The organism is Micromonospora sp. CA-240977 (genome assembly GCF_050942285.1).
Classification (GTDB): Bacteria; Actinomycetota; Actinomycetes; order Mycobacteriales; family Micromonosporaceae; genus Micromonospora.
In genome coordinates this window covers 5119914-5176786 of record NZ_CP192055.1, presented here as the reverse complement: position 1 = coordinate 5176786, position 56873 = coordinate 5119914, and the positions used below count along the sequence as shown (strand labels likewise).

52 protein-coding genes and 5 pseudogenes (1 of these 57 only partly in view) are annotated in these 56873 nt (G+C 69.2%); 24 read left to right on the top strand and 33 right to left on the bottom strand.

What is annotated here, in order from left to right; all coding sequences use genetic code 11:
- Window positions 1-748: 748 nt before the first annotated feature.
- Window positions 749-1735 carry an AraC family transcriptional regulator gene (locus ACQPWW_RS23420; RefSeq protein ID WP_433125554.1) on the bottom strand — a complete coding sequence of 329 codons (987 nt, stop codon included), beginning with the start codon at window positions 1733-1735 and terminating at the stop codon, window positions 749-751.
- 455 nt (window positions 1736-2190) lie between these two features.
- Here ACQPWW_RS23420 and ACQPWW_RS23415 point away from each other — a divergent pair.
- The 7 genes and pseudogenes from ACQPWW_RS23415 to ACQPWW_RS23385 form a co-directional block, all read left to right on the top strand.
- Window positions 2191-2421: pseudogene (locus tag ACQPWW_RS23415) on the top strand (cupin domain-containing protein); the annotation flags it as partial.
- 53 nt (window positions 2422-2474) lie between these two features.
- Window positions 2475-2636, top strand: a complete 162-nt coding sequence (locus ACQPWW_RS23410; protein ID WP_433125553.1) for a hypothetical protein — start codon at window positions 2475-2477, stop codon at window positions 2634-2636.
- Window positions 2637-3074: 438 nt separating this feature from the next.
- Window positions 3075-3932 (top strand): alpha/beta fold hydrolase, encoded by an 858-nt coding sequence (locus ACQPWW_RS23405; RefSeq protein ID WP_433125551.1) that lies wholly within the window; start codon window positions 3075-3077, stop codon window positions 3930-3932.
- Window positions 3933-4505: 573 nt separating this feature from the next.
- On the top strand, window positions 4506-5309 hold the full coding sequence (locus ACQPWW_RS23400; protein WP_433125550.1) for an SGNH/GDSL hydrolase family protein: 804 nt from the start codon (window positions 4506-4508) through the stop codon (window positions 5307-5309).
- Between the two features lie 174 nt (window positions 5310-5483).
- Window positions 5484-6272 (top strand): ISAs1 family transposase, encoded by a 789-nt coding sequence (locus tag ACQPWW_RS23395; protein ID WP_433125549.1) that lies wholly within the window; start codon window positions 5484-5486, stop codon window positions 6270-6272.
- 27 nt (window positions 6273-6299) lie between these two features.
- Window positions 6300-6668: a transposase gene (locus ACQPWW_RS23390; protein WP_433125548.1), complete on the top strand. Its 369-nt coding sequence runs from the start codon at window positions 6300-6302 to the stop codon at window positions 6666-6668.
- Window positions 6669-7038: 370 nt separating this feature from the next.
- The gene (locus ACQPWW_RS23385) at window positions 7039-7506 is read left to right on the top strand and encodes a cupin domain-containing protein (RefSeq protein WP_433125546.1); all 468 of its coding nucleotides are present in this window, start codon (window positions 7039-7041) and stop codon (window positions 7504-7506) included.
- 454 nt (window positions 7507-7960) lie between these two features.
- Here ACQPWW_RS23385 and ACQPWW_RS23380 read toward each other — a convergent pair whose 3' ends face one another.
- On the bottom strand, window positions 7961-8794 hold the full coding sequence (locus tag ACQPWW_RS23380) for a helix-turn-helix domain-containing protein (protein WP_433125545.1): 834 nt from the start codon (window positions 8792-8794) through the stop codon (window positions 7961-7963).
- Window positions 8795-8874: 80 nt separating this feature from the next.
- Window positions 8875-9750 (bottom strand): alpha/beta fold hydrolase, encoded by an 876-nt coding sequence (locus tag ACQPWW_RS23375; RefSeq protein WP_433125543.1) that lies wholly within the window; start codon window positions 9748-9750, stop codon window positions 8875-8877.
- Between the two features lie 531 nt (window positions 9751-10281).
- Here ACQPWW_RS23375 and ACQPWW_RS23370 point away from each other — a divergent pair.
- Window positions 10282-10829 (top strand): annotated as a pseudogene (locus ACQPWW_RS23370) (IS5 family transposase); the annotation flags it as partial.
- 31 nt (window positions 10830-10860) lie between these two features.
- On the opposite strand, the gene ACQPWW_RS23365 reads toward ACQPWW_RS23370, so the two are convergent.
- From ACQPWW_RS23365 to ACQPWW_RS23340, 6 genes are all read right to left on the bottom strand, one after another.
- Window positions 10861-12333: an NF041680 family putative transposase gene (locus ACQPWW_RS23365; protein ID WP_433125541.1), complete on the bottom strand. Its 1473-nt coding sequence runs from the start codon at window positions 12331-12333 to the stop codon at window positions 10861-10863.
- Window positions 12334-12446: 113 nt separating this feature from the next.
- Entirely contained in the window at window positions 12447-12848 is a 402-nt protein-coding gene (locus ACQPWW_RS23360; RefSeq protein WP_433125540.1) for a hypothetical protein, read from the bottom strand.
- A gap of 133 nt (window positions 12849-12981) precedes the next feature.
- A complete protein-coding gene (locus ACQPWW_RS23355) occupies window positions 12982-13356 on the bottom strand; it encodes a DoxX family protein (protein WP_433125538.1) in 375 nt (124 codons plus the stop codon).
- A 45-nt stretch (window positions 13357-13401) separates the two neighbouring features.
- On the bottom strand, window positions 13402-13839 hold the full coding sequence (locus ACQPWW_RS23350; protein WP_433125537.1) for a nitroreductase/quinone reductase family protein: 438 nt from the start codon (window positions 13837-13839) through the stop codon (window positions 13402-13404).
- A 117-nt stretch (window positions 13840-13956) separates the two neighbouring features.
- A complete protein-coding gene (locus ACQPWW_RS23345; RefSeq protein ID WP_433125535.1) occupies window positions 13957-14898 on the bottom strand; it encodes an NADP-dependent oxidoreductase in 942 nt (313 codons plus the stop codon).
- 17 nt (window positions 14899-14915) lie between these two features.
- On the bottom strand, window positions 14916-15548 hold the full coding sequence (locus tag ACQPWW_RS23340) for an LUD domain-containing protein (RefSeq protein WP_433125534.1): 633 nt from the start codon (window positions 15546-15548) through the stop codon (window positions 14916-14918).
- Between the two features lie 125 nt (window positions 15549-15673).
- Between ACQPWW_RS23340 and ACQPWW_RS23335 the strand changes: the two genes are divergently transcribed.
- The 5 genes from ACQPWW_RS23335 to ACQPWW_RS23315 all read left to right on the top strand — a co-directional run bounded on the left by ACQPWW_RS23335 (window position 15674) and on the right by ACQPWW_RS23315 (window position 18010).
- Window positions 15674-16288 carry a TetR/AcrR family transcriptional regulator gene (locus ACQPWW_RS23335; RefSeq protein WP_433125532.1) on the top strand — a complete coding sequence of 205 codons (615 nt, stop codon included), beginning with the start codon at window positions 15674-15676 and terminating at the stop codon, window positions 16286-16288.
- A 178-nt stretch (window positions 16289-16466) separates the two neighbouring features.
- On the top strand, window positions 16467-16730 hold the full coding sequence (locus ACQPWW_RS23330) for a helix-turn-helix domain-containing protein (RefSeq protein ID WP_433125531.1): 264 nt from the start codon (window positions 16467-16469) through the stop codon (window positions 16728-16730).
- Window positions 16731-16811: 81 nt separating this feature from the next.
- On the top strand, window positions 16812-17054 hold the full coding sequence (locus tag ACQPWW_RS23325; RefSeq protein ID WP_433134504.1) for a hypothetical protein: 243 nt from the start codon (window positions 16812-16814) through the stop codon (window positions 17052-17054).
- Window positions 16975-17313 carry an alcohol dehydrogenase catalytic domain-containing protein gene (locus ACQPWW_RS23320; protein ID WP_433125529.1) on the top strand — a complete coding sequence of 113 codons (339 nt, stop codon included), beginning with the start codon at window positions 16975-16977 and terminating at the stop codon, window positions 17311-17313. Before ACQPWW_RS23325 ends, ACQPWW_RS23320 begins: the two co-directional genes overlap by 80 nt.
- A gap of 85 nt (window positions 17314-17398) precedes the next feature.
- A complete protein-coding gene (locus tag ACQPWW_RS23315) occupies window positions 17399-18010 on the top strand; it encodes a zinc-binding dehydrogenase (protein WP_433125528.1) in 612 nt (203 codons plus the stop codon).
- A 59-nt stretch (window positions 18011-18069) separates the two neighbouring features.
- Here ACQPWW_RS23315 and ACQPWW_RS23310 read toward each other — a convergent pair whose 3' ends face one another.
- Window positions 18070-18195 (bottom strand): hypothetical protein, encoded by a 126-nt coding sequence (locus tag ACQPWW_RS23310; protein WP_433125527.1) that lies wholly within the window; start codon window positions 18193-18195, stop codon window positions 18070-18072.
- Window positions 18196-18273: 78 nt separating this feature from the next.
- On the opposite strand from ACQPWW_RS23310, the gene ACQPWW_RS23305 reads away from it, so the two are divergent.
- Window positions 18274-18756 carry a 2Fe-2S iron-sulfur cluster-binding protein gene (locus tag ACQPWW_RS23305; RefSeq protein WP_433125526.1) on the top strand — a complete coding sequence of 161 codons (483 nt, stop codon included), beginning with the start codon at window positions 18274-18276 and terminating at the stop codon, window positions 18754-18756.
- A pseudogene (locus tag ACQPWW_RS23300) lies at window positions 18675-18989 on the top strand (FAD binding domain-containing protein); the annotation flags it as partial. The gene ACQPWW_RS23305 and the pseudogene ACQPWW_RS23300, both read left to right, overlap by 82 nt.
- 69 nt (window positions 18990-19058) lie before the next feature.
- Here ACQPWW_RS23300 and ACQPWW_RS23295 read toward each other — a convergent pair.
- From ACQPWW_RS23295 to ACQPWW_RS23280, 4 genes and pseudogenes are all read right to left on the bottom strand, one after another.
- Window positions 19059-19199, bottom strand: a pseudogene (locus ACQPWW_RS23295) (nucleotidyltransferase family protein); the annotation flags it as partial.
- A gap of 144 nt (window positions 19200-19343) precedes the next feature.
- The gene (locus ACQPWW_RS23290; RefSeq protein WP_433125524.1) at window positions 19344-21581 is read right to left on the bottom strand and encodes a xanthine dehydrogenase family protein molybdopterin-binding subunit; all 2238 of its coding nucleotides are present in this window, start codon (window positions 21579-21581) and stop codon (window positions 19344-19346) included.
- A complete protein-coding gene (locus ACQPWW_RS23285) occupies window positions 21578-22573 on the bottom strand; it encodes an FAD binding domain-containing protein (protein WP_433125522.1) in 996 nt (331 codons plus the stop codon). The genes ACQPWW_RS23290 and ACQPWW_RS23285 overlap by 4 nt, the downstream gene beginning before the upstream one ends.
- Window positions 22560-23000, bottom strand: coding sequence for a (2Fe-2S)-binding protein (locus ACQPWW_RS23280; protein WP_433134502.1), 441 nt, complete (start codon window positions 22998-23000; stop codon window positions 22560-22562). Before ACQPWW_RS23280 ends, ACQPWW_RS23285 begins: the two co-directional genes overlap by 14 nt.
- A gap of 193 nt (window positions 23001-23193) precedes the next feature.
- On the opposite strand from ACQPWW_RS23280, the gene ACQPWW_RS23275 reads away from it, so the two are divergent.
- The 3 genes from ACQPWW_RS23275 to ACQPWW_RS23265 all read left to right on the top strand — a co-directional run bounded on the left by ACQPWW_RS23275 (window position 23194) and on the right by ACQPWW_RS23265 (window position 26812).
- Window positions 23194-23748, top strand: a complete 555-nt coding sequence (locus ACQPWW_RS23275; RefSeq protein ID WP_433125521.1) for an XdhC family protein — start codon at window positions 23194-23196, stop codon at window positions 23746-23748.
- A gap of 324 nt (window positions 23749-24072) precedes the next feature.
- Window positions 24073-24447: an XdhC family protein gene (locus ACQPWW_RS23270; protein ID WP_433125519.1), complete on the top strand. Its 375-nt coding sequence runs from the start codon at window positions 24073-24075 to the stop codon at window positions 24445-24447.
- A 175-nt stretch (window positions 24448-24622) separates the two neighbouring features.
- Window positions 24623-26812, top strand: coding sequence for an amylo-alpha-1,6-glucosidase (locus tag ACQPWW_RS23265; protein ID WP_433125518.1), 2190 nt, complete (start codon window positions 24623-24625; stop codon window positions 26810-26812).
- A 155-nt stretch (window positions 26813-26967) separates the two neighbouring features.
- Here the strand turns inward: ACQPWW_RS23265 and ACQPWW_RS23260 are convergent, their stop codons facing one another.
- Together ACQPWW_RS23260 and ACQPWW_RS23255 are read right to left on the bottom strand one after the other, a co-directional pair.
- Window positions 26968-28341 carry an IS1380 family transposase gene (locus ACQPWW_RS23260; RefSeq protein WP_433134500.1) on the bottom strand — a complete coding sequence of 458 codons (1374 nt, stop codon included), beginning with the start codon at window positions 28339-28341 and terminating at the stop codon, window positions 26968-26970.
- Between the two features lie 656 nt (window positions 28342-28997).
- Window positions 28998-29765, bottom strand: coding sequence for a recombinase family protein (locus ACQPWW_RS23255; protein ID WP_433125516.1), 768 nt, complete (start codon window positions 29763-29765; stop codon window positions 28998-29000).
- 10 nt (window positions 29766-29775) lie between these two features.
- On the opposite strand from ACQPWW_RS23255, the gene ACQPWW_RS23250 reads away from it, so the two are divergent.
- The 4 genes from ACQPWW_RS23250 to ACQPWW_RS23235 all read left to right on the top strand — a co-directional run bounded on the left by ACQPWW_RS23250 (window position 29776) and on the right by ACQPWW_RS23235 (window position 31910).
- Window positions 29776-30177 (top strand): hypothetical protein, encoded by a 402-nt coding sequence (locus ACQPWW_RS23250; protein WP_433125515.1) that lies wholly within the window; start codon window positions 29776-29778, stop codon window positions 30175-30177.
- A 448-nt stretch (window positions 30178-30625) separates the two neighbouring features.
- The gene (locus ACQPWW_RS23245; protein ID WP_433125513.1) at window positions 30626-31171 is read left to right on the top strand and encodes an RHS repeat-associated core domain-containing protein; all 546 of its coding nucleotides are present in this window, start codon (window positions 30626-30628) and stop codon (window positions 31169-31171) included.
- Window positions 31168-31404: a hypothetical protein gene (locus tag ACQPWW_RS23240; RefSeq protein ID WP_433125512.1), complete on the top strand. Its 237-nt coding sequence runs from the start codon at window positions 31168-31170 to the stop codon at window positions 31402-31404. The genes ACQPWW_RS23245 and ACQPWW_RS23240 overlap by 4 nt, the downstream gene beginning before the upstream one ends.
- 206 nt (window positions 31405-31610) lie before the next feature.
- A complete protein-coding gene (locus ACQPWW_RS23235) occupies window positions 31611-31910 on the top strand; it encodes a hypothetical protein (RefSeq protein WP_433125510.1) in 300 nt (99 codons plus the stop codon).
- 239 nt (window positions 31911-32149) lie between these two features.
- Here the strand turns inward: ACQPWW_RS23235 and ACQPWW_RS23230 are convergent, their stop codons facing one another.
- The 17 genes and pseudogenes from ACQPWW_RS23230 to ACQPWW_RS23150 all read right to left on the bottom strand — a co-directional run bounded on the left by ACQPWW_RS23230 (window position 32150) and on the right by ACQPWW_RS23150 (window position 54579).
- Window positions 32150-32392 carry a hypothetical protein gene (locus ACQPWW_RS23230; RefSeq protein WP_433125509.1) on the bottom strand — a complete coding sequence of 81 codons (243 nt, stop codon included), beginning with the start codon at window positions 32390-32392 and terminating at the stop codon, window positions 32150-32152.
- Between the two features lie 66 nt (window positions 32393-32458).
- Complete coding sequence (locus ACQPWW_RS23225; protein WP_433125508.1) at window positions 32459-34027, bottom strand: DUF6297 family protein; 1569 nt, start codon at window positions 34025-34027, stop codon at window positions 32459-32461.
- Window positions 34024-34710, bottom strand: coding sequence for an ABC transporter ATP-binding protein (locus ACQPWW_RS23220; protein ID WP_433125507.1), 687 nt, complete (start codon window positions 34708-34710; stop codon window positions 34024-34026). The genes ACQPWW_RS23225 and ACQPWW_RS23220 overlap by 4 nt, the downstream gene beginning before the upstream one ends.
- Before the next feature lie 91 nt (window positions 34711-34801).
- A complete protein-coding gene (locus ACQPWW_RS23215) occupies window positions 34802-36832 on the bottom strand; it encodes a TOMM precursor leader peptide-binding protein (RefSeq protein ID WP_433125506.1) in 2031 nt (676 codons plus the stop codon).
- The gene (locus ACQPWW_RS23210; protein ID WP_433125505.1) at window positions 36825-38537 is read right to left on the bottom strand and encodes a YcaO-like family protein; all 1713 of its coding nucleotides are present in this window, start codon (window positions 38535-38537) and stop codon (window positions 36825-36827) included. The genes ACQPWW_RS23215 and ACQPWW_RS23210 overlap by 8 nt, the downstream gene beginning before the upstream one ends.
- Window positions 38537-39895 (bottom strand): SagB/ThcOx family dehydrogenase, encoded by a 1359-nt coding sequence (locus ACQPWW_RS23205; RefSeq protein WP_433125504.1) that lies wholly within the window; start codon window positions 39893-39895, stop codon window positions 38537-38539. The genes ACQPWW_RS23210 and ACQPWW_RS23205 overlap by 1 nt, the downstream gene beginning before the upstream one ends.
- The gene (locus tag ACQPWW_RS23200; protein ID WP_433125502.1) at window positions 39892-40983 is read right to left on the bottom strand and encodes a thiopeptide maturation pyridine synthase; all 1092 of its coding nucleotides are present in this window, start codon (window positions 40981-40983) and stop codon (window positions 39892-39894) included. Before ACQPWW_RS23200 ends, ACQPWW_RS23205 begins: the two co-directional genes overlap by 4 nt.
- Window positions 40980-41960, bottom strand: coding sequence for a lantibiotic dehydratase C-terminal domain-containing protein (locus ACQPWW_RS23195; protein WP_433125500.1), 981 nt, complete (start codon window positions 41958-41960; stop codon window positions 40980-40982). The genes ACQPWW_RS23200 and ACQPWW_RS23195 overlap by 4 nt, the downstream gene beginning before the upstream one ends.
- Window positions 41953-44610 carry a lantibiotic dehydratase gene (locus ACQPWW_RS23190; protein WP_433125498.1) on the bottom strand — a complete coding sequence of 886 codons (2658 nt, stop codon included), beginning with the start codon at window positions 44608-44610 and terminating at the stop codon, window positions 41953-41955. The genes ACQPWW_RS23195 and ACQPWW_RS23190 overlap by 8 nt, the downstream gene beginning before the upstream one ends.
- Before the next feature lie 75 nt (window positions 44611-44685).
- The gene (locus ACQPWW_RS23185) at window positions 44686-44874 is read right to left on the bottom strand and encodes a thiomuracin/GE37468 family thiazolyl RiPP peptide (protein ID WP_433125497.1); all 189 of its coding nucleotides are present in this window, start codon (window positions 44872-44874) and stop codon (window positions 44686-44688) included.
- Between the two features lie 310 nt (window positions 44875-45184).
- Window positions 45185-45880 carry a hypothetical protein gene (locus tag ACQPWW_RS23180; RefSeq protein WP_433125495.1) on the bottom strand — a complete coding sequence of 232 codons (696 nt, stop codon included), beginning with the start codon at window positions 45878-45880 and terminating at the stop codon, window positions 45185-45187.
- A gap of 333 nt (window positions 45881-46213) precedes the next feature.
- A complete protein-coding gene (locus ACQPWW_RS23175) occupies window positions 46214-46393 on the bottom strand; it encodes an IS3 family transposase (RefSeq protein ID WP_433134498.1) in 180 nt (59 codons plus the stop codon).
- Between the two features lie 203 nt (window positions 46394-46596).
- Window positions 46597-46887 (bottom strand): annotated as a pseudogene (locus tag ACQPWW_RS23170) (transposase); the annotation flags it as partial.
- Between the two features lie 24 nt (window positions 46888-46911).
- Window positions 46912-47085, bottom strand: coding sequence for a hypothetical protein (locus tag ACQPWW_RS23165; protein WP_433125494.1), 174 nt, complete (start codon window positions 47083-47085; stop codon window positions 46912-46914).
- A 432-nt stretch (window positions 47086-47517) separates the two neighbouring features.
- The gene (locus ACQPWW_RS23160) at window positions 47518-48846 is read right to left on the bottom strand and encodes an amino acid permease (RefSeq protein WP_433125493.1); all 1329 of its coding nucleotides are present in this window, start codon (window positions 48844-48846) and stop codon (window positions 47518-47520) included.
- Between the two features lie 122 nt (window positions 48847-48968).
- Window positions 48969-51341: an ATP-binding protein gene (locus ACQPWW_RS23155; RefSeq protein WP_433125492.1), complete on the bottom strand. Its 2373-nt coding sequence runs from the start codon at window positions 51339-51341 to the stop codon at window positions 48969-48971.
- Between the two features lie 79 nt (window positions 51342-51420).
- Window positions 51421-54579, bottom strand: coding sequence for a BTAD domain-containing putative transcriptional regulator (locus ACQPWW_RS23150; protein WP_433125490.1), 3159 nt, complete (start codon window positions 54577-54579; stop codon window positions 51421-51423).
- A gap of 420 nt (window positions 54580-54999) precedes the next feature.
- Here ACQPWW_RS23150 and ACQPWW_RS23145 point away from each other — a divergent pair, with 420 nt between their 5' ends.
- Complete coding sequence (locus ACQPWW_RS23145) at window positions 55000-56229, top strand: MFS transporter (protein WP_433125488.1); 1230 nt, start codon at window positions 55000-55002, stop codon at window positions 56227-56229.
- A gap of 90 nt (window positions 56230-56319) precedes the next feature.
- Window positions 56320-56873: the 5' portion of an alpha/beta fold hydrolase gene (locus ACQPWW_RS23140; RefSeq protein WP_433125486.1), read on the top strand. Its footprint extends 253 nt past the window's final position; the window shows 554 of its 807 coding nt (coding positions 1-554); its start codon is at window positions 56320-56322; the stop codon falls past the right edge of the window.

The window sequence follows — 56873 nt, the reverse complement described above, 5'->3', positions numbered from 1 at the left end:
GGCTTCAGACCTACGACACTCCGAAGCGCGGCGTCTGACGGCCCTTCCCCGAGCTCGGAGAGACATCGAACCCCTGTCCGGAGCGTCGGATCTAACCGGACTTTACCCCGCTTACGTCCTCCGGCGATAGGGGCGGGTTGTGAGCACCGCCACTTGCCGCCCTGGACTCTGGCTTCGGGCGTGGCAGTCATCGACGTGAGTTCCTGTCTCCATCTGGAGCGTCGTTGCCACTCCTGTGGTCTGACGAGCCGGTGTTTCGATCGAGAAGACACCTCCGGATCGACACATGCCGAGTGGTCCCATGGGCGGACCGGGGCTGGCTCTGATCTTGGCCGGGCAGGGCATCTTCCGCGCTGTGGCCGAGGTCCGGATGCCGCCGGTTTCCACCCATCCGGAAGGCCTCAAGAGCCGCGTAACGCCTGGCTCGACGTGCCCGGCTGGCGCTCGCTCATCTCCAGCGGGTCGTCGACGAGCGGCGCCTGGTCGTGCACGTTGACGCAGTCAAAAGACGCGGCTGCTCTCGTGTGACCGGCCACGACTGACCGCACGACGAGGACGCCGCGACCGTTACGTTCGGTGTGTTATGTCCATTCCGTGGCGGAGTCGTAGCCTTCAATCAGCGAACCTGGAAAGGCCGCCGCCGTCGCCGACCTGACGTGCACGACGTTCGCCTGGCGCTTCTGCTGCGGTGCGGGGCCTGGGGTGATGCGTTGCCTGGGGGTCTTTGTGACGCACACCGGCAACGCGTTCAGGAGGTCGACCGTTGGTCACGCGGCGGTGTTTCGTCCCCGGAAATGACCGGAAAAGTGGTTGACATTCTGCTCACGCGCTCGAGGCGGTAGCGGGCCGGTGAGTGGCCGGTCAGACGCTTGAACGTGCGGATGAATGAGCTCTCGGAGCCGAATCCGAACTGGGTGGCGAGCGAGGACACGGTGCGGTCGGTGGCCCGCAGCAGCTGCGCCGCCGACTGCACCCGCCATCGGAGCAGGTAGTCCAAGGGCGAGAGCCCGATAGTGGTCTTGAAGCGCAAGGCGAACGCGCTGCGCGACATTCCGGCCGACGCGGCCAGCTTGGCGACGGTCCATGGCTCGCCCGGTTGGGCGTGGATCAGCGCGAGCGCCGGGCGCAATCGCTCGTCGGAGAATGCCCGCAGCCAGCCCAGCGCCGTGTCCGGGCGGGCGAGCACGGCTCGCAGCGTCTGGACGAACAGCACGTGGGTGAGGTGGTCGCGCATCGCCCCGGTGCCCGGGATATCGAGCGAGGTTTCGTTCGCGAGCAGCTGCAGTACCGGGCGCAGGGCTGTGGCCTCGCCGGTGCGGGCCCGGATCGCGGCGACCGCGGGCAGATGGTCGAGCAGCAGCGCGGCGGCGGTGTCGTCGAACGAGAGCGCACCGCTGATCGCCGAGGTCTCCGCCGCGGCCCCCGGCGTGACGTGGTGGTAGACGGTGTCTGGCCAGGCGGCTTCGAACGCCGCCATCCCGTCTTCCGGCTGCAGGTCCGGGTCGGAGCCGACCGTGTAGGCATGGCCGCTGGTCAGCAGGTAGCAGTCGCCAGCCTGCAGCAGTAGCGGCTCGGCACCGTCGGTGGTCAGCCACAGGTGGCCGCACAGCACCGCGCCGACCCGGATGTGCCGGTATTCGGCGAAGCTCAGAGCCCACTCGCCGGCCGTCTCCAGTCGGCATGGTGGAGCGACCTGCACGTCGAGTAAGCCCAGCACGTCGGACAACGGATCCACGCGACCTCCCCAGTCTGGACGATCCGGCTATCAACCAGGACTCGTGGTCATGGTCCCCCGGTACGCGCCGCGCCTAGATTCTGCTCCAGCCAGTGTCACCACGAGTGAGCAGGGGACGATGAGTATCCACATGCCGGCGATCTGGCAGCGAACTCGCCGCTCACATCTGGGGTGCCGCGAACGTCATCCTCGTGGCCGGCATTCAGAAATCCCGGCCGCATCAACCTCATCCTAGTACGCCAACAAGGCGTATGCGTGCCTAGCCGTCGAACGGCCGTTATTAGCTCAATGCTGGTCTTCCCTGTCGCGCCCTCAGATTCCCCGGCAGTAACCATGCTGACGAATTGCTTCCAATAGGCAGAGGTGAACATGTCAACACCGCTCGAAGCGCCGAACGATGAGACGGCCGATACAGCAGTCCCGGTAATATATGACAATGGAGCCGTCCACGTGTCATCGGGTCCGGAACAACGAAATGGGCCTCGGGTGACATCTACACGATCAAGGCCACCGCGGAGCAGACCAACGGGTCCCTGGGCTTCATCGTCGCCACTGTCCCGCCCGGCAATGGTCCTATCGCACATCTGCACCTACACAACGACGAGGCATTCTTCCTGTTGGAAGGACAACTGGAATTCCTCGACGGCAGCACCACCTTCGTCGCGTCGGCCGGAGACTTCGTCTTCGTCCCTCGCGGAACCAGGCACAGGTTCAAGAACATCACCACCGAACCCGCAAAATGGCATTCCTCCTCACGCCGGCTGGCCCGGAGCAGCTGTTCCTGCTATTTGGCGACGACCCCTTGTCCGGTCACCAGCCCGAGCTGTGGACGCCGGAGCGGTTCACCCCCGCGCTGATCGCCCTTAACGAGCAACTCGGCAACATCGTCATACCCGAATAGCCGCTGACGCCGACCTCTCCGGCGATGTACCTTGCTCCGCCGCCTCGCGCAACGGAATCCCATAGCATCCCGGTGCGCTCGGAGACCCAGCGACGGGCTTTCCAATACATCATTGCCTGAGTAGTTCAGGACTATGAGATGGGCACCCGGTGGGAAGAAGTCACCCTGCAGGTGATGGACGCATTCCGCGGCAACGACGGCATGATCGGTGGCCCGTTCGAGGGAAAGCGGCTGATCCTTCTGCACCACATCGGTCAGACGACCGGTCGTGAGCGGGTCACACCTGGTCGCCGCCCTCGACGGGCAATCGCCCCAAGCATGAGCATCCGGCCCCGGAGATATCCGTACGACAGAGTCATCGCCGCCTTAGCCCCCCCGGGGAGCCTTGTCACAGGGCGGTGTCAACCAGGACACCTTAGGTTCAAAGGAGTGCGATTCATGGAGCACACTCGTACCGGCAGCATCCTTACCAACGACGGGGTGGGAATCCACTACGTCGAGGCCGGCCGGGGCGAAACCCTCGTGCTGGTGCCCGGGTTCTCGCAGACGGCCGCCGAATTCGGCGAGCAGATCACCGATCTGAGCCGCGACCACCGGGTCATCGCGCTAGATCTGCGTGGGCATGGCGAGTCGGACAAACCTGATCACGGGTATCGGGTCTCCCGGCTCGCCGCCGACCTACGCGATCTGCTGCTCGCACTGGACCTGGACGAGGTCACGCTGCTCGGACATTCCCTCGGCTGCACGGTGATCTGGTGTTATTGGGACCTGTTCGGTAGTGACCGTATCAGCCGGTTGGTACTAGTCGACCAGGCGGCGGTGACCGCCACCGACCTGGTCGATGCTCAGCAGGTGACTGAGCTCGGGGCCATCTTCAGCGCGGAATTCGCCTACGGCGTCGCCGAAAAACTGCGGGGCCCCCATGCGGCGACCGCCTGGCGCGAGGTGGTGTCGATGATGCACACGCCGCAGCTGAAAGCCGGAGACGTCGAATGGATCGTCGAGCAGAATCTTCGGCTGCCACGACAGCACGCAGCGACGCTACACCTCGATCACTATGGCAACGACTGGCGTGATGTCTTGCCCCGCATCACGGTGCCGACGCTGGTCATCGGCGGCGAGGAGAGCTTCTTCGACGCCAAGGTCGCCTTGTACGTGGCGAGCCGGGTACCCGGCTCGCAGGTCCGCGTCTTCTCGTCCGCCGAACGCGGCAGCCACCTCATGTTCTGGGAGAATCCCAGCTTGTTCAACGCCGTGGTTCGGGAGTTCATTGCCGCCGGCAAGGTCACGAGCTGATCGATGCCTCAAACATCGATCGGATTTCTGCCTGCTGGGTCCCCGCAACGCACCTGAGCAGCCATCGTGATGATCCCAAAGGTCGACCCTGCGGTGCGCGGCATCTGACAGGAAGCTCATTCCTTCGCAGTGCACGGGCCGTTGCGCGGAGAGATGAAAGCCATGAACACACCAGCCACGCTGTAGCCGAATTGCTCGACCTCTTTCCGGTCGCCTGGCACATGCAAAACGGACGCCCTGACGCGCATGCCAACCCCGGCAATGACAGGCATGCTGGCGGGCCTTACCGAAGGTTGGATGAAACACGGCAACTAACATCGCGGTCCATGGCGTCGATCTCCTCGCCGACCGAAGTCAAACAAAAGCCACACGTCTGCCAGAACCACAACGACCTCATAGCCTGCTTTCTCGCCCGGGCTGGGCATGACACTCGAAATCGGATAGCCGGCCAGATGTCAGCCTTTCAGCTGCTTGTAGCCGTCATGGTCTTGTCCAGTGTTTTCGCGAATCGTGCGCTAAATAGATTCCTCAGCGTTTCCAGTATCAGACGAATACAGATAAGGAAGTTCCTATATGAATCTGCGAGGCCTCACCACGGCGGCGCTCACGATAATGACAATCGTCGCCACGGTCACTGTCGCTGGTCCAGTCAGGGCCTCCGAAAAAGCGCCACAGTATGTGGCGCTAGGTGATTCTTATGCCTCAGGAGTCGGATCAGGCGGACCGTTCTCCGGCGCTTCCTGCCTGCGAAGTCCAACCGGCTACCCGCCGCAATTGGCCTCCGCGATCAAGGCCGCCAAATTCGGGTTCGTAGCCTGCAGCGGAGCGAAGATCAAGGAGGTCAATTCTACCCAATTGACGGTGCTGAACAGGTCGACGACGCTGGTAACCGTCACCGCCGGAGGTAACGATCTCGGCTTCAGCGCGGGCATTGCAGCCTGTGCGCAGGGGACGGACGCAGACTGTCAGGCGGTGGTGACAGCGGCTCAGCAGTTCAGCCGCTCTGTGCTGCCGAGCTTGCTGGACGACCTTTACCGGCACATTAAATCCCTCGCACCCAGGGCTGAGATCGTCGTGACAGGCTATCCGCGGTTCTTCGAGCTGACCGCCAACTGCACCGAAGAGCCTTTCAGCCTGTCCAAAAGAGCCGCGTTGAACTCCGCCGTGGATGTGCTGGACCAGGAGGTGCAGCGACGAGTCCTGGCTGCCCACGCGACGTTCGTCGACGTCCGGGCGGCGTTCGCCGGGCACGGGCTATGCAGCTCAACCACATGGATCAACGGGCTGAACTCGTCCGCACCGTTCCACCCGAATAGTGATGGATACCGCAATGGATATCTTCCCGCTCTGCTTCGGGCAACGGCCTGCGTGCGCTGATTTCTCGGAACGGCCCGACGGCTCTGTCCGCCAGGGCATTCGCAAGATCGAGATATGACCGGATGGTCGGTTGTGGGGTAGTCACGCCGGTTCCGGTGGTTACGTAGGAGAGCGCGGCCTTCTGGTGATCATTCAGGTGTCTAGGCTGGATGATCAAGGCGAAGGACCGCGCTCGTGGAAGCATCATCGTTGATCGGCGGGTTGTCCGCACGTCTGCACGGCGTGTCGGAGCAGGTGCAGCAGGACGCACCGGGGTTGTTGCAGGTGTTGGCGCAGGTTCCGGACCCGCGTGATGCGCGGGGTCGGATTCATCCGTTGCCGGGCCTGCTCGCGATCGCGGTGGCGGCGGTGGCCTCGGGGTCCAGTCGGGTCGTTGAGATCGCCGAGTGGGCGGCGGATCTGCCGGATGCGGTGTGGGACCTCCTTGGCGCGACTCGGGACCGGTTCACCGGCGCGCGGCGGGTGCCTGACGACAGCACCCTCGGGCGGGTGCTGGCTGGTGTCGATGCCGACGCCCTGGATGCTGCGGTCTGTCAGTGGCTGATCAGCCGGGCGGGTTCGGGTGCGTCGGGCCGGCGGGTGATCGCGGTCGATGGCAAAACGTTGCGTGGCAGTGGTCCCACCGGTTCGCAGGTGCATCTGCTGGCCGCGTTGGACCAGCGTGACCAGATCGTCCTGGCCCAGACCGACGTGGACGGGAAGACGAATGAGATCACCCGGTTCGTGCCGTTGCTCGACGGGCTGGACCTGACCGGCGCGGTCATCACCGCGGATGCCCTGCACACCCAGCGCGACCACGCCCGCTGGCTGGTCGAGGACAAACACGCCGGTTACGTCTTCGTCGTCAAGCGAAACCAGCCGCGTCTGTACCGTCAGGTCAAAGCCCTGCCCTGGGCGAAGATCCCAGTCCTGGACACCACCGGCGACCACGGGCACGGCCGCCACGACATCCGAGCGCTGTAAGCGGTCACCTGCCCCGGGCCCCTCGCCTTGGACTTCCCGCACGCCAACCAGGCCCTACGGATCCGGCGCCGCCGCTACCACCCGACCAGCGGCCGCTGGTCCACCGTCACCGTCTACGCGATCACCAGCCTCACCGCCACCCAGGCCAGCCCAGCCGACCTGGCCGACTGGCTACGAGGTCACTGGGCCATCGAAGTCCTGCACCACATCCGCGACACCACCTACCGCGAGGACGCCGGCCGGCTACGCACCGGCAACGCACCCCGCGCCCTGGCCACCCTGCGCAACACCGCGATCAGCCTGCTCCGCCTGGACGGCGTCACATCCATCGCGCCCACCCTGCGCCGAAACAGCCGGAACCCGTACCGATCCCTACAACTCCTCGGAATCGCCTAGATCAGGCATATCTCTACCTTGCGATCGCCCTGCAGGGGGCGGCGCCTCATCGACGAAACCACCCCAACCTGGCGAGACCCCCAAATCACATAACACCGCAATGTCCCTCTGAGCCCGGCCGGTCCGCGTGGTGGCGTGGACCGGCCGCTTCCGGGTTCGGTGGCTGCAGCCGTCAGCTCTGTGTCCTCGACACGATCACTGGCGTGCAGGACGACGCCGCGATGATGGAGTGACTTCGGAGCCGGATCCACACGACCTGCCCAGTCTGGACGATCCGGCTATCAACCAGGACTCGTGGTCATGGTCCCCCGGTACTCGCCGCGCCTAGATTCTGTTCTGGCCAGTGTCACCACGAGTGAGCAGGAGAACGATGAGCATCCACATGCCGGCGAAGCAGGGCACCACGGTCTGGTTCAACGGGGACATCCTCACGGTCAAGATGACCGGGGCGGACACCGGCGGCAGCGTCGGACTGATCAAGGCGTCGGTGCCGCCGGGCGGCGGACCGGCCGCGCATACCCACACCCACACCGACGAGACGTTCTATCTGATCGACGGGGAACTGGAGTTCCTCGACGGTGACCGGTTGTTCACGGCGACGGCCGGCGACGCCGTGTTCATCCCGCGCGCCACCCGGCACCGGTTCAAGAATGTCAGCCTGACCCATGCCAGCATGCTGTTCTTCTACACGCCGGGCGGAGCCGAAGGGCTGTTCGTCGAGGGCGGCGACCAGCCGCAGCCGGGCGTGCAGGTGCTGCCATGGGGGCCGGAACGAATCGACGACCGGCTTCTGTCGCTGCTCGACAAGTACGACACCCAGGTCCAGCCCGACCTCTAGCAGCGCGGACGGGCGTCGTCCGGGCGCCCTGCCGCTCGTCGGCTGCGCGGTAGGCGTCGCTATGTGGCTTCCGGACAAGGAGGAAAGGTCACCGACCGGCTTCGCTCACACCGGTCGGTGGATGATTGGGGGCCGTGCTGACCGATATCCTGCTGGGCGGTTCAGACTCAGTCGGCATACTGTGCCCCACTCCGGGTGATGGCTGCCGGGGCCGGCCAGACCCGAGGCAGGGCTGGCCGGCCGGCCGGTGCCGGTCCGGACGGCGCGGGCTCAACCGCGGAGTGCCCTGGTAGGCGGCGGTCGGCGACGACGCGGCCGAGGTCGCCGTCGCCCCGCTCATCCGGCGCGGTACCTCGTGATCATCATGCTGCTCACCCTAGGAACCCGCGGACGACCAGCGCTTACATCGCCTTGCCGCCGCGATGACGACTTCTTGCCGTCAAACGCCGGCCAGTCACCTAGCGGTGCGGCGCCGCCGGTACTGGGTGGGCGTCATCCCGGTGTGCCGGCGCAAGGCCGCGGCGAAATGCGCGGAGCTACTGAAACCGCAGAGGTAGGCGACGTCGGTGACCGAATTGTCGCCGCGTTCCAGGTGCCGGCAGGCCGCCTCGATCCGCAGCCGGGTGAGGTAACGCCGCGGCGGTTCGCCGACAGCGGCCGCGAACATCCGGCCGAAATGGAAGGAGCTCAACCCGGCCGCCCTGGCGATATCGGCGAGCGTGATCGGCAGAGCCAGATTGTCGTGCATGAACTCGACAGCCTGCCGCAGCCGCGCATCCCGCGGTCCCAGCCCGCCGACCTCGGTGTCCGCGCCCAGCGCGGTCAACAGGTGCACGATCAGGAATGAGACCGCGGACTCGGCGTAGAGATCATCGGCGCCCCGGGCTGCCGCGTCCGCCATCGCCAACATGATCGCCTCGACAAGCCGATCGTTGGTGCCGAGCGCATCGGGCAGATCCTCGGCATCGAGGACCCGGCCGCACAACTGGTCGGCGCAATCCAGCAGGGCCTGCCCGGGTAGGTAGAGATGAAGAGTTTCCTTGTTCTCCGGCGAGTAAGTCCGCCACCGCAGAGTGGCCGCACGCCCGGGAGCGGTCATCCCGATCCGCCCCGGGCCATAGTCACATCGCTGCCACCGTCCACCATCCGTACGCGATTCCACCAGCGCCCGGCCCCGAGTCACCAGGACGATCGTCTGGTCGGTCAGGGCGGGCAACTCGAGACACTCGACTGTGCGGTCGTTGGTGAGCCGCCGCAACATCGCGGACCGCCACCCGGCATCCCGCATCGATTCGAAGGTCACCCGGGCCGGGCCATCAGGCCCCCGATGTCCCGCGCCGACGGCTCCCGGAGGAGCCACGGTCGAGGTCACGGCCTCACGCTACGACGGAGAGCCTGCTGATTGGGGTGCGTGACGAAGTCCGTGACCGCGGCGACCACGTCCCGGTCGCGCAGCAGCCGGTTGTGCCCGAGACCGGTGGTGAGGTACAGCGTTGACCCCGGCCAGGCCGCCACGATGGCCTCCGAGCCAGAGGACGGCGTGGTGCGGTCATCGGTGTCATGCACCAGCAGGGCCGGCGGCACGGCGCAGGCCCTGCTGGTGGCCGGCATTTCGAGATCGCGCATGGGCACCCCCACGCGAGCCTCGATGCGGTCGAGGAGCCGGCGATGGGTACGTTCGCCGAAGCCGAGCACTGCCGCGAGCTGCTGGGCCTGCACCGACGGGATGGCCATCGGGGCGATCAGGGCGAGCCGCTCTGCGGTGAGGCCAGACCGCAGGGCGGCGGCAGTCGCGGTGGCCCCGATGGAGTGGGCGATGACGGCGTACGCGGGTCCGTGCTCGGCGACGACGGCGGCCAGCGCCTCGGCGAACTCCGGGATCGACGACGACTGCGGTCCGAACCGGCCCGGCCCGGACCTGCCGTGGCTCGGCATGTCGAAGCCCACCACTCGGTAGCCGGCGGCAATCAGCGCGGGGATGAACGCGGCGAACTGCCCGTGATATCCCGCCCACCCGTGCGCCAGATAGATCGGCGGTCCGTCGCCCCAGGTCCGGCCTAAGAGAGTACCGACTCGGAACGGGGTGCCACTCTCGGCCATTGGCCGCGCTTTGCTGGGCTTCGGCAGAGTCATCCAGACCTGTTCGGCCCAGCGTGCGCTGACGGCGGGCGCGATCCGGTCGGCCACGCGATAGGCGAGGCGTATCGGCGCGGGAACGGAGAACAGCGCCGCCGTCGCGGTCACGGGCACGGTCGTGACCGTGTTCTCACTCATGATGTTTCCCTTCGAGTCCATCGCGGGACCAGGGTGCCGTCCCGGGTGATCGCGTGGACGCTGCCGAAGGCGTGTTCGGCTTGGCCGGCGATCACGTTCACGTGCCGTGAGGATGCCTCCGTTGAACCAGACTGTGGTGCCACCCCTGCTTCGTCGACATGTGGATACACATCGTTCCCCTACTGGCTCCTAGTCAGACGTAAACGGACTTTACCCCGTATGCGTGCCTGGGGGATAGGGGCGGGTTGTGAGCACCGTCACTTACCGCCCTGGACTCTGGCGTTCGGGCGTGGCAGACATCGACGTGATTCTCCTGTCTCCATCTGAGCGTTGTTGCCACTCATGTGGTAACGAGCCGGTGTTTCGGTTGAGAAGACACCTCCGGATCGACACATGCCGGAGTGGCCTCATGGGCGACTTGGGGCTGGTTCTGATCTTGGCCGGGCAGGCATGTTCCGCGCTGTGGTCGAGGTCCAGATGCCGCCGGTCTACGCCGACCGCGCGGGTGCCCGCACCGACGGGCATCTGCAGAAGGAACCACCCGGCGGTGTCCACGATGAGCCGGCCGATCATGGACTCGGTCGTTCTCGGGGCGGGCTGACCACCAAAATGCATCTGGCCTGTGAACAGGGTCAGAAAGTCCTGTCGGTGATCGTCACCGCCGGGCACCGCGGGGACAGCCCACAGTTCATACCGGTCCTGCGCCGCATCCGAGTGAGCCGGCTTGGTGTCGGCCGGGCCCGCTCACGCCCGGTCCTGGTGCTGGCCGACGAGGCCTACACCAGCCGCGCCAACCGCCGATATCTGCGCTCCCGCGGGATCAAAGCCTGCATCCCGAGCAAGAGCGACCAGGACGCCCACCGCAAAGCCAAAGGCTCACGCGGCGGACGTCCGCCGACGTTCGACCCGCAGCTCTACCGGTTGCGCCACGCCGTCGAGGACGCCATCGCCCGCCTCAAACGCCACCGCGGCGTTGCCATCCGCTACGACTGTTAGCCGTCCGGTTCCAAGCCGTCCTGACCATCACCATTATCAGCGAATGGCTATGACCTGGTTATGAAACACGTCTTAACTTGATTTTTAACCTGTGCGGCGTGGCCTCGGGCTATTCGAAGTCTTCGTTTTCTTCGTGTCGCCTTTCGGTTTTGTGCTGGTGGCGGCGGTGACGATGTGGACGTCGTGGCGGGCTGCCGGGTGGCGGTTGCGTAGTCCGGGTGGTCGGCCAGGTCCTGGCCGGGAGGGTTTCGGTGCGCAGGCGGGGTTGCCGGCTTTGGTGCGTAGGTGCCGAAAGCCTCGGCGGACGCGGGCGGGCGTGAGTCGTTCGGGTGGTGCGGGGCGTTCCCAGGGCCGACGCAGGTCGCCGACGGCGCCTCGGGCGAGGCGTAGCTGGGTGTAGGCGGCCAACACGGGCCAGGTCCACCGGTCGGCGGCGTGTGGGTCTCGCAGCTTCGGGCTGGTCCAGCCGAGGGTCTGTTTGAGCATGCGGAAGGTGTGCTCGATGTCGAAGCGGCGCAGGAACGCTTGCCAGAGCAGGTCGACTTCGACGTCGCTGGCGGTTGCTTGCGACCACCACAGCCAGACCGGTTTCGCGATAGCACCTGATGGCAGCCGGTCGACGGTCAGCAGGATCACGGTGCCCTCGATGATCGGCAGCGGGCCGTGTTGGGCGGTCCAGGCGGTGCGGTGGGTCAGCCTGGGGTGCAGTCGGTGCCAGGCCCGGGCGGTCGCGGTGCCGTAGAGACGGGTGTCGGTGGTCGTGGCTACCTCCGGGTCGCTCCAGCTGCCCGGGTCACCGAAGATGAACTCGCCGCCATGCCTTCGTGGGCGGCCGGTGGTGCCGGGCAGCCGGGGTGGCGTGGGTCGGCGCAGTACCCGGTCCGAGCGCATCCGCACCAGAACCTGAACCGGCAGGTCGGCCAGCAGGAACGCCAGCCGGGGCCCGTCGTATCCCGCGTCCGCGACGATCCACACGTCCGGATCGCCGGGCTGCCACTGTCCGGCAGCGATCAGCCGCTGCACCACGTCCCGCAACTGCCCGGCGGTGGCCGTTGCGGCGTCGTGGCCGGGTGCCAGCCGACGGGCGTCCAACGGCGCGGTCCACGAGGTGCGCCCGGCCTCCAAGGCGGTGACGTACGAGTACGGCCAGCCCGGAACCCCGATGTGGGTGTCCTTGCCGCGCCCGTAGGTGTGACACAGCACCCGCTGCGGGCAGGTGTGCGCCTCCGGCCGCAGCCAGCACGTCACATCCACCGCCAAAACGATCCGCCCGTCCGCGGCCCGCGGCAACGGCACCGCCGCCACCGCGGTCCGCAGCCGCTCGACGTCGATCCGGCCGCGATTCAACGCCGCGTACAACGAACCGTGACCGCGGCGGTGCTCACCCACCAGCGACAACTCCACCAGCGACCGCACCGGCGCGTCACCGCACAATAGCGCGTCCGCCAGCTCGAACAACGCATCCCCGCGAGCGGTCAGACAACGATGGAACCCACGCCGGAACGCGGCCAGCCGCCCGACCTCATCGGTCGACCCAGCATCGTGCACACTGATCACCAGACAGCCCTTGGTTTGCGATCTTCTTCCCTAGACAAGAGGAATGATCGATCAAGGGCTGTCCCCATGATCAGTCGGGGTCGATGCCACCGCCCAGCAGGTTAAAGATCAAGTTAGGCGGGCCGGAAGCTCCGGGCCGCCGACCTGGTCTGCCACGAGTAGTAGTTGTAGGCACCGGCATTCAGCACCGGGCTGCCGGAACAGTCCGTGGTGGGGTAGACCGTGACGGCTCCGGTGAGGTTGAACAGCCCGTAGGCGTCGAACGGCAGGGTGGTGCAGTCGTCCGTCAATGCGGTGTACCAGGCGGTCGGCCCCTGGAAGAAGTCCAGGTAGCGGGCCGGGATTCCGTGGTAGAAGCAGGCAGTCTCCGTGGCGCACACAGGTTCCCCCTTGTACCGGGTGCTGGGCCCGGTGGGGGTCGTCGCCGACGCCGGTCCAGCGGTGGCGGCGACGGCGAAGGCGGCCGCGGCCGCGGCGCCGAGCACGGCAGCGGCGATCTTACGAGTGACGTTCATGTCGCGCCTTTCGGGAGGAGTGGCTGGCTGCCGATACGGCAGGGAATGAGGGTGGCCGGTGGAGTCTGGCGGGGAAGGCCAGGGATCGCGGCGACGGGATTGCCGCTGCACGACTCGAGCCCTCGCAAGGGTGTCAGAAGGAGTAAGAGCCGAAGCGGCCCCAAGCGACGAACGCCGCGAGCAGGATGAGGACGATGTTGACGATGACGTTGGTGTACTCCTTGCGCCGGGCGTGAGTGACCACGGCGCCGACCATGAGGACGATCAGGCCGACCGCCGCGACGGGCGCCAGTACCGGGGCGATGTCGAACGCGGGCGGCAGGATGAGACCGGCAGCCGCGGCAATCTCCAGCGCGCCGATAATTTTGATCAAGGAGTCGGGGAATGACTCGACCCACGTCTGCCCGGAGCCGGCCAGTTGCTCCTTGCTGCGCAGCAGTTTCATGATCCCACTGGCGAGAAACACGACGGCGAGCAGGATCGCGGCGATCCACAAGACAACGTTCACGGTGAGTTCCTTATGAGCAGTCGACAAGAAGGTGGGTTGCGCCTGTCAGGCCGCCGGTGTCAGGGGTAGCAGGCGGATGACGGGGAACTGGCGGCTGGTGCGGGTCTGGTAGGTGCGGGCATCCGGCCAGTACGTGGCCCAGATCTCGTATAGGCGGGCCCAGTCGGAGTCGGACGGCCGGACGACGGTGGTCTGCGCCTGCAGGGTCTGGCCGCCGACTTCGATGGTGGTCGTGCCGGGGCCGACCTCGATGTTGCCGACCCACGCGGGGTCGCGCGGTGCCCCGCCGGCGGTGCCGCACACCAGGTACGCGTCACCGTCGGTGGCGGCGACCAGGGGTGTGACGTACTCCCGGCCGCTGATGGGACCGATGTGGTGCAGCAGGACGAGTTGTTTGCCGGCGAAGACGCCCCCGACGCGTCCGGCGCCGGCGCGGAACTCGTCGATCACGTGGGCGTTGGCGTCTGCGTTGCGGTCTGGCACGGCGTTCTCCTGCTTCAGAAGATGGTTCGGTGACGCTGTGGGTGGACGGTGATCGGAGCGCTCGCGTCGCGATGCCGGTCCGGAGCAGAAGTTGATGCCTGCTGGCCGGGCCTTCGTTCACGGCCGGAGGATGATCTTGCCGCCGGCGTGGCCGCCGGCGAGCAGCGCGTACGCCTCGCGGGCACGTTCGAGCTCGAACTCGGCGGCGATCGTGACAACGATGACGCCGTCGGCGGCGAGCCGGACAAGGTCGAGCCGGGCGGCGGTGCGGATACGTTCGGTCTGCGGGCCGGGGCCGAGGGCTTGCGCCCCGTGGGCGACGGCAGCGTGGAAGTTGGCGATGGTCACCACCCGGGCGGGATCGGCGACCAGCGTCAGTGAACTGGTCATGGCCTCCTGGGTGCCGGCGGTGTCGATCGCCGCGGATACCCCGTCAGGCGCGAGGGCGCGGACGCGGTCGGCCAGCCCGTCGCCGTAAGTGATCGGCTCGACACCTAACGCCCGCAGCCGCGGGTGGCGTGACGGAGCGGCGGTGCCGATGACGCGAGCGCCGCGAAGCAGAGCGAGCTGGGCGACCATGCCGCCGACCGAACCGGCCGCGCCGTGCACCAGCACCACGTCTCCCTCGGCGACATCGGCGGCGTGCAGGGTGTGCTCGGCGGCGGTGCCGCTGCCGAGCACACCCGCCGCCTCGACGTGGCTGAGCGCAGCCGGCTTGTGCAGCAGCATGCCCGCCGCGACGGTGAGCTCGGTCGCCTGCGCCCCGGGCAGCCACTGGCCCAGGACCGCGTCGCCGACCTCGATCGGCCGGCCGTCGCAGCCGACGGCGTCCGGGCCGGTCGCGGTCACGATCCCGCTGAACTCGTTACCCAGCCGCAACGGCAACGCCCGCTCGTCGCGGCCCATCATCCCCGAGGCTTGTTTGAGGTCGAACGGGCTGATCCCCGTGGCCCGCACGGCAGCCGTCACCTCCCCCCGTGCCGGGCGACGCGACGCCACGTCGATGACGTCGATGGTTGCCGCGCCGTCCCAGGCGGTCGCGGCGACGGCGCGCACCATGCTGACGACTCCCGGTCTCAGTAGCCGACGTGCTGACGGATCAGCACCAGGTGGACACGGCCGGGCAGTTCCTGGCGGATCTCCAGCAGCTTGCCGATGTAGCTGTGCTGGCCGTACGCGGCCTGCGCCCGCGCGTCCTCGAGCTTGAGGCTGTGCTGCGCGATCCGCTCGTGGGCGGCCTGCAGACTGGGCACCAGCTTCTGCACTCCCGCCACGAAGATCACATTCGCGGCGCCCCATGCGTACGCGGCGAGCTGGCTACCGGACGCGGACGCGATGACCAGCGCCCCGTCCGCGGTGACGGCGTGCACACTGCCCAGCGCGTAGTCGGCCTGCCCGGCGATAACTTTCATCTGCTGTGCCTGGGTCTGGTAGTCCAGCGCCATCATCTTGTTGCGGGCCGACTCGTAGGAGCTGTCCGAGCCGTTGATCGCCTCCTCGATCCCGGTCTCCTGCAGCGTGACCGAGGTGTTGGTCATCACCGACGAGCCCTGCGGGATACGTCCCAGCACCGCATCGCGGGCGGCACCGAGGTCGTCGACGACCTCGACGCTAAAGCCGTGCTCCTCCAGCGCGACCACGGTCGCTGTCAATGTCCGCTCGTCCGGCAACCTGGTGAAACGTTCCTCGGTGTTCAAGTTCGCCGTCATGGTCTCTCCCTGATAACTGATCAAACGTGCCTGTGTGCTGCATACGGTGGCCGAAGGATCGCGGCCCACGACCGAGCATAAGCGGACTGTACCCCGCTTAGCTAGATGGTGGTTAGGATCGCCACATGAACGGCATACCGGTGACCTGGGGAGCGCCGCGGCCGGAGCGCGCAGACGCGGCACGTAACCGCGCCCAGTTGCTGAGCACAGCACGGCAGATGCTGAGCGAATCCGGTCCTGACGACCTGACCATGGACGCGCTGGCCGAGCGCTCCGGCCTGGGCAAAGGAACGGTCTTCCGGCGTTTCGGTACCCGAGCCGGCATCTTCGGAGCTCTGCTCGACGAAAGCGAACACGCCCTTCAGGAGCAGGTGCTGTCGGGCCCGCCACCTCTGGGCCCCGGCGCCGAGCCGGTGGATCGACTGATCGCCTACGGCCAGGCCCGGGTGCGCTGGCTCATCGAAAACCGGATGATCGCCCGGTTCGCACTCGACGGCCGCCAGCCCATCCCGGGCGGGGCCCGCACCTCGGCGTCACAGATACACATCCGGATGCTGCTACGCCAGCTGAACCTCGACGGCGTGAACGTCGATCTGCTCACCGTTCAGCTCACCGCGGCCCTGGACGGGCCACTGCTGTTGTACGTGTCCGCCGACGCACTGACCAGCACGGCCCCGCAGGTCGAACAGCAACTGGGCAGCGCATGGCAAGAACTGGTAAAACGCGTGTGCCGTCCATGAAAGTCAGGCCGGTCCCCGGCGACCGGGGACCTTACCGGTAATGACAGACCCTCCCAGGGCGGGTGGGCCTGGCCGTAGCGTCGAGGGCATGGACTGAGGCCCGCGACTTCCTCACCACCCGGCGAGCGAAGATCACCCCGAGCAGGCCGGGCTGCCGATCTACGGCGGTAACCGGCGGGTGAGCGGGCTGCGCCGCGAGGAGGTCGCGATGCTGGCCGGGGTCAGCGTCGACTACTACACCCGTCTCGAACGCGGCAACCTGACCGAAGTGTCGGAGAGTGTGCTGGAGGCGCTGGCCCGCGCGTTGCAGCCGGACGAGGCCGAACGTCTGCACCTGCTCGACCTGGCCCGCCAAGCCAACGCCACTCCCGCCGCAGCCCGGCACCGGCGGGCCCCGGCCTACCATGTCCGGCCGGGGTGCAGCGGATCCTCGACGGAATGACCATGCTGCCCGCCTACGTGCGCAACGGGCGCCTAGACGTGCTCGGGGGTCAACCCGCTCGGCCGGGCCGTGTCCGCGCCGCTGTTCGAGAACACGGTCGCCGCGCCGAACATCGCGCGGTTCATCTTCCTCGACCCGGCCTCGCGGGACTTCTACCTCGACTGGGAAGAACTGGCCGCGCGCCGGCTCCTCCGACCCCGCCCATTTTCGGCCGAGGATCCATCAAGAAACGGAAACGACACTGATGCGTGCAACCTTCATGTACTCCGCCGGCGACGTACGCGTGGTCACCGTGCCCGACCCAGTCGTCAAGCACCCGAGTGACGCCGTGGTCCGGGTGGTGCAGGCGTGCGTCTGCGGCAGCGACCTGCACCGGTACCACAACCTGCCGGCCACGGCTGACGGCAAGTCGATGGGGCACGAGTTCCTCGGCGTGGTCGAGGACGTCGGCTCCACGGTCACCACCGTGCGGCGCGGTGACCTGGTGGTGGCGTCGTTCGCCTGGCAGGACAACACCTGCGACTTCTGCCGCGAGGGCTACCAGACCTCGTGCCGGCACGGCGGGTTCTACAAACACCGGTGACGTCGGCGGCGGGCAGGCTGAAGCCGTCCGCGTCCCGCAGGCCGACGGCACCCTGGTCAAGCTTCCGGTCGGTGAGGATTCCGCGTTGCTGCCGTCGTTGCTGACGCTGGCCGACGTCCTCGGCACCGGACACCACGCGGCCGTCCGGGCCGGGCTCGGCTCGCGTACGTCGGTAACCGTGATCGGTGACGGCGCCGTCGGGCTGATGGCGGTCCTGGCCGTGAGACGCCTCGGAGCCGAGCGGATCATCCTGATGGGCCGGCACAAGGACCGCAACGACCTGGGCCGCGAGTTCGGCGCCACTGACGTCGTGGCCGAACGCGGCGACGAGGGCATCGAGCAGGTCCGCGAGCTGGCCGGCGGCGACGGCACCCACACGGTCCTCGAATGCGTCGGTCACCGGCCCGCCTACGAGCAGGCCCTCGGCGTTGTCCGGGTCGGCGGGGTGATCAGCCGGGTCGGCGTGCCGCAGTACGACGACGGCGACATCGGCTGGAATCTGTTCGGCCGCAACCTCACCCTCACCGGCGGCCCAGCCCCGGTCCGCCGCTACATCGAGGAGCTGATGCCGGACATCCTCGACGGCACGATCGAGCCCGGCCGGGTCTTCGACCGCGCCTATCCGTTGGAACAGACCCCGCAGGGGTACGCGGACATGGACAACCGCGACGTATTGAAAGCTCTAGTCCGCCCCTGACCGATAGCGGAGACATCACCTGTGACCACGGGCCCCAGCTTCGACCGGATGCTCCGCGGTCACCTCTTCGACCGCGCCGCAACAGCCGCCAGCACCGGCAGGGCCGCAGGCAGACCGAATACGAGCAGCAGTACGGGCAGCTCTTCGGTCCACGAGTACCCCACCGCAAACACGCCGATCGGCATGTTGACAACGCTGAGCAAAAGCCACAGCGGTACGAAGACGATGGCAGCCGCGATGAGGTCAACGGCGCGCCACGCGAGGTGACGCTGGACAACCGCGTCACGCTGCTGGACACGCTGCGTGAGCACCTCGACCTGACCGGGGCGAAGAAGGGCTGCGACCACGGCCAGTGCGGCTCCTGCACCGTCCTGCTGGACGACCGCCGAGTGAAGAGCTGCCTGGTCCTCGCGGTCACCCTGGACGGCCGGTCGGTGGTGACCGTCGAAGGGCTCGCCGGGCCGGACGAGCTGTCCCCATTGCAGGCCGCGTTCATCGCGCACGACGCGTTCCAGTGCGGCTACTGCACCCCCGGGCAGCTCTGCTCCGCCCGCGGCATGCTCGACGAGGTCGCTCAGGGCTGGCCCAGCGCGGTCACCGGCGACCTGAGCGCAGCGGCCGAGCTGACCGACGCGGAGATCCGCGAGCGGATGGCCGGCAACCTGTGCCGCTGTGCCGCGTACCCACACATCGTCGCGGCCGTGCGCGAGACGGCGGGCGACGCGGTGAGGGCGGCGACGCGGTGAGGGCGTTCCGCTACCACCGGCCAGCCGACGTGGCCGACGCGGTCGCCGTGCTGACCGCCGAGCCGCAGGCGGCGTACCTGGCCGGCGGGACCAACCTGGTGGACCTGATGAAACTCGGGGTACAGCGCCCGGACGTGCTGATCGACGTGACCCGGCTCCCGCTGGACGCCGTCGAGGAGTTGCCCGACGGCGGGCTGCGGATCGGCGCGACCGTGCGCAACAGCGACCTCGCCGCCCACCCGGTGGTCCGCCGGGACTACAGTCGTGTCGGCGAGGGCGGACAGGCCGGCGCGCAGCGACGACCCCATACCGGTTCGCCACCCCCGGTTCAGCACGACACGGAAGTCGACCTCCTTGGCGACGAGGTCAGCCTCGGCGCCGACGACAACCACCACCGAATCGCACCCGGCCTGGGCGGCCAGGTTACTGCTGCGGCGGACCAGAGACTGACCGCGGTAACGGATGAGGGCCTTGGTCGATCCGTAGCGGCGACCGCACCGGCCGCTAACACCAGTCCCGCGACGGGCTGATCTGGGCTCATTCGGGACCGCCCCGGACGCTGGTCGTGCTGCACGGCTGAGTGGCCCTCAGAGCAGCTTCTCCAGCGTGATCGGGAGCTCGTACTGGCGTCGGCCGGTGGCGTGCCAGACGGCGTTGGCGATGGCGGCGGCCGCACCCACCACGCCGATCTCGCCGACTCCTTTGATCCCGATGGGGTTCACGACCTCGTCGTGCACCTCGATGGTGTCCACCATCACGTCTGGGGCGTCCGCGTTGACCGGGACCAGGTAGTCGGCGAGGCTGGCGTTGGCCCAGCGGCCCAGCCGCGGGTCCATCCGGGTGGCCTCCAGCAGCGCCTGGCCCAGCCCCCAGAGCATCCCGCCCATGAGCTGGCTGTGCGCGGTCTTGCGGTTGAGCACCCGGCCCGGCGCGAACACGCCGACCATCCGGCGTACCCGGACCACGCCGAGGTCGGCGTCCACCGCGACCTCGGCCATCTGCGCGCCGAAGGTGTGCACCCCGTACCCGGCGTCCTGCGGCGGCGGGTTCCAGGTGCCGAGCACCTCCACATCCGGCGCGAAGGTGCGGTGCATCAGGTCGGCGTACGTCTCGCCGACGTCGGGACGGTCGCGCAGCACCATCCTGCCGTCGCGGACCTCCACGTTCGCCGGGTCGGCGCCGCGCAGCGGCGAGTGGTCGTCGGCCACCGCCCGCCGGATCAGCTCGTCGCGCAGCTGGGTCGCCGCCAGGTGTACGGCGGAGCCGACTGCGCTGGTGCCGGCGGAACCCACTGCGGCGGTGACGTTCGGCAGGTCGCTGCTGCCGCCCACGAACCGCACCCGCTCCACCGGAATGCCCAGCGCGTCCGCGGCGACCTGGGTCATCGCGGTGAAGACGCCGGTGCCGAACTCCGAGACGCCGGCCTCGACCACCGCGGTGCCGTCGTTGTAGAGCCGGGCCCGGGCCCGCTGCGGGTTCACCGGCTGGGTCACCGGGTAGAGCGCGCTGGCCATGCCGGTGCCGATCAGCCACTGCCCCTCCCGCCGGGACCGGGGCCGCGGGGCCCGGTCGTGCCAGCCGAACAGCTCGGCCGCCCGCTGGTAGCACTCCTTGAGCCCGCTGCTCGACCACGGTTTGCCACTCTCCGGGTCGGTCGCCGAATAATTGCGCAGCCGCAGCTCCAGCGGGTCGACGCCGATCCGCTCGGCCAGCTCGTCCATCGCGCACTCCAGCGCGAACATTCCAGTCGCCTCGCCGGGGGCCCGGGTGAAGGTCGGGGTGATGGTGTTGCCCCGGACCAGGTGGTAAATGCCCTCGTAGTTCGGGCTGGTGTAGGCCACCGACGGGCTCTGCAACGACGGTTCCGCCCAGTCGTCGAACTGCGAGGTGAGGGAGAGCTTGTGGTGGCGCAGGGCGGTGATCCGGCCGTCGGCCCGCGCGCCGAGGGTGATCCGCTGCTCCTGTTCCTCGCGGTGCCCGCAGGAGGTGAACATCTGCTCCCGGGTGAGCACCAGCCGCACCGGCCGGCCCACGTGCCGGGCGGCCAGCGCGGCCAGCGCCGGGTGATGCCAGACCATCGCCTTGGATCCGAAGCTGCCGCCCACGGCGTGGCTGACCACCCGGATCGAGATGGGTGGCAGGCCGAGCAGTTCGGCGAGGGTGAACTGGACGGCGTTCGGCCCCTGGGTCGAGTCGTAGATGGTCAGCCGGTCGACGTCCTGCCAGACCGCGGTGCTGGCCGACGGCTCGATCGGGTTGTGGTGGTTGGGCGCGAACCGGTAGGTGGCGTCCACGCACACCTCCGCATCGGCGAGCGCCTTCGCCACGTCGCCCCGGGACGCGTGCCCGGGCAGCAGGCCGCCGAAGATCCGCTCCGGCACGTAGGCCCGGTCCCGGCCCTGGTCGAGCAGGGTGGTCGCGGGCGTGCTCTCGTACTCGATTCGGATCAACGTGCCGGCGTGGTCGGCGCGCTCGATGGTGTCGGCGACCACGATGGCGATCGGCTGGCCGCCGTAGTGGATGGTCTCGTCCTGGATCGGGAAGAAGGTCTGCCCGGGCGCGGCCAGCCCGGCCAGGGAGGGGAGCAGCCGCGGCACGGTGGCGACCCGGCCCAGGTTGCGATGGGTGAGCACGGCGAGCACGCCCTCGGCCTGCTCGGCCTCGCTGGTGTCGATCGCGGTGATCCGGCCGCTGGCGATCTTCGCGTTCACCACCACCGCGTGCGCCAGGTTGGTCACCGGGACCTCGGCCGAGTAACGCGACTCGCCGCGCACCTTGAAGCGGCCGTCTACCCGGTTCAGGGTGCCGCCGATCGCCGGGCTCATGCCGTCCCCTCCCGCCCCGCCATCTCCGCCAGAGCGCGGACCATCGTCCGCCGGGCCAGCTCGATCTTGAACGCGTTCATCCCATGCGGCACCGCCTGCGCCAGCTCCGTGTCCGCGGCGCGGGTGAACGAGTCGGTGGTGGCCGGCGCGCCCTCGAGCACCCGCTCGGCCGCCCGGGCCCGCCACGGCTTGGTGGCCACCCCGCCCAGGGCCAGCCGGATCTCCGCGATCCGGCCGCCCACCACCGACATGGCCACCGCGACCGAGACCAGCGCGAACTCGTACGACTCGCGGTCCCGGATCTTCACGTACCGGGAGGTGGCCGCGACCGGGACCGGTGGCAGGTCGATGCCGGTCACCAGTTCGCCGTGGGTCAGCGGGTGCTCCCGTTCCGGGGCCTGCCCGGGGAGCAGGAAGAAGTCGTCGATCGGAATGCTCCGCTGCCCGGCAGCTCTCTCGGTCTGCACCACCGCGTCCAGCGCCACCAGCGCCACCCCTAGGTCGGACGGGTGGGTGGCGATGCAGCACTCGCTGGTGCCAAGCACCGCGTGCCCCCGGTTGACCCCCTCCAGCGCGCTGCACCCGGTGCCCGGGGCGCGCTTGTTGCAGGGCGTCTCGGTGTCGCGGAAGTAGCTGCACCGCACCCGCTGCATGAGGTTGCCGGCGACGGTGGCCATGTTGCGCAGTTGCGGGGAGGCGCCGAGCAGCAGCGCCTCGGCCACCATCGGGTAGCGCCGGAGCACCGCCGGTTCCTCGGCCACGTCGCTCATCCGGGCCAGCCCGCCGAGCCGCAGCCCGCCGCCGGGCAGTTCCTCGACCCGGTTCAACGGCAGGTCGTTGATGTCCACCAGACGGCGCGGCTGCGCGACGTAGATACGCAGCAGGTCGACCTGGGTGGTCCCGCCGGCCAGGAAGGCACTCTCCGGGTCGGCGGCGACCGTGCCGATCGCGGTGCCGACGTCCGCGACCCGGGAGTAGCTAACCGGCCGCACGGCTGCCCCCCTGTTCGTCCCGGACCCGCCGGATCGCCGCCCGGATGTGCGGGTACGCGGCGCAGCGGCAGATGTTGCCGCTCATCCACTCCCGGATCTCCGCGTCGTCGCCGGCGTGCCCCTCGGCCAGCAGCGCCACTGCGGACATGATCTGCCCCGGCGTGCAGTAGCCGCACTGGAGGCCGTCCGCGTCCAGGAATGCCTGCTGCATCGGGTGCAGCGTGTCCCCGTCGGACAGTCCCTCGATCGTGGTCACCTCGCGGTTCTCGCAGCTGATCGCGAGCGTCAGGCAGGCCAGCACCCGCCGCCGGTCGACCCAGACCGTGCACGCCCCGCAGGCGCCCTGGTTGCAGCCCTTCTTCGTCCCGGTCAGGTCGAGCCGGTCCCGGAGGGCGTCGAGCAGGCTGACCCGCGGCTCGACCGTCATCGTCCGGGTCTCCCCGTTCACCCGCAGGCGGACCTCGACTTCGTCCGGACCCCGGACCACCGCGCTGTCCGGAGCCGGTGCCGTCCGGGTCGCCTGGTACGACTTCACCAACTCGCACCCCCTCGTGTTCGACCCGACCATAGATTGCGGATCGGCGGGTTTTGCGATAGATGGACGGACTTAGCCCGGCCGGGTGCAGGGGCCGGCGACGCGCCGGGACGGGAGGGCGGGACGCGTGCGGGACGTGTTCGACGAGGTGCACCGCCGCTGGCGGACCGGCGAGGCGGTCGCGCTGGCCACCGTCGTGGCCACCTGGCGCTCGGCACCACAGCCGCCCGGCGCCGCGATGCTGGTCGCCGCCGACGGCACGGTCACCGGCAGCGTCTCCGGCGCCTGCGTCGAGGCCGACCTCTACGAGCGGGCGCGCGGCGTGCTCGACACGGGCACACCCGAGCTGACCCGCTACGGCGTCAGCGACGACGCGTACGCGGTCGGGCTGACCGGCGGCGGGGTGCTCGACGTGTTCGTCGAGCGGGTGGACGCCGACGGTTCCCCGAGCTCGACACGGTCGCCGCCGCGCGCCGGGCCGGCCGCCCCGCGGCGGTGGTCACCTGCGTCGCGGCGGACGCCGGCGACCCGCCGGGCACGGCGATGCCGGCCGACCCGGCGGGGCGGCTGGGTCGGCGGGGCGGCTGGGTCGGCGCGTGGTGCTGACCGGGGACCGAGTGGCCGGGTCGCTCGGCAGTGACCGGCTCGACGCCGCAGCCGCCGCCGACGCGCTCGGGCTGCTCGCCACCGGGCGCAGCGGCCTGCTCGAGTACGGCTACCAGGGGCAGCGCCGGGGTAGCGGCGTCAGCGTTTTCGTCGCGGCGTACGCCACCCCACCCCGGATGATCGTCTTCGGGGCCATCGACTTCGCCGCCGCGGTGGCCCGGATCGGCGCCTTCCTCGGCTACCGGGGACGAGGTGGTGGTGGACTGGCCGCACCGGTACCTGCGGGCGGAGCTGGACGCCGGCCGCGTCGACCCGCGGACCGTGGTCTGCGTGCTGACCCACGATCCGAAGTTTCGACGTGCCGGTGCTCGCGCTGGCGCTGCGCCACCCGCTGGCGTACGTCGGAGCAATGGGGTCCCGCCGGACCCACGACGAGCGGCGCAAGCGGCTGCGCGAGGCCGGGGTCAGCGCGACGCAGCTCGCCCGGCTCGCCGCACCGATCGGCTTGGACCTGGGCGGGCCGACTCCGGAGGAGACCGCGGTGAGCGTGGCCGCGCAGATCGTCGCGGGCCGCTGGGGCGGCACCGGCCGCCCGCGCGTGATCGTCGCTCAGTACTGCAAGGGGCATGTCGTCCGCGGTCTTCGTCGTTTCGTCGAGGCGTCAGGGCGGCAACCAGAAGCGGGTAGACCGGTCCTTGAGGTCGCCTACCGTACGTTGCGCCCTTTGTGGTGACCCGATCCACGGCCGAGTCAGCCCAAACCGCCAGGGCGTAACTCCCACTGCCACGCATTCACGTGCGGCGCTCTGAGCTACGTGCCACGCATCGTTTCGGCGCCATCCCACGCTCTCGCGGCTAGGCTTTCGCCCATAAGCCGCGATCAGGCTCCATTGCTGCTGTGGAGGCGCCGTGACCACCGCACCCCGACGGGCCACCCCGGCCGACCCCATGCCCAATGCCGCAACTAACGACTCCGTTCCGAGTGGCACCCCCCGTACGCTGCCTCCCGACCTTGGCCCGAACGCGATGGCGGTGCTGGACGGGCCCACCTTCATGTACTCCAACGAGGCGGGGGACATTCCGCAGGGGTCGGTCGGCGGGCTGGTCCATCAGGACACCCGGTTCCTGAACAGATGGGAACTCATGATCAACCAGGCGCCCCTTGTTACCCTGAGCTCGTGCACGGTCGACGACTACTCGGCCGTGTTCTTTCTCGCCAACGCCCCGCTGCCCGGTCTCGAGCCGAACGTTGTCGGTGTGCGCCGGCAGCGTGTCGTCGGCGCAGAGCTGCGTGAACGCATCGAGCTGCAATGCTTTGATCTGGAAGGTGTATCGATAGAGCTCCGCCTGCGGGTCGGGACCGACTTCGCGGACATCTTTGAGATCAAGGATGTGGTGCGAGACCGCTCCCCGGACATCACCCGCTCGCACGCCCCGGACGGATCACAGATGCGGTTCTCCTACCGCAACGGCTCTTACCAGGCCTACCTGGAGGTGTGCCCGGACCCTCCCGCGACCCGGGTGGAGGGTGATGATCTGGTGTGGGACGTCCGCTTGGAGCCGCACCGCGAGTGGCGGTGCGACCTGAAGGTGCCGCTTCCCTTCGGGCGGCCCGAGATCGTGCCGATACATCGGGACCTCGGCGAGATGGCGAACAACGAGGGGATCGACCCGGGCGATCGTTGGCGGTCGGTCGTGCCGGTCCTGCACGCGGACTCCGCGTTGCTGCGCGACGTGTTTGAGAAGTCCGTTCGGGACCTGACCGCGCTGCGCATCGAGAAGACGCTCAAAGGCCAGCGGATCATCCTGCCCGCTGCCGGACTGCCGTGGTTCCTGACCGTCTTCGGCCGCGACACCCTGATCACCGCCTACCAGTCAGTGTGCTTCGGGCAGGACCTGGCCCACGGCGCGCTCCTGGCGCTCGCCACCCATCAGGGCACCGAGGTCGACAATTTTCGGGACGAGGAACCGGGGAAGATCCTGCACGAGATGCGCGACGGGGAGCTGACAAAGCTGGGGCTCAAACCCTATGACCCATACTTCGGTGCCGCCGACACCACACAGCTGTGGCTCATCGTGCTCTCCGAGTACTGGCGGTGGACCCGCGACGACGACTTCGTTCGATCGAAGCGCGACAACGTGCATGCGGCGCTGCGGTGGATCGACGAGTACGGCGACCGGGACGGCGACGGATACGTCGAGTACGGCACCCGCTCCCCCCAGGGGCTGGGCAACCAGTGCTGGCGTGACTCACCGGACGGGGTGCTGTTCTCCGACGGGTCAATCCCCGTCCTGCCGATCGCGACCTGCGAAATCCAGGGCTACACCTACGACGCGAAGCTGCGCACCGCGGAACTCGCCGACGGCCCATTGCATGACCCGGAACTGGCCCGGCGGCTGCGGACCGAGGCCGAACAACTGCGCGAGCGCTTCAACCGAGACTTCTGGATCAACGAGCGGGGCGGCTTCTACGCACTGGGGCTCGACGGCGACAATCGCCAGATCGACTCGATGACCTCGAACATGGGCCACCTGCTGTGGAGCGGCATCGTGCCGCAAGAGCGGGCGGAAATGGTAGCGAGCCACCTCATGTCGGACGACCTCTTCTCCGGCTGGGGCGTACGGACCATCTCCAAGACCGATCGCGGCTACAACCCGATCGGCTACCACAAGGGCACCGTCTGGCCGCACGACAACTCGCTCATCGCCCACGGTCTCGCCCGCTACGGCTTCCGAGAAGAGGCGAACAGGATTGCCATGGCCATGCTCGAGGCGGCCCAGTTCTCCGCCTACCGCCTGCCGGAGGCGTGGTCCGGCTACGACCGGTCATCCAGCCGGATGCCGGTGCCGTACCCCACCGCCTGCAGCCCGCAAGCCTGGGCAAGCGGCGCGCCACTGCTCCTCCTGCGGACCATGCTCGGTTTCGACGCGCGCGACGGCCAACTCGTCGCCCATCCGGACCTGCCCCAGGAGATTGGGCGGGTTCTCCTGGCCGGCACGAACGCATTCGGCCAGCGCTGGGACGTGGAAGCCGCCGGTTCGCAGTCGCAAGTACGCCTCACCGCGCAGGCCACGCCCCTCGCACCACCGACCGATTAGCCTCGGTCTTTCATTTGAGCGCTGGTTCATAGCTGTTGCTCGATGAGATGGGTTCCAGGGATTTGCGCTGGAATGCAGGCATGCTGACGGCCCGGCCCGGCCCGGCGCGGGGCCGGGTTCCTCTGTGGAGCTGGTCGGAGCGTGAGGTTGCTGGGTCAGCCAGCGGGTTGGGGTAGCGTGGCGAGGCGGTTGAACGCGCTGGTCAGGGCGTTGGTCCAGGGCCAGTCGGCGGCGATGGCGAGCCGGGTCCGGCGGGCGGTGCGGGTGATCCGGGCGGCGACGTGCAACAGCTGGTAGCGCAGCTTCTTGGGTTCAGCTCGGGCGAGGCCACCGTCCAGGAGCAGGGTTTGAGTCCAGGCGAGTAGGTCGATGCCGGTCAGGGCGAGTTGCAGCCAGGCCTGGTTGATCGCGAAGTGTCGGGACGGGAACCGGCCGAAGCCGGTGTCCTTGCCGGTGCGGATGCGGTCCTCGACGTGGGCGTGGGCGCGGTGCCGGGCATCCAAGTGCTGGATGCCGCCGTTGCCGGCAGGGGTGTCAGTGGCGACGACCTTATGCCGCCAGCCTTCGACGGTGTCGAACAGTGACAGTTGGGCGCCGGGGTGCGGGCGTTCCCGGCGGACCAGGAACCGGGTCCCCTCGGGCCAACCGGCCGCCTCGAACAGGCCGGTGACCTCGCAGACCTCGGCGTGTTCACGCAGGCAGATCACCGCTGGTGTCGACGGCGCGGGGACCCAGCCGGTCGCGGCGCGGATCGCCTCCCGGACCGGCTCGGTGATCGCGGCGCCGACGGAGAACCGGAGGTCCACGTGCTGCTCCCGGAGGGACCGGATGTGGGCGAGGAAGCCGTGACTACTGCCGGCCGAATCGCTGCGGAGCAGGATCGGGGTGCCGTGCCGATGCGCATCGGGGATCTGAGCGAGGGCCTGGTCGAGGACGGTGACATGGTCGGCGGTGGTGTTCGACCCGGCGCGACCCTCGCGCAGCAGCCCGGCAAGGGCTTCACCGGTGTCTTCCAGGAAGCAGAGCAACGGGTGATAGCCGAACGTCTTCTTCCAGGTGCGGGTAGCTGCCTCCTTCTCGGAGTGGCAGATCACGATCGACGCGTCGACGTCCAGGACCAGGCCGTCGACCTGCCGGCCGGCCACGCTCACCTGCCGCAGGTCGCCGCGGACTTCGGCGTGCTGGGCCCAGGCGACCTCGCGGGCCCGGGCCCGCGAGGCACGTAGTTCGGCCAGCATCGGCTCGTCCAGCTGCGACAACAGCCGCCATGCCGTCGGGTCGGAGGCGACCCGCCCGAACAAGGCGGGCTGGTCACGCAGCACAGCCAAATCGGCGATGGCCTCGCCGCCGTCGGCGAGCATCACCGCCACATCCACGGCGATCCGGCCCGGGTCGTGCCCACCCTGCCGTTGCCGCAAACCAGCGAGAGCATCAATGAACGCGCTGCTCAGCCCGGTCGTATCGGCCAGATCAGCCAGCAGGCGGGCGCCGGCATGACCGACCACCCCCCGCCCGTCCCCGGTCACCATGATCTTCGGACGTGTTGCGGTAGCCTTCACCCAGCAAGTGCCTTCCGTGACAGGAACATGGGGCCTTCGACAAGCCCTATTTTCCCTGATCAGAAGGCACTTCTTGTTTCTTGCCCACCCTGTGGACCGCCCTTAACGAAGGCCGAGGCTAACCTGGGCAGCCGACAGGGGCCACCTCGCAACCATCAGCGATGACTAAACGCTCTACATTGGAGCGTTCGAGAGGGGAGCCCTCTCTGCGTACTCGACATTTCTGACGGGTTAGTGCGCAATGTGTCTTGGCAAGACGCCCTCATCGTCACGTATGACGACGGCACGCTCATGAGCTGGGATGTATGCAATGGCCCTGCGCAGGTTTCGGCTGAAGGCGGTGAGCCCTGGGCGCTCAGCGCTGAAGGACGCGAACGATACGGCTTGCCGCCAACGCCGACCGACTGAAAAATTTACCGGCGTGCAAAGCAGCTCTTGTGGTGATCCGCCGATGTCAGACAGAGAGGCCGTGGCGGACCGAATCCAACCTGACGGCTGCACAATTACGCAAGGTCGTGGGGGTCAGGCTTGAGCCAACCCTGGCCGTATCGTAACCTATGAGCATGCGCACCCCAGAATGGTGCACAGATGGTGCGTACAAGAGTTCGAATCCCCCCTCGGACACATTATTTCCCCACGAAGCGTGATTTCTCTTCGCGTTTCGAGCGATCCCCGTCCCGTTGGGCGGGGATTTTTGCTGTGCGGGTCAGGACGCTCGTCGGGGCGGTGAGCGGGAAGACCGCCGTGTCAGTTTCGATGGTCCAGGCGTCGTGGTCGCAGACGATGATCATGTTGTTGAGCCGCAGGTAGCCGGCGACGCTGTCTGGATCCTGGTCGCGCATCGCCGGGTGATGCCTACGCAGGCAGCTGTCGTGTCGAATCCTGTCCAGGAGATGGTCCTCTCGCACGTAGAGGGTCTTCTGTCGTCTCGATGAGGTGGGGCGGGTGCTGGTGTTGCCGTGTCGGCATCGGTAGCCGGCACGGTCGTGGACCCAGTGGGAGTCCATGATTCGGCCGCACACGCCGCAGCAGATCACTCCGGCCAACAGATTGCAGCGGGGGATGCCATCGGCTGGGGTCGGTGCGCTGTGGATTGCCTGAATGGCGACGAAGTGTTCTTCGCTGACCAGCGGAGTATGCGCGATCTCGCGGGAGATGACCCAGTCAGTGGAGGCGCTCCACCGTTGAATCTCATGGTGTCGATCGAAGGCTCCCTCGTCAGGGAGGGCATCACGGTCGGTGCGTTGACGGTTCCAGACCTGCCGCCCGGTGTAACGGGGGTTGGCCAGGATCGCCGCGACAGTGGTGAGTATCCATTGGCGGCCGCTGCGGTGGGGGTCGGAGACCTGGCCGAATGGCGTACAGGTCACCACGGATACCGACGAGACCGGCACCTCGGTCGCGATGACCTACACCAAGCCGGGCTGCGCGGCCACCGACTGCACCCTCTACTCCGAGTCGCTGGTGGAGTCGGCGCACGGCCAGTGGCGGAAGCGCTCGTCCAGCCTGTCGGAGCAGAGCTACAGCTACGACCAGGCTGGCCGCCTCAGCTCGATCCAGGACACCATCGGGGGGCAGTGCACCACCCGGTCGTACGGGCTCAGCGTCTCATCGAACCGCATGTCGACCAGCGCATACGGCCCAGGCGCCGACGGTGTGTGCCAAACGGCGACCGTAGCGTCGGCACGGACCTGGACGTACGATACGGCCGACCGGGTGAACACCGCCGGTTACGTGTACGACGCCCTCGGCCGCACGACGACGGTGCCCGCAATCGACACTGCCACGACGTCGGGGGGAACGTGACCATCGCGTACCACTCGACGGACCTGGTGGACACAATCACCCAGGGTGGGCGGACAACGGACTACGTCCTGGACGTGACCGGTGAGCGCATCCGTTCGTGGACTGATAACGCCAGCGGTGCCCCCGTACAGTCCCTGTACCACTACGACGGAGACGAGGACAGCCCGTCGTGGACACAGGAGACGGCTGGCCGGATCACCCGACCGGTGTCAGGCCTGTCGGCGATGGCCGGCATCTTCGACAGTGACAGCGCCCAGGTCAATTGGCAGATCACCAACCTGCATGGAGACCTGGTCGCGGCGATCTACGGTGGCGACGAGGGTCTGTCGAGCACCAGCGAAGCCGACGAGTACGGCACGCCACGCAACCCCGGCGACATCGGAACGCAGCGGTACGGCTGGCTCGGCGCCAAGCAACGAGCAGCGGACAGCCGTCAGGCATCACCCTCATGGGCGTCCGCCTCTACAACACCGCCACCGGCCGCTTCCTCCAGACCGACCCCGTCGAGGGTGGCAGTTGCAACGATTACGACTACGCCTGCGCGGACCCAGTCAACGCCTTCGACCTCGACGGGAAGCAGTGGTGCTGGAAGTTCTGCGGCTGGGGACGCAACTCCGTGTGGCAAATGGCCTTCCATGGGGGTCGGATGGCAATTACTGCAGCTGGGTTCTACGGTGGATTCAGCGCAGCGCGAGGCCGGTTTCGTGGGCTACGTTCCAGTTGGAAGACTTACAAGGCCGTCAAGAAGAACGGTTTCAAGGCGACCTGGCGACCGATTAAGAGAATGAGTTGGAAAGAGCGATTCAACTATGGCGCGTCGGCCGGTTCCGCTTGGATGGGGTTCCACGACTTCAGGAATGACTCGCGGGAGTTCCGGCGAGCTTGGGGTGGCACCAAGCGGGCCGGTGGCGAGAAATACTGCAATGTCGCCCGTAAGGTGAGCCGCTGGGCTTCCTGGGAAGGTATCCGGGATGCAGGTGAGTATGTATCGTGACTAACGAAGAGCCGATTGACAAGCGGAATCTTCGCCGGGCTCCGGGTCAGCGTCCGGCGTTTCTGGCGGCGTACTTCATCATTGCCTTGGCATTCTTCTTCAATAACGAGAATGTGTTGCTACGGCTGCTCGCCGGCGCGATGATGGCCGGCCTGGCAGTGCAGTTCGCCGGCTTTCTCTGGCGCCGGCTTCGAAGGAGGACCAAGAGCGTAGATCCGCCGGCGACCGATTGAGAAGATTGGCCGGCTGGCGGCGCGCGACGTGAAAGAAGGGGCGAGAGGGTTCGGCGTTCGGCCCTCTCGCCCCTTCGTCCGGCGCTGTCACCGCACCCGCAATCTGACCCACGAGGCCAACCTCGACCAAGATCAGGCGCACTGATCTGCCGCCGATCGCGTCGTACCGAGAGAGGCGCCGACGCAGCGACGGAACCGCTACCCGCATGGCCGCCTTCACAATACGGCTGATCCTCTATGCCCCACTGACGTGCAACGTGGACAGTCATGAGGTTGTTCGGCAGACGGTGGGTGGGCTGATCTCAATCGCTTACCTCCTGCCCAAGGCACGTGGCCGGTGCGGGCTGTACGAGTCGGCATTCGCCGACGGCCAGCGCTACGTGCGACAGGCTGTCGACGCGGTGGCACGGTTCTGCGCCCACCGCCGGACCTGGTCCGTCATTGTGGAGATCGCCCTGGTGGATGTGGCACTGGCTGCTTGGAACCGTCTGTCTTCAGACCCCTGAGGTGTTCGAACGCCGTGAGCCTGTTCTGTTTGTCATTCACGACGCGGAAGCACCGGGCCGGCAGCTCGCGATCGGTCGGCGGCCGGGTGCGAGCCCGGTTTGGGGGAGCAGACTGGGAGCAGCGGGGTGCCCTGAACGGCCTTGAACTGCGTCCAACAGCATCGAACGGCGTTCATCGGCACCCACCCCTGCCTGCGGCTCCATGTTCCCACAGGTCAGAGACGGTGCCGCGTCCTGTTTCATGCCGAAGAGGTCGCTGGTTCGATACCAGCATCGCCCACTCTCAGTTCATCACCCACATCCCGTTGTTCCAACCACACCCGCCGGGATTTCGACCCAGCAGGCGTCGGCAATGAATGCTGGTCGAGCTGCTTGACCGCGTCGACGATGTCGGGAAAAGCGTTAATGAAGGCGTCGACGTGGCGGGGATCGAAGTCCGCCGGTCCCCGGACCCCGCTCTGCAGGCAGCCGACGAAGTGCATGCCGGCGTCGCCCCGCCGCCGCGGGCGGTGCTGATCCGCCGGGTGCGGCGTTCATGGCTACGACCCTTACCGTCGTCTGTCCGCGCGACCGGCGAGGACCACGAACGTCACCATCCCGACCACCGAGACGAGCACCTGAGGCAGGATCATGGGAGCCGGTGCGCCGGTGATCAAAGCGGCCAGGGCAGGCACGGTGAACAGGATGGCGATGTCGTAGCCGGTCGCGGCCCAGTGCAGCGGGCCGGTCGGCAGGATACCCATGGGGGTGACGATCGGCGGCAGTTCGTGGCGGACCGCGCCGCGTCTCGCGGCCCGGAGCGCCCCCGCCGCCAGCCCCGGCCCGGCGGCCGCGCCCAACGCTATCCAGGCGAGATCATTTGTGCCCGGCGTCCGGGCCGCGAGCAGGGCGGCCGCGCCGACACCCCACGCGACGGCGACGAACATCGGCAGCACCGACCGCGCACCGACCAGTGTCGCGCCCGGGAGGTTGAGCAGCCGACGCAAGGCCGGCATGTCCCGATCCCGTCTCGCGTTGGCCGTGTACGGAGCGACCGCGGCGAGTCCGCTTGCCAGCCAGCCGGCGGCCAGCGCGACGCCCCAGCCGGTGAGAACGCCCAGGAGAGTCGGTATCAACAGCGCCGCCCCGGCGATCAGGAGATGCTCCGGCGATCGTCGGGCGACGGTGAGATCGTGGCCGACCACGGCCCGGGGACCGGTGATGCTCGGCAGCCCACCGCCTCTCACGGAACGTGTGGCCCACCGGCGCTCCTCGGCGGCCCGGGCGGCGATGCCCGGGTCGACGGTGACCAGTCCCGCGCCCGCGATGGCCCCCAGTGTGCTGCCTGCGGCAAGTCGGCGCAGGGGAAGTCGGTCGAGCCGCCATACCGCGACCGCGGCTACCACCAGAGCCGCGAGCGCCGCCCACAGCAACCAGGGTCCGCCCCGGCCGTCGACGGCGGCCTGCGGCCAGCCCCACGGGCCCGCCCATGCCGGCACCGCCGGCACCGGCGTCCGGACCAGGGTCAGGACCGCGGCCGCCACGCCGAGGATCACCGCGACCCGCTCCAGCACCATCGCCGAGGCGTCGGTCACGGTCTGGATCACCATGGCGAGGGCCCCGGTCAGCACGGCGGCAGCAGCGCCGGCGCCCACCACCGCCGCGGCCGCCGTCTGATCCTCCGCGCCGACGACGTTTACCACGAAGACGCCGTGCGACGCTCCGGCGACGGCGGCGACCGACAACACCAGCGCGGCAGAGGGGAGCAGAAGTAACCGCCGATCGACCGGGCCGGCCAACCACCACGCCAACGTGGCCGGGGTGGCGGTGACCGGACCGAATCGGGCGGCGAGTGTCAGGGCGAAGGCGTATCCGAGCAGAGCCACGGCGAGAAGCGGTGGGGCCGTCGCGGAATCCGCGGCGCTTCCGCCGCCACTGAGCAGCCGGGGCAGCGTACTCGCCGCGACCGCGACGCCTACCAGGACGCACAACGACACGAAGTAGAGGTTCCCGGCCCGGCCCCCCTGCTCGCGGCGGTGCTGCCTCAGCCACCGCCGCGACGCCCCGGGTGGGTTGGCCCGCCCCGGCCGCGCGCGGGACACCTCGAGCGTGGCGGACGCACGCCTCACCACGCTCATCGTGCTCCGCCGCGTCGACGGACCCGCTTCCCCGACGTGCCGGCCGGGTGGGCGACGACCTCCCGGTCCAGCGAGAGTGTCCGCCAGCCCGGGCCGGCGGCGAGCGAGGCGTCGTGGGACACCAGCACGACCGCGCCACCCCTATCGGCGTACTCGGTCACCAGGCGACCGACGGCGTCGCGGCCGGTTTCGTCGAGGTGCCGTTCCGGTTCGTCGAGCAGCAGGAGTCGGCTCGGACGGGCCAACACCATGGCCACCGCCAGCCGCTGACGTTGACCGGACGACAGTTGACCCGGAACGGTGTCGGCGAAGCCGTCGAGGGCGAGTGCCGTGGTCAGGTCAGCGGCGGTGAACCAGTCGTCCGGCATGGGCGTGTTGACCAACTGGACGAAGCTCAGGTGCTCCACGGCGGTGAGGTTGGGGTACCACGCGCCACCGTCGAGAAGGGCGGCGACAGACCGGCGGAAACGGGGGTCACGGTCGTCGGCCGGCCGTCCCTCGACCGTTGTCGTGCCGTGTAGTGGTCGCTGCTGACCAGCCAGGCAGCGGAGAAGGGAGGACTTACCGCTGCCGTTGCGGCCGCTCACCACCAGCACCTCGCCGGAGTCGACGTCCACCCTCAGGGCGCCGAACAGAGCTTTGTCCCGGTACCCCACGGACAGGCCACGGCACTCGAGAAGCATCAGGGTCTTCCTCCACACCAGTCGGGTGGCAAGGTTGTCTCGTCGGATGTAAGAGCGTTGACACGCTATCGGAGTTGTGGACCGAGGGCGGTCAGGGAAACGGGTGTGGGTGTGGGTTGATTGCCGATTCCGTCAGCACCGAGCTGCGGTAACCGAGACGTGCGGAGACCGTCCGCAGTCGCTCCAGCCCGTGGACCCGCCGATTGGCGTGGCCGAATGTCATCGGCAGGGTGCCCGGCACGATGACCTTGACGCACGACAACCCCGCTGCCCGGTGTTCCGTGGTGGTCTGGTTCACCACCAACACGTCCAGACCGGTGGAGAGGAATCGATCCGTCAGCGCGTGCAGATCGTCCCGCAGGTCGTCCTGGGGAGTGAGGCAGCACCGGCGGGACATCTCGGCCAGCGTGATGGTCCGGTCACCGCCGCGCAGGAAGTCCAGCCGGCCGCTTACGGCCGGGTGGGAGTAGAGCAGCGAGTGGTCGACCATCCGACGGACCAGGGCATCGTCGCGGACCATGGCCTCGATCCGATCGGCGTGCCGCGGGGCCGAGCGGGCCACACTCGCCGCGATCGGGCCGAGCTCGCCCAGAGCCTGCCGCAACGCCTGCTCGGGGTCGGGGTGGGCGCCCCCCGCACAGACCAGCGCGGGGTGTCCGGCCCCCGGATGCCGGTGCGTGGCCATCGCCCACAGGCAGGGGACGCCCTGCTCGACGGTGGTGTCGAATACAGTCACCTCGGCGCCAGTGGTCTCCTCGATCCGGTGCACCAGCATCCTGGTGCGGGGGTCGCTGGTAGAGGTCAGGACAACCCGGGGTACCGGAAGGCGAGCAAGCCAGGTCAGCAGGAAAGCGTCCCGCTCGGCGACCTCCAGCAGCCCGAAGAGGATGGCCTCCTCCAGGCAACTGCCGAGGGCGCATCCGTTGGAGATCTCGTCGACGAATCGCGGCTCGTCCGGGTGGGTCAAGGCCGTGCCCCAGTAGGCCACGGAGAGCGGGACGAGGACCGGCCGGTTCCGCCGGAACGAATGCGCCCACACCCAGGTGCAGACCGTGTCCTCGGTAAAGGGCACGAAGGGGAAACCAGGTGTCGCATAGGCCTCGGGGTCGTGCGTCCCCAGCGTACGAGGGTCGATCGCGTCCGAGGAGATCGTCCGGTACGGCGCCCGCACCGTCGGCCGGCTGCCGCCGGGGCTGGCCCCGCCCCAACGCTCGACGGCCTCCAGCAGTGCGGTCAAGTCACTGCTGGTGTAGTTGTCGGACCGGCCCCACCCGGATTCGGTCACCGGGGCGACGGCGGGATCACCGCCTCGTAGACCCAGCGGGGCCCGGGCGACCGTGAAGCCCGCCTCGTCGTCGCGCTCCACCCGCCGGACCAGACCGACGTACGGATCGACGAACAGTGCGCGCAGGTCGTCGAGGTCGTGCCGCAGGTCCCGCATTCGGTAGCGACCCGGCGCCGACTTGGCCCTGCTCCGCAGGTCGAGCCGGGCCCGGTCCGGTCCGTCGTCGGGCAGCGTACCGCAGTACGGGCAGAGAGGATCAGCCAGAAACCGGTGCGAGCGCACACCGAGGGTGTCCAGGGACAGTCGCATGACCGCCCCCGCCACGCGCAGATCGGCGTACCGCTGTTCCCGCATCGCCGTCACCTCGGCCGCGACGAGATCGGCCGCGGCGGCGACCGCCAGTTCCGAAATGCCTGCCGGTGGCCCGTCAGCCAGGCGGGCCGCGTGGCGGGCGCGCAGGACACGGAAGTGATCCTGCGCCCGGCTCCGCCGCAGATGGACACAGGACGGGCACCCGGGTACCCCCGGTCGATGCCACGGGCCGATTACCAACTCGCCCGGCTCGCCGTGAACGGTCAGTGTGCCGGCCGGCGGGACCGGTGCCACGGCAGTGGGATTGTCAGCGTCGATGGGCCATCCGTCGGTGACCAGCACCAGCGGGCCCGCCGGCCCGGCCGGAGCCGGGTCGGTGGGCCACGAAGTCCATGTCGGCGGGTCGTCCGGGCCGGTGCCCACCGGGATCCGCCGTAACCCGTAGGCCCTCAGCAGGCGGGCTACCGCGTCGGCGACCGGACCGGTGCCGGCCAGCAGCGTCTGCGTACCGCGACGGTCACCCATCGACGAGCACCACCCGCAACACGTATGGCAGTAGCGCGTGCACGGCGGGATCATGGTCTAGCGGCACGACCACGGGAGTAGTGCCCTGCCGCCGGAACGCGTCCACGAGACTGGTCGGCTCCGGGTCAGCCGCCCGAGCGTCGGCAGCCAGCACGTCGACCGGCGTGGAGGCGTAGCGGGGGTCGCCGTGCCACGCAGACTGGGCGCGCAACAGCGCCTGAGCAAGCGCGTCCCGCGCCGCCGCCGGCTGATCCACACCGGCTGCACAGCCTACGACGTCCGCACCGCAGGTGACCGCCACGACCGGCACACCGAGTGCTCCGGTCACGTCCAGTACCCGCAACCGCCCACCCGTTCCGGCCAGCGTCCACAGCGCTCTGGCGGCGGGCCCTGCCTGGTCGAGGTCGAGGTCCCTGGCGGCCGGGTCGACCCGCCGGGTGGCCAAGCGGTGCCGGGCGTCCGCCACCACGTGCGACAGAAGCGCGGCCTGCAAAGCCTGGCTCCACGAACAGGCGGCCGCAACGCCCACCGGGAGGTCCGCACCGCAGGTTTTGAAGACCAGCGCAGCCGGAACCTGAACGGGCTCGCCGCCGGGCAGCCGGACCCCCCAGATGGTTCCACCGGGACCGAAACGCTGCGCGTCGACGGCGCGAACGGCGAAACCGGCCAACGCCCGCAGGGCCGCTGCCCGGCGGGCGTCGGCGTACCGGGGAGCGGCCGCCCGGACCAGGAGCCGACCGCTGGGCGCCGCCACGTCGATCTCGGTGACGTGCAGAGGTGACTGGGCGAAGTTGCGCTCGCTCACCGCCCGGAAGATCCCAACGGTCGGGTCGATGCAGGCGGCCACCCGGCGGTCCAGGTCCTCGGCGCCGACCGGCGGCGCCGCGCGTAGCCGGCGGACGGTGGCGACGGCGTCGTCGGGACCACCGACCTCCGCCGGCGCAGCCCGCAGCTGCGGCAGGACCCGTACGGCGGTGGTGACCAGACTCTCCGCGTGCACCAGACGCATCACCGGATTCCGCTCTTCGCCGTCGAGGGTCTGCTCGACCAGACGGACGAACTGCCGGGCGATCTGGCGGATCGCGTGGTCCGGGGGGAAGGCCCCGGCCGGGTCGGCGGCCCGGTCGATCCGCGACCAGAGGGCCGCCGCGACGGCGTTCACCCCCACCGGCCCGATCCAGCCGTAGCCGGCGCGCAGGGCGGCGTGACCGACCGGCACGCCGCTGCCCACGGCTTCCTCGACCTCGGCGGCGGCGCGCGGCGACAATTCGTCCGTCGCGTGCAGGATCACGTGGTCGGCACGGTCCGCGAGAAACGCATTCCGCCCGGACGCCACGCGCACCGATCGCCAGCCGGCCGTCCGGAGGGCGTCGAGGGTCGCCGCGTGCAGCTGCCCCCCGCCGGTCAGCACCACGTGCGGTCGGCTCACCACCGCGCCGGCCGGCCCGTCGGGCAGATCCCGATCGGCGTCCTCGATGACACCTCGGTCGGAGAGGAGATCGACCAACCGGGTCAGGGCCGTGCGACGCTGCGGCGTCAGACCTGCGGTCAGTTCGTCGAGGGTGTGCGCACCGTTGAGGAAGGGGGTGAGCCGCCGGAGCCAGCTGCCGGCCCCGGCCACCCGGACCAGCTCGCCCCGCAGGACGAAGGCGGCGTCCTCGGCGGAGCCGACGTCGTAGGCGTCATGGCGCAGGCGAGGCCTCATTATCCGACCCGTCGGCTGCCCAGGGCGAACTCGCCGACGCTGGACTCGTGCAGAGGCTCGCGACCTGTGGCGGCGGCGAAGAGGTCGATGTCGCCGGTGCCGAGGGCGCAGGGCGCCAGCCCCATCGCGGTGGCCACCAGGTACATCGTCTGCATGAGAACTCCGACGTGCTTGAGAACGAGGGCGTACCCCATGGACTCGTACTTCCACATCAACCGGCCGAACCGCGCCGAGAGCAGAATCAGGACCTGCGGCTGTCCAGGGCCCGCCATCGCCGCCGCCGAACGTCGCAGCAGCGCACGGACCGCGACGGGCTCGGCCGGCACCCGGGCAAGCCCATGCTGGTAGGGGTCGTAGTGGTAGAGCCCGGACTCCAGACCGTCGACGCTGCGCACCAGGAGGTAGATCTCCAACTCGTGCAACCGCCCGCCGCTGGGGTACGGCCGGTCGGACATCTCGACACCGTGGTGGTCGTCGCGCCCCCGCACCCGGGCGCAGCGGTGCAGGAAGTCCGAGACCTCCGCCAGCCGGATTGGCCGATCGTCGTCGTAGGAGCGGTATGAGCGCCGTGACTCCAGGGCTTCGGACAGGGTGATCCGGTCGGCCGGTGAGTCGGCGACCTGCGGGGCGGGCAGCGGGACATGCCGCCAGGTGGGGTCACCGCCGGCTGCCGGCGGTGCAGGGAAGACGCCCTTCGCCCACGAGGTGCCGCCGAAGTCCACCCCGAGTTGGCGGTGAACCCGATCCCGACTCTCGTGGTGGAACCAGAGTTCGTGCGGACGCCACTGGGCGTGCGCCAGATCCGCCGCCTCCCCGTCGTCCCCGGCGGTCAGCAGCCCGCACGCCCACAGCCGATCGGCGAGCAGGGCGGGTAACCCGGCGGGCAGCGTCGAGCCGGCCCCGCGTACCGGTGCGGCGAGGGCGGCCAGGGCGGCAACGACGGCCGAGTCGTGCACGGTGAGCTGCTGTGTCGCCAATGGCGACTCCAACACCGCCGCCACCCCCACCCGTCTCAGGACGGCAAACCGCGACAACACCGGCCGGGTCGGCGCGGGACGGTCCTCGGGCTTCCTCGGCCGCCCGACCGGGGACATGGCATACGTGGGCACGCCTCCCGCCACGCCCGCCTCCAGGCCGACCCAGCCGCCGCCAACCAGCAGCCGCTCCAGTGCAGCGGGAAGCTCCGTGCCGGCGCAACGACCCTCGGCCAGCTGGACGAGGGTCGCGCGGCCACCCTCGTCCAGGACCCCCAGGCAGACCGTTTCGGCGCCGCACACCAGATGCACCTCACCGCCGCTCGCGGTGACCGCGGAGATTCCTGGTCGCAGCCGAAGCCGCACCGAGCCCACGCCGCTCACCCCGCGACCTCCGCCGGCCCGGGCAGCACCACGTCCGCCGCTGCCACACCGTAGAGCTCCTCGGCCACATTGGCGGCGAAGTGGCACAGCATGAACCGGTGCAACGGGGTGAGTCCCAACCGGGTCAGGTACAGATAGGTGTAGTTGAGGACCAGCCGGTAGGTGGCGAACCAGGTCCGGTCCACCGGCCGACGTTCTCCCAACGCGTGGCGGTGGAAGGGGCTGCGCCGCAGCATCTCCACGACGTCGGCGTTGCGCGGGTCGGCCAGGTCGACGCCCGCCCACGGTGGGTCCATGCTCAACGCACCCGAGCAGATCAGGGTTTCGCCGCGACGCCGGATCGGCTCCACGACCTCTGCCCAGGTGGTGGCAGCGCACGGTGTACCCGCGTCCAGGCGGGCCAGCAGCCGTTCTGTCCGCTGCCGCAGCTCGGGGCCGTAGGTCGCGTATCGCTCCTGCCACTGCTCCCGCAGCCCCTGTGCCTCCGGCCACCAGGACAGGAAAGCGTCGGCGTGGGAACGGAAAGAGACGAAACCTCGGGCGAGACCGACGCCGGAGAGGACGTGCGCCGAGGCGATCATCAGGTCGTACGCCATCGTCGGCAACGAGGCGCCGGCAATCGTTCGCCGGGTCGCGGCGAAGGCGAGCGGCGTCGTCGCCACGTGAAACTCCGCCAGCAGCTCGACGGCCGCGACACTGCCGAGCACCTCGATCCGGTCGTCCACCGGGATCTCTTCGATGGTGTTGTCCGGTCGTAACGGCATCAAGGGCTCGCGGACCTGTTCGAGCTCAGCCAGCCGGCGGTGCTGAGCCAGCGTTCGGCCCGGGTCGAGGACGGCGGCGGACGGGTGCCGGGCCAGGAAGGTTCCCACCACCTCCTTGACCATGGGAAGCACGGTCATGTCGAAGACGGCGTCGTCAACGTCGAACATCAGGCGCAGGTGCGGCCCACGCAGCCAGTGGCGCAGGTGGTACGCGCGGGGGACCGTGGCGCCAAGGCGTGCGAAGAGCGGTTCGACGGCTTCGACAACCAGTTTGTCCAGGGACTCCTCGTGGTAGTACACGGCCACGCACCGCCAGCGGCTCATCGCACCCCCTCCCACTGCTCGGCGACGGTGCGGGCGGCCAACTGGCGCAGGAGCCCCTCGGACTCCAACCGCACGCCGATGCGGTTGCAGAACAGATGTGCGCAGATGTCCAGCACGGGTATGGCCTGGGCGAGCGGGTCCGGGTCGAGATCGGTCGAGGGATAACGTGGCGGCGTGAACCTGCCGCCGGCAATCTCCGTTGCCAGGACGGTGTGCAACTTCCGCACCGACCGCGCCCAGCGCACGAAGGCCTCGCCGGCTGGCAACCGATCCTGTTCCCGTACCAACCGACGCAGCTGCGCCGCCGTGCGACGCAGCGACTCCCGCTGCCGCGCGAAGCGCTGCGGCACGGAGACGCCGGGTGCCGTGTCGGCCACCAGATCCGTCCAGCTCGCGGTCTGTTCGGCGAGCGCGGTGAGCAGATCGCTGCGCTCATCAGCGGCCACGAACCAGGTCAGCATGATGGCGGCGAAGGCGGCGGTGTCCCTGGTGGTGAGAGCGGGACGGAGACCGAGCAGCTCCAGTGCTAGCTCGGTGGATTCGGCGAAGTGCTGTTCCACGGCAGCGGCGGAGCTGCCAGTGCCGTACCTCGACTCCTCCCGTACGTAGGGGACGAATGCCATCGTGTTGTTGGGTTGAAGTCGGTGCGGTCGGCCGGTCTGCTCCCAGTGGGCCAACCGATCCGCGGACCGCTCGTACGTCTCGGCATCGAGGAGGGTCGGCGACGGGTGGGCTGCCAACCAGTCCTGGCACCGCTCCCGCAGGAGGTTTCGCAGCGGCAGCCCGGCGCCCGGCTCGGTCGGCCGCAGCCGCCACCGGACGTGGGGTCCACCGTCCCAGTAGCGCAGGAAGAAGGTCTGCCGCACGAGTCCGGCTTCGCTGAGCTCCTGGCCGACCGGACCGACCAATCCGGTGAGCAGGGGGTCTAGGTCCCCCTGGTAGAACAGGTGGACGCTGAGCCAGTCCGAATCAGACATCCTGCCGCCTCTCGCTGAGTTCGACGATCATCTCGGTGACCCGCGCGCCGCCGTCGGTACCGTCAGGGGACAAAGGGGCGGGCAGTGCCTCCTCGAACGCGATCGAGCCCGACCCTGCCGAGCAGACGTGCTCCAGGACGCTCAGCAGCCAGGGGTTGGCCACGTCGACGTACATCGGCTTGCGGGCCTTGTCGAAGACCCTCGTCTGCCAGGGACCGTCCTCGGTCACCGTGCGGATGTAGCTCCGCCTGGGGATACCCGTTTCCCGCAGCCAGCGGGCGAGCCGGACCAGGTGGTCGGCGTCGTGCTCGCCCGGCTGTCGCACGGGGATCCGGTCGACCGGTACGACCCAGCGGGCGCGCTGCAGGGTCAGCCGGCCGACCTCGATCCGTGGCTGCCGAACGACGCCCTCGACGTGTTGCTCGCCGACGGTCACGATGGGGAACTGCGGGTGTATGAAGAACGACTGGCCGAACGCGGCGAACATGAACCGCGCCGCCGGCGGCACGAGGGGGTCGGCCATCAGCCCGGTGTGCGCCGGCAGCACGGGGACGCGCAGCGGGGGCCAGCCGAGTTCCCGTAGCCCGGTCCGGGAGTTGCGACGCACCACGAGCTCGCCGAAGGGGATGCGCCGGCCGACGGGGCGGTCGCTGTTGGTGAACGGGTAGTCGATCTCCCAGGGTGTGGTGGGAGCACGGAGGTTCATGGCCACACCGAAGGTGCCGGAGAGTTCCGCGACGGCCGGTGCGTCGGCAGCGGCGTCCGGGGCGTGGCTCGCCGGCCCGAATGAGCCCGCCAGTCGTCGCCATCGACCCCGGCCTCTGCCGTGTCCGCCACTGACCACGTTCACCACCGCCCGCAGTCCGTCCTCGGTGGGTCGGGGCTGGAGGTAACACGAAACCGACGGCGGGGTGGTCACCCAGGCGGGCCAGGTGGCGGTGAGCGCGGCCAGGCGCTCGGGCGCGACGACGACGGCGCCTCCTTCCCGCCCAGCCGCCGAGAAGATCTCCATCGATTGTCGACGGAGTTCGGCGAGCCGCCGCAGCCGGGGGTCCGCCGCCCGGTCGAGGTCCTCGGCGGCCAACGGCGTGCCGAGCTGCAGGAACAGGCTCCAGTCCGCCGTCGGTGCGGTGTCGAGGTCGCGCTGGAGCTTGGCGTGCAGCTCCACCAGATTGATCTCGCGCTGATCATGGAACCGGGTCGCGCAGTAGGCGTCGAGCGCGATCCGCACCGGCAGCATCCGATCGTGCAGGCCCAACCATCGGCGTACGACGTCGAGGTCGTCGAAGACCGGCTCCCAGGCGGGGGCGGACGCCTGAGCTTTTCCGACCAGGACAGCGTTCTCGTGCAAGGCGGCCTTGCGCAGGCGGTCGTCGGGTCGCCAGGGCAGACCGAGCCCGTTGCCCACCTCGGCGACCGTCTCGGTGAGGATGCGCTGTCGCCGGTCGTGGGCGGCCAGGTCGGTCGGCTCGTCGTCCGCGTTCAGCGTCTCGTGAAGCCGGCGTAGCCGGGCCGCGACCGTCGACCTCTCGCCGAAGGGGGATGTCTCCTCGGGCTCGCTCTGGGCGGTGTCACGGCCGGCGGTAGCGATAGCGCCGTACCAGTCAGCGAGCTGGGCCTCCGGATCCGGCGCCTGATCCGTGATCGGGTTTCGCGCCTCCAGCAGACCCAGGTGGAGCAGGCGTTCGAGGAACGGCCGGACGTCGACGGGCTCCTTGCCGGACTTCATCGCGACCGAGACGGCAAGGTCACCGAGGAACCGGCCGGGTTCCGCCGCCACGACATCCAGGCAGAGAGCGAGGCTTCGGCTCAGCGGGACCGAGCGAATGGCCTCGCCTGGCCGCGGTCCCAGGAATGTCACAGTGTCGCTGCCGCGTACGGCGGAGGGATTCAGCCGGATCGGCAGCCGGTCGGCGGTCGCCGGGTCGGCGAGGAGTCGCTCCACCAGATGCCCGAGCACCAGCCGGTCGAGTTCCGGCACGCACCGTAGCGGCCCGTCAACGGGAACCCGCAGCAGCGCTCCGTCAGTCGACCAGTCCCCGAGCGCGATGCTGGTGAAGGTGCTGTAGGGGCTGGTCTTCGCGGCGGCTCGGGACACGTACTTCGCCAGCCCGAGCAGAAGCCGGGGCCGTGGTCGGTCGAGGTCCCCGGCCACCCAGCGTCTCGACTGCGCGGCCAGCGAAGGGCTCGCCTGGGCCAGACCGCGCTGTAGGGCGGGTGCGGCGGCGGCGTCGCGGAGGGCGGACATCGAGTCGTGCGCCTCCGCGGTGAGCCCGTCACGCAGCCGCTGGCTCCGCTCCGCCCGCCGGCGAAGCAGGGACAGGTACGCCTCGACGTCGTCCACGACGCACTTCGGCAGGTAATCTCGCAGGTCACCCGGCCAGTCGGTGGGACGTGGAGGTCGGCGAGCGTAGAGGGTGCGCCGGAGGGCGACCAGCCTCGGCTTGACGGCGGCGAGGTCCGGGTGGCCGATGACGCCGTAGAGGGTGTCGCTGAGTCCGTCCGCCCGCCCGGCGATCGTCTCTTCGAGATCGAGAAGCTGCTGGACCTGGGTCCAACTCCGGTGCTGGACCCCGGCGGTCAGCACGTTCCAGGGCAGGCCAGCGACTCGGACGACGAAGGGCCGCTCCAGTTTGTAGCTACGCCGCATGCTGTTCCTCGCAGACCGTCGGGACGGAAAGGGAGCGCCGGTCGTCACCGGCGCTCCCGTTGAGCTAACCGTTCGTCACGGCAGGGACGAGCAGGACGACCCGCAGCTCGGCCACGAGGCGCCGTTCTCGACGAGGCCGTGCCCCGCGGTAAGCGACTCGACGGTCAGGCCGCCGTCGGTGAGCTCGAAAACGCTCAGCGGCAGGTCGTCGACGTCGAACTCGACGTCGGCGCTCTCGAAGGCCGTGCGGTCCATTGCGTTCATGCGCTTCTCCTCTCTGATCGTTCAACTGATCCATCGACCCGGGTGAGGCCGACGTTAGGAGAAGCGGGATGACAGCACAATGTCGCCATCTTGGTAGCGCAACGTAACAATCTAGCGAAGCGTAGTGTGTCTACAGTCACAAGAAGTCTGGTGGTGTCCGCTCTGGCCTCCGTTCGTATGGCCAACATCTCGACTCCGCATAGTTGGTTACTCGCTACGCGTCGTGTTCAGTCACGCTGTGTGCTGCTCACCCGGGTTGGAGGGCACCCTTACATTCGTGTGGACTCGACCTGGATCGCGGGGGCGCTCGTCACCGGTCGTCCCTACCCGAAGGGGGGTCGGGAAGCAGAGACAGGTGACTAGCCCGCACGATCTCGTACCGGAGGGCGACCGACGCCAGCGCTTCGCGCTTCCAGCGCACCCGCCCTGATTCGCCGTCCTGGTCGAGGTAGGGCCGCAGCTTCCCGCGTGTCAGGTAGGAGATGTGGTAGTTCACCGCATCCCGCGTCACGTCGCGGAACTCCGGCAAGGGCCGCAACCGTTCGGCGATCTCGGAGACCGTTGGCACGCCCACGGGAAGTCCGCCTCGCAGTCGTGGTTCGCAGAGCGCCACCAGAACGGCGAAGTACTTCCTCTGCTCGTCCAGCGAAGCGAAGCTGGCGGTGTTCGGCGGGAGCATGTCGACCGGATCGACCATGCGCGGCGGCGGGGCCAGGACGTGGAAGCCCTCCGGGCCGTGGTTGCCGGGCACCACCACCCGGGCCAGTTCGAAGAGGATCGGTGCCGCCCGGCGGCCCGGCCGCACCTTGACGTACTCCGATCTGTCGCTCAGATTTTCTACCACATACGGGTCGACCGTGCTGAAGTTGGACAGTGTCCAGTGGTCGGACTCCGACGCGACCCGACCGGCCGCGACGCTGATCTGCGCGCCTTCCCCGGCCACCATCAGTCGCTCACTGCGTCGCCGGTAGCCGAAGACCGCGGTACAGCCGGGTGGCAGGTTCATGGGCCTACCCTCCGACCTGGCCCGCTGTTTCGGCAGCTGAATGATCAGACCCCTCATCAGGTTCCCTCCCCGTGGCCGACAACGACAAGAGGGGCGTTGGCCGCATGTGGCCAGGCGTCAATCTGGTCTTTGTTCAAACTCGATGCCCCCGCCGTCGATGTCGTATCAACGCCTTGAAACCAACCGGTTACGTACCGTCCCTCGACCATACGTCAGGTCGCGGCACTCCATGTGGCGCCCGATCGGCGACCGTCGTTGCTCCGGCGACGCATCGTGCTCTCGCCGCCTGGGCTTGACCCGTTTCGGCGGACAGGGTCGTCGTGTTGATCTTAGTTAGGCGGCTTGGTCGATCGCTCGCGGTTGTGAGCTGGTGGCCTCGAAGGCTGCGGGGCTGAGGTAGCCGAGGGTTGAGTGTCGGCGGCGGGTGTGCCAGCCCTCGATGTATTCGAATATGGCCTGGCGGGCGGCTTGGTGGGTGGGCCAGGCCTGGCGGTGTAGGAGTTCGGTTTTGATGGTGGCGAAGAACGACTCGGCGACCGCGTTGTCAGAGCATTGTCCGCGCCGGCCGACGATGGTCAGCGCGCCCGAAGTGCTCAGCGATCCTGTACAGGACGGCGGGCGTTGACCTGCGGTGATGCGGACGATGGGTCCGGGGGGCGTGGGTCACGTCCGCGCTGGTGGTGTAAGAGACGGCCATCGCTGGATCCGGTTTGATGTTAGGCGGCGATCGGAGTCGGGTCGGGTTGGTCGTCGGTGTGTTGGCTTTGCGAGGCGGTGACGAGGCGGGCTTTGGCTAGTAGTTCGATGCCCATGTAGCGGCGGCCTTCGGTCCATTCGTCGGTCTGCTCGGCCAGGACCGCGCCGACGAGGCGGATGATCGCCGGCCGGTTGGGGAAGATCCCGACGACGTCGGTGCGGCGGCGGATCTCCTTGTTCAGCCGTTCCTGCGGATTGTTTGACCAGATCTGGCGCCAGATCTCGCGGGGGAAACCGGTGAAAGCGAGCAGGGGAACGTCACGGCACGCCGAGACTCAGTGGCCGGACTCATGGGTGTAAAGATCTTCCTCGCTGACGACCGGCGCGATGGTGTCCTCGGGACGCCCGACCCGCGCGGCCGAACCGAACATTGGCCCGCGTCCTGGATGCACGGGAGCAAAGGCGGCGAAGCCCTGCTGTCTGGGAATGTCGTCGTAGACCGCCTCCATCCCGCCCCGGATCAGGTAGGTCTCGTGCCAGAAGCCGGTGCCGCCGCTGTCCCGCAGGAAGTTGCGCCACCAGAGGCGGTGCGGTTCGGAGCGCGCCCATGACAGGAGGGAGGGTTCTGAACAGGCGCTTGACGTCGACTGGATGCCCTAATGGGCACATCCGGTGGGCCAGATGCAGACCAGCCTTCCCTTGCGCTCGAGTCGAGTCGGCACCTGCCTAGATCTCCCGCCGCACCTGCCTGATCTGAAGTCTCGGCAGCTCGTCGGCCTGATCGACGCGTGGGAGGCGGCCGTACAGCTGCACTGTGACGATCGACTGGCAGCTTTACCAGGGCGGCACGACGCAGGGGCGAGTTCGACCTCTGGAGCGACGACGGCGCCGTCTCCAGTCAGCGGCTCGGCTGCTGACTGGGACGGCGCCGTGGTTGCGGATCACTGTTGAGGGGGTGTGCACCGTACCCTTCGGGTCAGCGCGTACGTCACCACGATCACTACCACGGTCGGTACGCCGACCGTCCACGCGACCCGGAACGTCCCGACCAACAGCATGCTCACGACCACCGCCGCCATCGCAACCGCCGCCGCGGCACTGGTGTGCCAACCGCCGGGTAGCGACAGCGGCGACCGGCGCGCCTCGTCGGCGGTGCGCCGGCGGCGGAAGGCCACGTGGGTCGCGAAGATGAGCACCCAGGTCGTGGCGGCGCCGAACAACGCGATGCCGAGCAGCTTCGCGAACGCGTCGTCGGGCGAGACGAGGGACACCGTCACCGCCAGGGGGAGCCCGACGGCCGACGCGGCGACCGCGTTCACCGGCACACCGTGGCGGTTGACCCGTCTCGCCCAGGCCGGCGCCTGGCCGTCGACCGCGAGCGAGTGCAGCGTGCGCGTCGACACATAGAAGACCGTGTTGAGGGCCGACAGTGCGGCGGTGAGCACCACGAAGTTCATCACCGCGGCGGCGGCCGGCAGCCCGGTCCACTCGAAGACCAGCACGAACGGGCTCGTGGCGAGCGCGCCGTCCGGCACCCGGCCGACGGCCTGCGACACCGATACGATGACCACCATGCTGAGCAGGTAGAACAGGCATACGCGCAGAATCGTCCCGCGAGCCGCGCGCGGTAGGTCGCGCCCGGGGTTGGCCGACTCGGCGGCGGTCAGCGCGAGCGCCTCGGTGCCGCCGAAGCTGAAGGTCGCCACGATCAGCGCGACCACGAGGCCGGTGAGTCCGTGGGGCAGGTAGGACGGTGCGTCGGTGATCGCCGACAGGCCGGTCGCCGGTCGGTTGGGCAGCCCGACGGTGAGGAGCACGGTGCCGAGGATGAGGAACACCACGATCGCGGCAACCTTGATGGACGAGAACCAGTACTCGACAGTGCCGAAGGCCCGCACCGGAAACACGTTGACCGTGATGATCGCTGCGGCGGCGAGCATGACCGGGATCCACAGCGGCACCTGCGGCCACCAGTACCGGATGTAGATCCCCACGGCGACGGTTTCGGTGCCGGCGCCGATCGCAACCACACCCCAGTACAGCCAGCGTTGGGTGAACCCGGCGAGGGGACCGAGGTAGCGGTGGGCGAGCGCGCCGAACCCGTGCAGGTCGGGATGGGCGAGCGCCATCTCGGTGGCGGCGTAGGTGAGGGCGATCGCGAGGAGCCCGCCGACGACGAAGGTGAGCAGTACGGTCGGTCCGGCCATGGAGACGGCGAGGCCGGAGCCGAGGAACAGCCCGGTGCCGATGACCCCGCCAATGGTGAGCATCCCGATCTGGCCCGACGTGAGGCCGCGACGCAGCGATGACCTGGCAACAGAAGGTGAAATGACCATGTCACCATGCAAACAAGCTGGTCGGGGCCGAACAACGAAGGAAAATACGCAGAACGTCAGGCAGGATCGGTGCCGTCGAGGACGGCCCGCGTCGCCCGGGCCTCGGTCTCGAGCCGGCTGTCCAGGCTGGCGGCGAGCGCCTCCAGGTCACGGGTCAGGTCGGCGGGACCGGCGCCGTCCAGCGTGGGCAGCATCACCCGGGCTTCGTCCTCGAGCCGGCTGGGCAGGCTGCCGGCGAGCAGCTCCAGGGCGCGGGTCAGGTCGGCGCGGGCCTCGGCGGGCTGGCCGAGCGCGGCCCGGGCCTTGCCCCGCAGGACGAGTGCGAAGGCCACGAAGTCGTCGTCCCGGTTCTCGATCAGCAGCGGCAGCGCCCGTTCGACCGCGTGCAGCGACTCCTGGTGGCGCCCGGCGCGGTCCAAGGAGGACGCCACCCCGTACATCGCGCTGCCCCGGAGGGTGAAGGCCGGGCGGGCGGCCACCGGACGGCCGTCAAGTTCGGTCAGGGCCCGCTGGAACTCGCCGACCGCCTCGTCGTAACGGCCCAGGTACTCCAACGCATGGCCGACGCCCACCACATGATCCACGTACAGGTCGTGATCGCCGCCCAGGTCGGCCAGCTCGCACCCGGTGCGGTGGGCCCACAGCGCGTCGTCGAAGCGGCGGAGATTCAGCCAGGCGGGGCCGGCCGAACTGAGCGCCCGGGCCTGCTCCTGGGGGTCGCCGACAAACTGTGCGAGCCGGTATGCCTCCATCGCCGCCTCCGTGGCCTCCTCGTACAGGGCCATCAGTTGGACCGCGGTCCAGGCGTAGAGGCTGGTGTGGAAGGCCTGCTGGCGCCGGTCGGGCAGTGCGTTGGCGGCGGCGCGGGCCAGCCGGCGCACCTCCCACCAGCCGCGCCAGCGTAGCGTCGACTCGGAGTACCAGCGGGTTGCCGCGGCGACATCGGCGACGAGTTGGTGCCGGCCCTGGGCGGCGGCGGTACGCAGCGCCGGCAGCCAGCTGTCGCTCTCCGCCCGCAGCCAGGCGTCAGCCTCCTCCAGGGTGGCCAGAGGCGCCAGGCCGGCCCAGCCGTCGGGCAACCCGCCGTAGCCGGGCTCGTACCACCGGCCGGCGACGACGACGGTGTCCAGCAGCCAGGTGTTCATCCGTTCGGCGGTCTCCGCTCGGGTGTCGCTCGGTTCCTCGGCGTGCAGCCGCTCGTCGGCGTAGAGCCGGATCAGGTCGTGGAACCGGTAACGGTCGACGCTTTCCGTCTGCAGAAGCCCGACCTCCACCAGATCTTCCAGGCGGTCCTCGGCGTCGGGCAGCGCGGCCTCGATGAGCGTCGCCGCGAGCGGCGCCGCGAAGTCGGCGGCCGGAACGTGGGCGAGGCGGCGAAACAGTTGGGCGCTGGGGGCCGGCAACTGCGTGTACGACAGCGCGAACGCGGTGGCCACTCCGGTGTCGCCCGTGGACAGCGCAGCCAGCCGGTGGCCGGTATCGGCGAGCCGGTCGACCAGGTGCCGGACCGTCCAGTGCGGACGCGTGGAGAGGCGGGTCCCGGCGATCCGCAGGGCCAACGGCAGGTGCCCGCACAGGTCGGTGACCCTGTCGACCTGCGGCGCCGTCTGCGGGTCGGCGGCCTGCCTGGCGATGGCACGCAGCAGGTCGGCGGACTCTTCCGGCGCGAGAGGCGGCAGAGCGATCCGCAGTACGCCTTCGAGGCCGCCGAGCGCGCGCCGGCTGGTCACCACGACGAGGCACCTGCCGCCCGCGGGTAGCAGCGGCCGGACCTGGGCCTCCGAACCGGCGTTGTCGAGGACCAGCAGGCAGCGCCGACCACGCAGGATCCCGCGTAGCTGGGCGGAGCGCTCGTCGTCGCTGTCGGCGACCTGATTGGGCTGGACGCCGAGCGCACGCAGCAGACGCAGCAGGGCGTCTCCGGCGGGGAGCGGCGTGGCGTCGACCCCGCGCAGGTCGACGTACAGGCAGCCGTCGGGGAAGTCGTCGCGTAGTTCGTGCGCGGCCCGGACCGCCAACGCGGTCTTGCCCAGTCCCGGCTGCCCGTGCACGACGAGGACCGGCGGCGGGTCGTCGATCTCGGCGGCGTGCTTCGCAGCGTGCCGGACGATCTCGAGTTCGGCACGCCGGCCGACGAAGTCCGTGACGCCGCGTGGTGGCTCACAGAGCCGGGGCCTGCCGGCCGCGCTCGGGGAGCGGGCCTCCTTCGCCGCAGCCGTGAGACCGGCCCGGCCGTCATCGTCGAGGCCCAACCCGTCGGCGAGAGCGGCGAGGGTACGGGTCTGCGGTGCGCGGCTGTGCCCGCGTTCCATGTCGGAGATGGCCCGGGCGCTGACGCCGGACCGCTCGGCCAGCTGCTCTATGGTCAGGCCGGCGGCCCGGCGCGATGCCCGTAGGCAGTCGCCGAACGGGGACGTCTGGCGCGGCACCTCGTCATGATAGATCGGCCCGGTGGACGGACGAGACGTTGCCCGCACCGGGCCCTGCCGAGGTCAGCCTCGTGGTGCACTATCCGTGGATCCTCGTGTGGGCGTTGGAAGGCTCGGTGAGTTCGACGAGGAATCGTTCGGCGCGTCGGGCGAAGAGTCGGGCCCCGCAGGCGGTGGAGTGGGCCTGGGCTCGTTCGGCAGCGGCTCGGACCACCGCGTGGGGTTCCCCCCGCGCTTGCGACAGGCGTGCCCGCAGCAGCAGGAGCAGGCCTTCGCTGTAGCGCTGGCCGTGCTCCCAGACGGCCTGGTCGGCCCGGTCGATGGCGGCCCCGGCCCGGTCAGAGAGGCCGGCTGCCAGCCACATCTCCGCGATCAGAGCATGGTGGTAGGCGATTCCCCACTGCGGCGGGTCGAGCAGGTTGGCGGCCAGCAGTTCCTCGGCCTCGGCCGCCGCACCGGCCGGGTCGTCACCAGTGAGGGCCCGTGCCCAGCACCAGCTTTGCCGGATGTAGTGGTCGATCTGGGATTGAAGGCGGGCCAGCCCGGCGGAGACCCAGCGCTCGCCGGCACGTCTGGCCAGGGCCGCGTTACCGGCCATGGATGCGATCATGGTGGTGTAGTAGACGCAGACCGCAGCCGCGTACGGATCACCCGGGGTGTCCCAGGTGTCGACGAAGGCCAGCGCCGACTCGACGTCACCGTTCAGCGCGGTCATCACGGCCCGCCATCCGGGTCCTTCCCCCGGAATGCTGCCGTCCCGCCGCAGCGGAGTCTCCTCGTCCGGCACGGAGGGGTCGTCGTCTTCTCCGGCGAAACAGCGGTACGCCTCGCCGATGTTGCCGATGTCCCAGTGATACAGGCCCCAGGCCTGCCGCCCATAGCGTCGGACACCCGAATCGGAGGACGTCCGACCGTACTCGTGCATCCGGCGGGCCAACTGCCCACGACTCTTCTCCAGGCAGGTGTACGCGCCCATGAGGCGGATGAAGGCGAAGTCGGCGGCCTCTGCTTCCCGGCCGAGAGTGCGAGCCAGATATTCGGCCCGCTCCAGCAGATCGAAGGTCGAGGCATCGTAGCCGGACTGCCGTCTGACCACGATGGCGAGCAGCGTGAGGGCGGACAACTCCAGCTCCATGAGCCCTGATGCCCGGGTGATCTGCACGGCGGCACGCAACTGCCGATTGGCGGACTCGAACGCGAGCTTGGACGCCGCGTAGCGCCCGGCGCGGATCAGCGCCTCCCCGGAGCGAACAGGCTCGGCCAGGGCACCGGCTGCCCACAGATGGAAGGCGAGGCGTTCGGCGACGGCCTCGTCGCGGCCATGGGTCCGTTCGAGCGCATCCGCGACGCGCAGATGTAGCCGGACGATCTGCTGTTTCGTCGTGGTCTCGGAGACCGACTCGCGCACCAGGTCGTGTGCGAATCGTAGCGAGGACGGATTCTCCGGACCGGGTTCGAGCAGGCCGAGGGCGTGCAGCGGCTCGAGGCGTTCGAGGCAGTCCGCGACGTCCACACCAGCCGCGCGCGAGAGCAGCCGCAGGTCGATGTCACGGCCGATGAGCGCGGCGACGTGCAGCAGTTCGCGCGCGTCGTCGTCGAGGCCGGCCATCCGGTCGCGAACGACGTCGCGCACGGTGGACGGAACCCCCGCCGGTACGGATGCGCCATCCTCGCTGAGCGCGCCGTCCTCGCTGAGCAGCCGGGACAGTTCTTGGACAAAGAACGGATTGCCGGCGGTACGGGCGTGGATGGCGCGGGCGACGGCGTCGTCGGGCTCGCGGCCAGCCTCGCGGCGGATGAGTGCGGTGACGTCGGTCAGTCCGAGCGGGCCGAGCCTGAGCCTGCGATGGCCGGGCAGCCGGCTGGCCGTGGCAAGCACCTGGGAGAGGGCCGAGCCGAGCACCGGCGCCCTGTCGCGAAGCGCACCGATGATTGCGGTGCGGTCGGGCAGCCGGCCGGCCAGATGACTGAACAACCGCCGGGAGGCATCATCGGCCCATTGCAGGTCATCGAGGATCAGGAGTGTCGGTCGTTGTGCCGAGGCACTTCTGACGAGGGCGACGACCTGCTCGAAGAGCCGGAACTGGGCGCTACCGTCGGGAACCGCCCGGACGGCGTCGCTGCCCAGCCCGAGCAGGATGCCGAGCTCGCTGGCGAGCCACTTCTCCCGCTCCAGCGCGGGCAAACTGTCGACGACCGCGCTTAGCGCCTGCTCCCACGGCCACATCGCCGGTGTTCCGTCGCCCTCCAGGCAGCGACCCCAGATCACCAGCGCGCCGTGCTGGTCCGCCACCGTCGCGGCCTCTTCCAGCAGGCGGGTCTTGCCGACGCCCGGTTCACCCTCGAGGATGCCGATGGCCGCGCCCCCGGCAATGGCGCTCTGCACGGTGCGTCGTAGCACGGCGAGTTCCTCGATCCGGCCGACCAGACCGGCTCCAGTGGTCACCCGGACCTCGTCTGCCGTGTCCATCGACGGCGGCGACACCGATGGCTGGGCCAGAACCCGCCGGTGTGCGTCCTCCAGTGCCGGACCTGGGTCGATGCCTAGCTCGTCGGCGAGGCGATCGCGGACCGCACGGAAGACCGCCAGTGCCTCCGCCTGGCGACCGGCGGCGCCAAGGGCACCGACCAGACCGGCGTGCACGGGTTCGTGGAACGGTGCCATCGATGTGGCCAGTCGCAGGGCGCGAAGCACCCGTTCCGGTCGGCCCAGCGACACCGCTTGCTCGGCCGCAGCCGAGCAGGCGTCGTAGAACTCGTTGTCGAGCACGGCGAAGGCGGCCTCCGCGCCCGTCCCGTCGCCGATGCCGCCACCTGCCGGGCCATGCCACAGGCCGAGTGCATCGATGTAGTGGTGGAGCGCCGCTTCGTGGTGCTGCCGCGCCGCGGCGGCCGTGGCCGCACCCACGAGTTTCCGGAAAGCGACGAGATCCAGCGCGCCGGGGGCGGCGACGAACAGATACGAGTTACCGCGACGGTGCAGGAACGAGCCGGTGCCCCGGACGGGAAGTTCCGGCTCGAGGATCCGTCGTACTGCTCCGACGTACTTCTGGATCACGTTGAGGGCACTGGCGGGGGCGTCATCGCCCCAGATCAGATCGATCAGCTCGCTCGTGCTGATCGGCCTGCCGACGCGGGCCAGGAGCAGCGCGAGGAGATAAGCCTGTTGCCGGGGGCCGGCATCCAACTCGACGTCGTCGCGCCAGATCCGCAGCGGGCCGAGGATCTGCAGGGACACCGAGGAGCGACCAACCGGCGGATCTTCGTCGCCGGGTGGGTCAGGAGGGACTGGCACGGCCACGCTATCGACCCCGAACCGACATGACACGATCGTCGCTTGCTTCCACCTGCACGGTGTACGTGGACCAGTCGATTCTACCGGGTCTACGAGTCGGCCTTGTTACGTCGTGGGCGGGACGGTCGGTGGCGTCTCCGGAGGGAGATTCCACCGACCGTCGTCACGGCTGCATGCCGGGTCACCAGTACGGCGTGAACTTCTTCATGGCCACCTCCTCGACATCGTTGACCTGAGTTGGAGTCAACCGTCGGCGAGTTGACAGGCACTGAACGCCGTGCTCGCCAGTTCGGAAGTGAATCTGCAGTGGTTGATGTAAACGTCCGGAGTGTCGGGTCGGGCCGGGACCGGAAGGACGCCACCATGATGTCGCTGCTGCGCAACCGGGAGTTCCGTGCCATCACGGTGACCGAGCTGCTGTCGGTGCTTGGTGACCAGCTCGCCCGGGTGGCGCTGGCCGTGCTGGTCTTCGGACGAACCGGGTCAGCCGGGCTCAGCGGGCTCACCTACGGGCTTACCTACCTGCCCACAGTGGTGGGCGGCGTCCTGCTCTCGTCGACGGCCGACCGCCGGCCTCGCCGCGAGGTCCTGGTAGTCATCGACGGGATGAGGGCGGTGATCGTCCTTGCCATGGCGATTCCCGGTGCTCCGCTGCCGCTGCTGTGCGGCCTGGTGGCGATGTCGGCGTTGCTGAGCGGCCCCTACCACGCCGCCCGCCTCGCGCTGCTGCGCGACATCCTGCCGCCTGAGAGGTACGGCGCAGGGATGGCCGTGCGGCAGTCGGTAAACCAGGGCGCGACGCTGGCCGGGTTCGCCTCCGGCGGTTTCCTGTCCACTGCCTTCACGCCGGCCATCTGCCTGGTTGTCGACGGCCTCACGTTCGCCGTGTCGGCGATCGTCATCCTGCTGTTCGTCAGGCGTCGTACGGCCGCGGCCGCCGGTGAGCCGACGACGATCACCTCGACGCTCGGCCAAATCTGGCGGTCGTCGGCCCGCCGTGCGATCGTCCTGATGACGTTCTCAGCCCTGTTCCTCATCGCCCCGGAGGCGCTGGCCGTGGCGCTCGCCGCCGAGGTGGGCCTCAGCCCGGGGTGGGTCGGCCTGTTCATGGCCTCGGCCGGACTGTTCGCCGTGGCGGCCCTGGGTCTCTTCGCCAGGTACGCCGTCGCGGCACATTACCCGCGGGCGTTCCCGGTGGCGTGCGTGGCACCCGGCCTGCCGCTGCTGGCCGTCATCGTGCTGGACGACCCGTACCTGATCGTGCTGGTCTTCGGTCTCAGTGGCGCGGCTTGGGCGGTGCTCATCGTCATCTCGGTGTCCACGTTCGCGGAGTTGCTCCCCGCCAACCAGCGTGCCCGAGGGCTGGGTCTGGCGGCGTCCACGAACCTCACCGCGCACGGACTCGGCGCAGCCCTCGCCGGGCTGGTCGCCGATGCGATCGGCGTCGCGGCGGCCATCAGCCTGCTCGGGCTTGCGAGCGTCCTCTTCGCCGCCCTGCCCATTGCCCTCTGGCGTCGCGCGGGTCGGGACGTACCTCCGGCATTCGACGTGCCGCCCCGGCCCGGGGGCGTGCGCGACTTGACGGCCAGTTGATGCACCGCGACCGGCGCGTTCAGTCGCTGTCCAAACCCCGCCCCTGGCGTCGATCCCGACCGCACCCGAGGATCAGAGAAGAGGTACGCCATGGTGAGTGGACACAGCCGACCGACAATCGTGCTCGCACACGGTGCGTTTGCGGACAGCAGTGGTTTCCAGGACGTCATCCGGCGGCTGCTGGCCGCCGGATACCCGGTGGTCGCGGCGCCGAATCCGCTGCGCGGCGTCGCCTCCGACGCGGCCGGGGTCAAGGCGCTGCTGGACCGCATCGAGGGGCCGATCGTGCTGGTCGGCCACTCCTACGGAGGTGCCGTCATCTCCGCCGCCGCAGCCGGCAGCGACAACGTGCGGGCGCTGGTCTATCTGGCGGCGTTCATGCCGGACACCGGTGAGGCGGTCGAGGAGTTGGTCGGACCTGATCATCCCGCCAGAGACGCAGGAGTTCATGGCGGATCGGGCCGGGGCCACCGTCCGGGTGGTCGACGGCGCCTCGCACCTGGTCTTCGTCTCGCACCCGGAGACCACTGTGGCCCTCATCGATCAGGCGGTCCGCGAGACCGCGAGCTGACGGTTCCGCTCCGCCGGCGCACAGGGCTGGGACAGCCGCTCGCCGCCGGGGACAGCCTGGCGCTCCCACCGGA

What these genes read in the sequence shown, in the direction of transcription:
- ACQPWW_RS23410 (WP_433125553.1), top strand. Translation starts at nt 2,475, where the DNA reads ATGGCATTCCTCCTCACGCCGGCTGGCCCGGAGCAGCTGTTCCTGCTA.
- ACQPWW_RS23405 (WP_433125551.1), top strand. Translation starts at nt 3,075, where the DNA reads ATGGAGCACACTCGTACCGGCAGCATCCTTACCAACGACGGGGTGGGA.
- ACQPWW_RS23400 (WP_433125550.1), top strand. Translation starts at nt 4,506, where the DNA reads ATGAATCTGCGAGGCCTCACCACGGCGGCGCTCACGATAATGACAATC.
- ACQPWW_RS23385 (WP_433125546.1), top strand. Translation starts at nt 7,039, where the DNA reads ATGAGCATCCACATGCCGGCGAAGCAGGGCACCACGGTCTGGTTCAAC.
- ACQPWW_RS23380 (WP_433125545.1), bottom strand. Translation starts at nt 8,794, where the DNA reads ATGCGGGATGCCGGGTGGCGGTCCGCGATGTTGCGGCGGCTCACCAAC.
- ACQPWW_RS23360 (WP_433125540.1), bottom strand. Translation starts at nt 12,848, where the DNA reads ATGAACGTCACTCGTAAGATCGCCGCTGCCGTGCTCGGCGCCGCGGCC.
- ACQPWW_RS23345 (WP_433125535.1), bottom strand. Translation starts at nt 14,898, where the DNA reads ATGGTGCGCGCCGTCGCCGCGACCGCCTGGGACGGCGCGGCAACCATC.
- ACQPWW_RS23340 (WP_433125534.1), bottom strand. Translation starts at nt 15,548, where the DNA reads ATGACGGCGAACTTGAACACCGAGGAACGTTTCACCAGGTTGCCGGAC.
- ACQPWW_RS23335 (WP_433125532.1), top strand. Translation starts at nt 15,674, where the DNA reads ATGAACGGCATACCGGTGACCTGGGGAGCGCCGCGGCCGGAGCGCGCA.
- ACQPWW_RS23320 (WP_433125529.1), top strand. Translation starts at nt 16,975, where the DNA reads ATGCGTGCAACCTTCATGTACTCCGCCGGCGACGTACGCGTGGTCACC.
- ACQPWW_RS23310 (WP_433125527.1), bottom strand. Translation starts at nt 18,195, where the DNA reads ATGCCGATCGGCGTGTTTGCGGTGGGGTACTCGTGGACCGAAGAGCTG.
- ACQPWW_RS23290 (WP_433125524.1), bottom strand. Translation starts at nt 21,581, where the DNA reads ATGAGCCCGGCGATCGGCGGCACCCTGAACCGGGTAGACGGCCGCTTC.
- ACQPWW_RS23280 (WP_433134502.1), bottom strand. Translation starts at nt 23,000, where the DNA reads ATGACGGTCGAGCCGCGGGTCAGCCTGCTCGACGCCCTCCGGGACCGG.
- ACQPWW_RS23260 (WP_433134500.1), bottom strand. Translation starts at nt 28,341, where the DNA reads ATGGTGACCGGGGACGGGCGGGGGGTGGTCGGTCATGCCGGCGCCCGC.
- ACQPWW_RS23250 (WP_433125515.1), top strand. Translation starts at nt 29,776, where the DNA reads ATGACCTACACCAAGCCGGGCTGCGCGGCCACCGACTGCACCCTCTAC.
- ACQPWW_RS23245 (WP_433125513.1), top strand. Translation starts at nt 30,626, where the DNA reads ATGGGCGTCCGCCTCTACAACACCGCCACCGGCCGCTTCCTCCAGACC.
- ACQPWW_RS23235 (WP_433125510.1), top strand. Translation starts at nt 31,611, where the DNA reads ATGGCCGCCTTCACAATACGGCTGATCCTCTATGCCCCACTGACGTGC.
- ACQPWW_RS23230 (WP_433125509.1), bottom strand. Translation starts at nt 32,392, where the DNA reads ATGCACTTCGTCGGCTGCCTGCAGAGCGGGGTCCGGGGACCGGCGGAC.
- ACQPWW_RS23225 (WP_433125508.1), bottom strand. Translation starts at nt 34,027, where the DNA reads ATGAGCGTGGTGAGGCGTGCGTCCGCCACGCTCGAGGTGTCCCGCGCG.
- ACQPWW_RS23220 (WP_433125507.1), bottom strand. Translation starts at nt 34,710, where the DNA reads ATGCTTCTCGAGTGCCGTGGCCTGTCCGTGGGGTACCGGGACAAAGCT.
- ACQPWW_RS23215 (WP_433125506.1), bottom strand. Translation starts at nt 36,832, where the DNA reads ATGGGTGACCGTCGCGGTACGCAGACGCTGCTGGCCGGCACCGGTCCG.
- ACQPWW_RS23210 (WP_433125505.1), bottom strand. Translation starts at nt 38,537, where the DNA reads ATGAGGCCTCGCCTGCGCCATGACGCCTACGACGTCGGCTCCGCCGAG.
- ACQPWW_RS23200 (WP_433125502.1), bottom strand. Translation starts at nt 40,983, where the DNA reads ATGAGCCGCTGGCGGTGCGTGGCCGTGTACTACCACGAGGAGTCCCTG.
- ACQPWW_RS23195 (WP_433125500.1), bottom strand. Translation starts at nt 41,960, where the DNA reads ATGTCTGATTCGGACTGGCTCAGCGTCCACCTGTTCTACCAGGGGGAC.
- ACQPWW_RS23190 (WP_433125498.1), bottom strand. Translation starts at nt 44,610, where the DNA reads ATGCGGCGTAGCTACAAACTGGAGCGGCCCTTCGTCGTCCGAGTCGCT.
- ACQPWW_RS23185 (WP_433125497.1), bottom strand. Translation starts at nt 44,874, where the DNA reads ATGAACGCAATGGACCGCACGGCCTTCGAGAGCGCCGACGTCGAGTTC.
- ACQPWW_RS23180 (WP_433125495.1), bottom strand. Translation starts at nt 45,880, where the DNA reads ATGAACCTGCCACCCGGCTGTACCGCGGTCTTCGGCTACCGGCGACGC.
- ACQPWW_RS23165 (WP_433125494.1), bottom strand. Translation starts at nt 47,085, where the DNA reads ATGGAGGCGGTCTACGACGACATTCCCAGACAGCAGGGCTTCGCCGCC.
- ACQPWW_RS23160 (WP_433125493.1), bottom strand. Translation starts at nt 48,846, where the DNA reads ATGCTCACCATTGGCGGGGTCATCGGCACCGGGCTGTTCCTCGGCTCC.
- ACQPWW_RS23145 (WP_433125488.1), top strand. Translation starts at nt 55,000, where the DNA reads ATGATGTCGCTGCTGCGCAACCGGGAGTTCCGTGCCATCACGGTGACC.